General features: G+C 62.5%; 49 protein-coding genes (2 of these 49 only partly in view). 30 read left to right on the top strand and 19 right to left on the bottom strand.

Features of this window, described 5'->3' with window-relative positions:
* The 10 genes from NPS46_RS18980 to hisC all read left to right on the top strand — a co-directional run.
* On the top strand, positions 1 to 232 hold the end of the coding sequence (locus NPS46_RS18980; RefSeq protein WP_274109845.1) for an ATP-binding cassette domain-containing protein. It extends 578 nt beyond the left edge of the window; 232 of the gene's 810 nt are visible here — the last part of the coding sequence; its start codon lies off the left edge, out of view; its stop codon occupies positions 230 to 232.
* Positions 232 to 1,029: a lipid asymmetry maintenance ABC transporter permease subunit MlaE gene (gene mlaE / locus NPS46_RS18975; RefSeq protein WP_274109843.1), complete on the top strand. Its 798-nt coding sequence runs from the start codon at positions 232 to 234 to the stop codon at positions 1,027 to 1,029. Before NPS46_RS18980 ends, mlaE begins: the two co-directional genes overlap by 1 nt.
* Entirely contained in the window at positions 1,029 to 1,496 is a 468-nt protein-coding gene (gene mlaD, locus NPS46_RS18970; RefSeq protein ID WP_274109841.1) for an outer membrane lipid asymmetry maintenance protein MlaD, read from the top strand. The genes mlaE and mlaD overlap by 1 nt, the downstream gene beginning before the upstream one ends.
* A gap of 11 nt (positions 1,497 to 1,507) precedes the next feature.
* Positions 1,508 to 2,164, top strand: coding sequence for an MlaC/ttg2D family ABC transporter substrate-binding protein (locus NPS46_RS18965; RefSeq protein WP_274109839.1), 657 nt, complete (start codon positions 1,508 to 1,510; stop codon positions 2,162 to 2,164).
* The gene (locus NPS46_RS18960; RefSeq protein ID WP_274109837.1) at positions 2,157 to 2,462 is read left to right on the top strand and encodes an STAS domain-containing protein; all 306 of its coding nucleotides are present in this window, start codon (positions 2,157 to 2,159) and stop codon (positions 2,460 to 2,462) included. The genes NPS46_RS18965 and NPS46_RS18960 overlap by 8 nt, the downstream gene beginning before the upstream one ends.
* A 115-nt stretch (positions 2,463 to 2,577) precedes the next feature.
* A complete protein-coding gene (locus NPS46_RS18955) occupies positions 2,578 to 2,817 on the top strand; it encodes a BolA family protein (RefSeq protein ID WP_274109835.1) in 240 nt (79 codons plus the stop codon).
* 24 nt (positions 2,818 to 2,841) lie between these two features.
* On the top strand, positions 2,842 to 4,107 hold the full coding sequence (gene murA / locus NPS46_RS18950; RefSeq protein WP_274109833.1) for a UDP-N-acetylglucosamine 1-carboxyvinyltransferase: 1,266 nt from the start codon (positions 2,842 to 2,844) through the stop codon (positions 4,105 to 4,107).
* Between the two features lie 127 nt (positions 4,108 to 4,234).
* The gene (gene hisG / locus NPS46_RS18945) at positions 4,235 to 4,870 is read left to right on the top strand and encodes an ATP phosphoribosyltransferase (RefSeq protein WP_122317072.1); all 636 of its coding nucleotides are present in this window, start codon (positions 4,235 to 4,237) and stop codon (positions 4,868 to 4,870) included.
* Between the two features lie 182 nt (positions 4,871 to 5,052).
* Entirely contained in the window at positions 5,053 to 6,381 is a 1,329-nt protein-coding gene (gene hisD, locus NPS46_RS18940; protein ID WP_274109830.1) for a histidinol dehydrogenase, read from the top strand.
* A 2-nt stretch (positions 6,382 to 6,383) separates the two neighbouring features.
* Positions 6,384 to 7,436 carry a histidinol-phosphate transaminase gene (hisC, locus tag NPS46_RS18935; RefSeq protein ID WP_274109829.1) on the top strand — a complete coding sequence of 351 codons (1,053 nt, stop codon included), beginning with the start codon at positions 6,384 to 6,386 and terminating at the stop codon, positions 7,434 to 7,436.
* A 51-nt stretch (positions 7,437 to 7,487) separates the two neighbouring features.
* On the opposite strand, the gene algW is transcribed toward hisC, so the two are convergent.
* Positions 7,488 to 8,645 carry a Do family serine endopeptidase AlgW gene (gene algW / locus NPS46_RS18930; protein ID WP_274109828.1) on the bottom strand — a complete coding sequence of 386 codons (1,158 nt, stop codon included), beginning with the start codon at positions 8,643 to 8,645 and terminating at the stop codon, positions 7,488 to 7,490.
* Positions 8,646 to 8,746: 101 nt separating this feature from the next.
* On the opposite strand from algW, the gene NPS46_RS18925 reads away from it, so the two are divergent.
* The 3 genes from NPS46_RS18925 to cysN all read left to right on the top strand — a co-directional run bounded on the left by NPS46_RS18925 (position 8,747) and on the right by cysN (position 12,649).
* Entirely contained in the window at positions 8,747 to 9,505 is a 759-nt protein-coding gene (locus NPS46_RS18925) for a Nif3-like dinuclear metal center hexameric protein (protein ID WP_274109827.1), read from the top strand.
* Between the two features lie 318 nt (positions 9,506 to 9,823).
* Complete coding sequence (gene cysD, locus NPS46_RS18920) at positions 9,824 to 10,741, top strand: sulfate adenylyltransferase subunit CysD (RefSeq protein WP_274109826.1); 918 nt, start codon at positions 9,824 to 9,826, stop codon at positions 10,739 to 10,741.
* Between the two features lie 9 nt (positions 10,742 to 10,750).
* Positions 10,751 to 12,649 (top strand): sulfate adenylyltransferase subunit CysN, encoded by a 1,899-nt coding sequence (cysN, locus tag NPS46_RS18915; protein WP_274109825.1) that lies wholly within the window; start codon positions 10,751 to 10,753, stop codon positions 12,647 to 12,649.
* 201 nt (positions 12,650 to 12,850) lie between these two features.
* Here cysN and NPS46_RS18910 read toward each other — a convergent pair whose 3' ends face one another.
* Genes NPS46_RS18910 through NPS46_RS18900 form a run of 3 tightly spaced genes read right to left on the bottom strand, consistent with a single transcriptional unit; the run spans position 12,851 to position 16,252 of the window.
* Positions 12,851 to 13,759 carry an acyltransferase gene (locus NPS46_RS18910; protein ID WP_274109824.1) on the bottom strand — a complete coding sequence of 303 codons (909 nt, stop codon included), beginning with the start codon at positions 13,757 to 13,759 and terminating at the stop codon, positions 12,851 to 12,853.
* Positions 13,760 to 15,859 carry a phosphate acetyltransferase gene (gene pta / locus NPS46_RS18905; RefSeq protein ID WP_274109823.1) on the bottom strand — a complete coding sequence of 700 codons (2,100 nt, stop codon included), beginning with the start codon at positions 15,857 to 15,859 and terminating at the stop codon, positions 13,760 to 13,762.
* Between the two features lie 54 nt (positions 15,860 to 15,913).
* Complete coding sequence (locus tag NPS46_RS18900) at positions 15,914 to 16,252, bottom strand: DUF3565 domain-containing protein (RefSeq protein WP_274109822.1); 339 nt, start codon at positions 16,250 to 16,252, stop codon at positions 15,914 to 15,916.
* Between NPS46_RS18900 and NPS46_RS18895 the strand changes: the two genes are divergently transcribed.
* The 3 genes from NPS46_RS18895 to NPS46_RS18885 all read left to right on the top strand — a co-directional run bounded on the left by NPS46_RS18895 (position 16,221) and on the right by NPS46_RS18885 (position 18,619).
* Positions 16,221 to 16,706, top strand: a complete 486-nt coding sequence (locus NPS46_RS18895) for an FKBP-type peptidyl-prolyl cis-trans isomerase (RefSeq protein WP_274109821.1) — start codon at positions 16,221 to 16,223, stop codon at positions 16,704 to 16,706. The two genes, NPS46_RS18900 and NPS46_RS18895, sit on opposite strands and share 32 nt — an antisense overlap.
* A gap of 126 nt (positions 16,707 to 16,832) precedes the next feature.
* The gene (locus NPS46_RS18890) at positions 16,833 to 17,315 is read left to right on the top strand and encodes a glutathione peroxidase (protein WP_274109820.1); all 483 of its coding nucleotides are present in this window, start codon (positions 16,833 to 16,835) and stop codon (positions 17,313 to 17,315) included.
* Between the two features lie 200 nt (positions 17,316 to 17,515).
* Positions 17,516 to 18,619, top strand: a complete 1,104-nt coding sequence (locus tag NPS46_RS18885) for an NADH:flavin oxidoreductase (RefSeq protein ID WP_274109819.1) — start codon at positions 17,516 to 17,518, stop codon at positions 18,617 to 18,619.
* Positions 18,620 to 18,663: 44 nt separating this feature from the next.
* Here the strand turns inward: NPS46_RS18885 and NPS46_RS18880 are convergent, their stop codons facing one another.
* Both NPS46_RS18880 and cysZ read right to left on the bottom strand, forming a co-directional pair.
* Complete coding sequence (locus tag NPS46_RS18880) at positions 18,664 to 19,839, bottom strand: glycosyltransferase family 4 protein (RefSeq protein ID WP_274109818.1); 1,176 nt, start codon at positions 19,837 to 19,839, stop codon at positions 18,664 to 18,666.
* 137 nt (positions 19,840 to 19,976) lie between these two features.
* Complete coding sequence (gene cysZ, locus NPS46_RS18875) at positions 19,977 to 20,729, bottom strand: sulfate transporter CysZ (protein ID WP_274109817.1); 753 nt, start codon at positions 20,727 to 20,729, stop codon at positions 19,977 to 19,979.
* Positions 20,730 to 21,043: 314 nt separating this feature from the next.
* On the opposite strand from cysZ, the gene trxB reads away from it, so the two are divergent.
* Positions 21,044 to 22,006 carry a thioredoxin-disulfide reductase gene (gene trxB, locus NPS46_RS18870; protein ID WP_274109815.1) on the top strand — a complete coding sequence of 321 codons (963 nt, stop codon included), beginning with the start codon at positions 21,044 to 21,046 and terminating at the stop codon, positions 22,004 to 22,006.
* A 75-nt stretch (positions 22,007 to 22,081) separates the two neighbouring features.
* Here trxB and NPS46_RS18865 read toward each other — a convergent pair whose 3' ends face one another.
* From NPS46_RS18865 to NPS46_RS18840, 6 genes are all read right to left on the bottom strand, one after another.
* On the bottom strand, positions 22,082 to 22,423 hold the full coding sequence (locus NPS46_RS18865) for a HopJ type III effector protein (RefSeq protein WP_274109813.1): 342 nt from the start codon (positions 22,421 to 22,423) through the stop codon (positions 22,082 to 22,084).
* Positions 22,416 to 22,712, bottom strand: coding sequence for a DUF1244 domain-containing protein (locus NPS46_RS18860; protein ID WP_274109811.1), 297 nt, complete (start codon positions 22,710 to 22,712; stop codon positions 22,416 to 22,418). Before NPS46_RS18860 ends, NPS46_RS18865 begins: the two co-directional genes overlap by 8 nt.
* 77 nt (positions 22,713 to 22,789) lie before the next feature.
* Positions 22,790 to 23,161 carry a dihydroneopterin triphosphate 2'-epimerase gene (folX, locus tag NPS46_RS18855; RefSeq protein ID WP_274109809.1) on the bottom strand — a complete coding sequence of 124 codons (372 nt, stop codon included), beginning with the start codon at positions 23,159 to 23,161 and terminating at the stop codon, positions 22,790 to 22,792.
* On the bottom strand, positions 23,162 to 23,722 hold the full coding sequence (folE, locus tag NPS46_RS18850) for a GTP cyclohydrolase I FolE (protein WP_274109807.1): 561 nt from the start codon (positions 23,720 to 23,722) through the stop codon (positions 23,162 to 23,164).
* Positions 23,723 to 23,746: 24 nt separating this feature from the next.
* Positions 23,747 to 24,457, bottom strand: coding sequence for a dihydromonapterin reductase (gene folM, locus NPS46_RS18845; protein WP_274109805.1), 711 nt, complete (start codon positions 24,455 to 24,457; stop codon positions 23,747 to 23,749).
* 77 nt (positions 24,458 to 24,534) lie between these two features.
* The gene (locus NPS46_RS18840; protein ID WP_274109803.1) at positions 24,535 to 25,092 is read right to left on the bottom strand and encodes an antibiotic biosynthesis monooxygenase; all 558 of its coding nucleotides are present in this window, start codon (positions 25,090 to 25,092) and stop codon (positions 24,535 to 24,537) included.
* A 205-nt stretch (positions 25,093 to 25,297) separates the two neighbouring features.
* Between NPS46_RS18840 and NPS46_RS18835 the strand changes: the two genes are divergently transcribed.
* Positions 25,298 to 26,227: a MerR family transcriptional regulator gene (locus NPS46_RS18835; RefSeq protein WP_274109801.1), complete on the top strand. Its 930-nt coding sequence runs from the start codon at positions 25,298 to 25,300 to the stop codon at positions 26,225 to 26,227.
* 4 nt (positions 26,228 to 26,231) lie between these two features.
* Here NPS46_RS18835 and NPS46_RS18830 read toward each other — a convergent pair whose 3' ends face one another.
* Together NPS46_RS18830 and NPS46_RS18825 are read right to left on the bottom strand one after the other, a co-directional pair.
* Positions 26,232 to 26,840 carry a hypothetical protein gene (locus tag NPS46_RS18830; RefSeq protein WP_274109799.1) on the bottom strand — a complete coding sequence of 203 codons (609 nt, stop codon included), beginning with the start codon at positions 26,838 to 26,840 and terminating at the stop codon, positions 26,232 to 26,234.
* Positions 26,841 to 26,905: 65 nt separating this feature from the next.
* Positions 26,906 to 27,367, bottom strand: coding sequence for a PAS domain-containing protein (locus NPS46_RS18825; protein WP_274109797.1), 462 nt, complete (start codon positions 27,365 to 27,367; stop codon positions 26,906 to 26,908).
* A gap of 122 nt (positions 27,368 to 27,489) precedes the next feature.
* On the opposite strand from NPS46_RS18825, the gene NPS46_RS18820 reads away from it, so the two are divergent.
* Entirely contained in the window at positions 27,490 to 27,945 is a 456-nt protein-coding gene (locus NPS46_RS18820) for a flavodoxin (RefSeq protein ID WP_274109795.1), read from the top strand.
* A 24-nt stretch (positions 27,946 to 27,969) separates the two neighbouring features.
* Here NPS46_RS18820 and NPS46_RS18815 read toward each other — a convergent pair whose 3' ends face one another.
* Positions 27,970 to 28,863: a LysR family transcriptional regulator gene (locus NPS46_RS18815; RefSeq protein WP_274109793.1), complete on the bottom strand. Its 894-nt coding sequence runs from the start codon at positions 28,861 to 28,863 to the stop codon at positions 27,970 to 27,972.
* Between the two features lie 95 nt (positions 28,864 to 28,958).
* Between NPS46_RS18815 and NPS46_RS18810 the strand changes: the two genes are divergently transcribed.
* The 4 genes from NPS46_RS18810 (at position 28,959) to NPS46_RS18795 (ending at position 32,153) form a co-directional block, all read left to right on the top strand.
* Positions 28,959 to 29,360 carry a CidA/LrgA family protein gene (locus NPS46_RS18810; RefSeq protein WP_274109791.1) on the top strand — a complete coding sequence of 134 codons (402 nt, stop codon included), beginning with the start codon at positions 28,959 to 28,961 and terminating at the stop codon, positions 29,358 to 29,360.
* Entirely contained in the window at positions 29,350 to 30,036 is a 687-nt protein-coding gene (locus tag NPS46_RS18805) for an LrgB family protein (protein WP_274109789.1), read from the top strand. Before NPS46_RS18810 ends, NPS46_RS18805 begins: the two co-directional genes overlap by 11 nt.
* A gap of 139 nt (positions 30,037 to 30,175) precedes the next feature.
* Entirely contained in the window at positions 30,176 to 31,117 is a 942-nt protein-coding gene (locus tag NPS46_RS18800; protein ID WP_274109788.1) for an alpha/beta fold hydrolase, read from the top strand.
* Between the two features lie 124 nt (positions 31,118 to 31,241).
* Positions 31,242 to 32,153: an SDR family oxidoreductase gene (locus NPS46_RS18795; protein WP_274109786.1), complete on the top strand. Its 912-nt coding sequence runs from the start codon at positions 31,242 to 31,244 to the stop codon at positions 32,151 to 32,153.
* Positions 32,154 to 32,494: 341 nt separating this feature from the next.
* Here the strand turns inward: NPS46_RS18795 and NPS46_RS18790 are convergent, their stop codons facing one another.
* Complete coding sequence (locus NPS46_RS18790) at positions 32,495 to 33,301, bottom strand: IclR family transcriptional regulator (RefSeq protein WP_274109784.1); 807 nt, start codon at positions 33,299 to 33,301, stop codon at positions 32,495 to 32,497.
* 163 nt (positions 33,302 to 33,464) lie between these two features.
* Here NPS46_RS18790 and hmgA point away from each other — a divergent pair, with 163 nt between their 5' ends.
* The 3 genes from hmgA to maiA are packed head-to-tail and all read left to right on the top strand — an operon-like array spanning position 33,465 to position 36,727.
* Positions 33,465 to 34,769 (top strand): homogentisate 1,2-dioxygenase, encoded by a 1,305-nt coding sequence (gene hmgA, locus NPS46_RS18785; protein WP_274109782.1) that lies wholly within the window; start codon positions 33,465 to 33,467, stop codon positions 34,767 to 34,769.
* A 3-nt stretch (positions 34,770 to 34,772) separates the two neighbouring features.
* Positions 34,773 to 36,077, top strand: coding sequence for a fumarylacetoacetase (fahA, locus tag NPS46_RS18780; protein WP_274109780.1), 1,305 nt, complete (start codon positions 34,773 to 34,775; stop codon positions 36,075 to 36,077).
* Positions 36,078 to 36,088: 11 nt separating this feature from the next.
* The gene (gene maiA, locus NPS46_RS18775) at positions 36,089 to 36,727 is read left to right on the top strand and encodes a maleylacetoacetate isomerase (RefSeq protein WP_274109778.1); all 639 of its coding nucleotides are present in this window, start codon (positions 36,089 to 36,091) and stop codon (positions 36,725 to 36,727) included.
* A 21-nt stretch (positions 36,728 to 36,748) separates the two neighbouring features.
* Here maiA and NPS46_RS18770 read toward each other — a convergent pair whose 3' ends face one another.
* Positions 36,749 to 37,552, bottom strand: coding sequence for a SirB1 family protein (locus tag NPS46_RS18770; RefSeq protein ID WP_274109776.1), 804 nt, complete (start codon positions 37,550 to 37,552; stop codon positions 36,749 to 36,751).
* A 173-nt stretch (positions 37,553 to 37,725) separates the two neighbouring features.
* Between NPS46_RS18770 and NPS46_RS18765 the strand changes: the two genes are divergently transcribed.
* The 3 genes from NPS46_RS18765 to NPS46_RS18755 all read left to right on the top strand — a co-directional run bounded on the left by NPS46_RS18765 (position 37,726) and on the right by NPS46_RS18755 (position 54,660).
* The gene (locus tag NPS46_RS18765; protein WP_274109775.1) at positions 37,726 to 38,745 is read left to right on the top strand and encodes a Glu/Leu/Phe/Val dehydrogenase family protein; all 1,020 of its coding nucleotides are present in this window, start codon (positions 37,726 to 37,728) and stop codon (positions 38,743 to 38,745) included.
* 173 nt (positions 38,746 to 38,918) lie between these two features.
* Positions 38,919 to 53,009 carry a leukotoxin LktA family filamentous adhesin gene (locus NPS46_RS18760; RefSeq protein WP_274109773.1) on the top strand — a complete coding sequence of 4,697 codons (14,091 nt, stop codon included), beginning with the start codon at positions 38,919 to 38,921 and terminating at the stop codon, positions 53,007 to 53,009.
* Positions 52,999 to 54,660, top strand: a complete 1,662-nt coding sequence (locus NPS46_RS18755) for a ShlB/FhaC/HecB family hemolysin secretion/activation protein (RefSeq protein ID WP_274109771.1) — start codon at positions 52,999 to 53,001, stop codon at positions 54,658 to 54,660. Before NPS46_RS18760 ends, NPS46_RS18755 begins: the two co-directional genes overlap by 11 nt.
* Before the next feature lie 18 nt (positions 54,661 to 54,678).
* Here NPS46_RS18755 and NPS46_RS18750 read toward each other — a convergent pair whose 3' ends face one another.
* The gene (locus tag NPS46_RS18750; RefSeq protein ID WP_274109769.1) at positions 54,679 to 55,392 is read right to left on the bottom strand and encodes a response regulator transcription factor; all 714 of its coding nucleotides are present in this window, start codon (positions 55,390 to 55,392) and stop codon (positions 54,679 to 54,681) included.
* A gap of 92 nt (positions 55,393 to 55,484) precedes the next feature.
* Complete coding sequence (locus tag NPS46_RS18745; protein WP_274109767.1) at positions 55,485 to 55,751, bottom strand: YebG family protein; 267 nt, start codon at positions 55,749 to 55,751, stop codon at positions 55,485 to 55,487.
* A gap of 370 nt (positions 55,752 to 56,121) precedes the next feature.
* Here NPS46_RS18745 and NPS46_RS18740 point away from each other — a divergent pair, with 370 nt between their 5' ends.
* A protein-coding gene (locus tag NPS46_RS18740) for a phosphate-starvation-inducible protein PsiE (RefSeq protein WP_274109765.1) crosses the window boundary here: on the top strand, positions 56,122 to 56,554 show its 5' portion. Its footprint extends 65 nt past the window's final position; only the first 433 of its 498 coding nucleotides appear in the window; the start codon lies at positions 56,122 to 56,124; its stop codon lies beyond the right edge, outside the window.

Below are 56,554 nucleotides of genomic sequence, written 5' to 3'. Positions count from 1 at the left end.
GCTGGGGATCACCAGCATCGTTGTTTCCCATGATCTGGCCGAAACCGCGAGTATTGCCGACTACCTCTATGTGGTCGGTGATGGCCAGGTGTTGGGGCAGGGTACGCCTGAAGAGCTGATGAATGCCGACAATCCACGTATCCGGCAGTTTATGACCGGTGATCCGGATGGCCCGGTGCCGTTCCATTTTCCGGCGACGGACTACCGTACCGATCTTCTGGGGAAGCGCTGATGCGCAAGCAATCATTAATAGAGCGCGTACGCTTGTTCGGGCGCTCGGGGATCGATCTGCTCGCCGTGCTCGGGCGCTCATCAATCTTCCTGTTTCATGTACTGATCGGTCGCGGCGGGATCGGCGGCGGTTTCGGCCTGCTGGTTCGCCAGCTGCATTCGGTCGGTGTGATGTCCCTGGTGATCATTGTGGTCTCCGGGGTCTTTATCGGCATGGTGTTGGCGCTGCAGGGGTTCAACATCCTTTCCAGCTATGGTTCGGAGCAGGCGGTCGGGCAGATGGTTGCGCTGACGCTGTTGCGCGAGCTCGGGCCGGTGGTGACCGCGCTGCTATTCGCGGGGCGCGCCGGTTCGGCGTTGACCGCCGAAATCGGCAATATGAAGTCCACCGAGCAGCTTTCCAGTCTGGAAATGATCGGTGTCGATCCGCTCAAGTACATCGTCGCTCCCCGCTTGTGGGCCGGTTTTATTTCCCTGCCGTTGCTGGCGATGATCTTCAGCGTCGTCGGGATCTGGGGCGGCTCGTGGGTCGCCGTCGACTGGCTGGGTGTTTATGAAGGATCCTACTGGGCGAACATGCAGAACAGCGTGTCGTTCACTGGTGACGTACTCAATGGTGTCATCAAGAGCGTCGTCTTTGCTTTCGTTGTGACCTGGATTGCCGTGTTTCAGGGGTATGACTGCGAGCCCACTTCAGAAGGGATCAGCCGTGCCACAACCAAGACCGTGGTGTATGCCTCGCTGGCAGTCCTCGGCCTGGACTTTATTCTGACCGCCTTGATGTTTGGAGATTTCTGATGCAAAACCGCACCCTGGAAATCGGTGTCGGCCTGTTCATGCTGGCTGGCATCCTTGCTGTGCTGCTGCTGGCTCTTCGCGTCAGCGGCCTGTCGCCGAGCGCGAGCAACGACACTTACAAGCTGTATGCCTATTTCGACAATATTGCCGGTTTGACCGTCCGGGCCAAGGTCACCATGGCTGGCGTGACGATCGGCAAGGTCACGGCCATCGACCTGGATCGCGACAGCTTCACCGGGCGGGTGACCCTGCAGGTGGAAAAACGTGTGGATAATCTGCCAACCGACTCCACGGCTTCTATTCTTACCGCTGGGCTGCTCGGCGAGAAATACATCGGCATCAGCGTGGGCGGGGAAGACAGCCTGCTCAAGGATGGCGGGACCATCCATGACACCCAGTCATCGCTGGTACTTGAGGACCTGATCGGCAAATTCCTGCTCAATACCGTTAGCAAAGACGCCAAATGAGGAGTTTTTCCATGATCTCGATCCTGCGACGCAGTCTGCTGGTCTTGCTTGCAGCGCTGCCGTTGATCGGCAATGCGGTGGCCGCTCCCTCGGCCCACGAGCTGGTACAGGACACCACGAGCCGCCTGCTCAGCGATCTGGCGGCGAACAAGGAAAAATACAAGCAGAGCCCAAGTGCCTTCTATGAAGCGCTCAATGGCATTGTTGGTCCGGTGGTCGATGCGGACGGCATTTCGCGCAGCATCATGACCGTCAAGTATTCGCGCAAGGCTACGCCTGCGCAGATGGCGCGCTTCCAGGAAAACTTCAAGCGCAGCCTGATGCAGTTCTATGGCAATGCCCTGCTCGAATACAACAACCAGGGCATTACTGTGTCCCCGGCCAAGGATGAAAGCGGCGACCGCACCAGCGTCGATATGCAGGTCAAGGGCAACAACGGCTCGATCTATCCCGTGTCCTACACCCTTGAACGTATCAACGGTGAGTGGAAGGTCCGCAACGTGATTATCAACGGGATCAATATCGGCAAGCTGTTCCGCGATCAGTTTGCCGACGCGATGCAGCGCAATGGCAATGATCTGGACAAAACCATCGACGGCTGGGCCGGCGAAGTGGCCAAGGCCAAGGAAGTGACCGAGGGCGCTGCACAGAAGACCGGCAATGAGTGAGGCGGCGGTGGCAGTGGGCGATGCGGGCGTGCTGCAACTGAGTGGCGTGCTCGACTACCGTACCGGACCGGCGTTGCGCAAGCAGGGGCAGGCGCTGATCAAGGCCAGCCCGGCCCCGGCGCTGGTGATCGACTGCTCGGCGGTACAGAAGTCCAGCAGCGTGGGGTTGTCGTTGTTGCTGGCATTTATGCGTGACGCTGACGCGGCGGGCAAGCCGGTCAGCATTCACGCCATGCCGCAGGATATGCGGGAGATCGCTGATGTTTGCGGTCTGACCGAACTGCTGGCGAATCAATAATCGCCATCTATCGTAGAAGCCCCCCGTCAGAGTCCTGCAATGCGGGGTTCGCAGGCGCGGGGCTTTTTTGTATGATGGCCGACCCGCGCGCGTAGGGCGCCGATTGAGGTTGAGCATGCAGGCCGTAGAAGTGAAGAGCTTCCTTGAAGGAAAGCTGCCAGGAACTCAGATAGAAGTTGAAGGCGAAGGCTGCAACTTTCAGTTGAACGTGATCAGTGACGAACTGGCGGCCCTGAGCCCGGTTAAACGTCAACAAAGCATCTATGCCCATTTGAACCCGTGGATTGCCGATGGCAGCATCCATGCGATCACTATGAAATTCTTCAGCAGCGCGGCCTGGGCCGAGCGCACCTGAGCCTAAATAGGCGTCGAGATTCCTATGGATAAACTGATTATTACCGGCGGCGTTCGTCTTGATGGCGAAATCCGCATCTCCGGGGCAAAGAACTCTGCCCTGCCGATTCTGGCTGCAACCCTGCTGGCCGATGGCCCGGTCACGGTCGCCAACCTGCCGCACCTGCATGACATCACCACCATGATCGAGCTGTTCGGGCGCATGGGCATCGAGCCGGTGATCGACGAAAAGCTGAGCGTGGAAATCGATCCGCGCACCATCAAGACGCTGATCGCCCCCTACGAGCTGGTGAAAACCATGCGCGCCTCGATCCTGGTACTGGGGCCGATGGTTGCACGTTTCGGTGAGGCCGAAGTCGCGCTGCCAGGCGGTTGCGCCATTGGTTCGCGTCCGGTGGACTTGCATATCCGTGGCCTTGAAGCCATGGGTGCAACCATCGATGTGGAAGGCGGCTACATCAAGGCCAAGGCGCCGGAAGGTGGTTTGCGCGGTGCCAACTTCTTCTTCGATACCGTCTCCGTGACCGGTACCGAGAACATCATGATGGCTGCAGCCCTGGCCAACGGTCGCAGCGTGCTGCAAAACGCCGCGCGCGAGCCGGAAGTGGTCGACCTGGCCAACTTCATCAATGCCATGGGCGGTAATGTCCAGGGCGCCGGCACCGACACCATCATCATCGAAGGCGTCAAGCGCCTGCATTCGGCCACTTATAAAGTGATGCCGGACCGTATCGAAACCGGCACCTACCTGGTGGCGGCGGCGGCCACGGGCGGCCGGGTGAAGGTCAAGGACACCGATCCGACCATCCTTGAAGCCGTCCTGGAGAAACTCAAGGAAGCGGGCGCCGAGATCACCACCGGCGAGGACTGGATCGAGCTGAACATGCACGGCAAGCGGCCGAAGGCCGTCAATGTGCGGACCGCACCGTACCCGGCGTTCCCGACCGACATGCAGGCCCAGTTCATCTCCCTCAACGCCATTGCCGAAGGCACGGGCGCAGTGATCGAGACGATCTTCGAAAACCGCTTCATGCACGTCTACGAGCTGCACCGCATGGGCGCCAAGATCCAGGTCGAAGGCAATACGGCCATCGTGACCGGTACCGAAAAGCTCAAGGGCGCGCCTGTGATGGCTACCGACTTGCGGGCTTCGGCCAGCCTGGTGATTTCGGCACTGGTTGCCGAAGGTGACACCCTGATCGATCGCATCTACCACATCGACCGTGGTTATGAGTGCATCGAAGAGAAGCTGCAGATGCTCGGCGCCAAGATCCGCCGCGTTCCGGGCTAGTACCGGGAGCAGGGCACAGGGATAGTGCCCAATGAATCGACGAATCGAGCCTGTTGCCAGGCTCGATGTGTGCCCGGCGCCGTTTGCGTGCGGGCATGAGTTTCCTGACTAAGGGCTTACGTTTCCCATGTTGACCATCGCACTGTCCAAGGGCCGTATCCTCGATGACACCCTGCCGCTTCTGGCTGAAGCGGGCATCGTGCCCACCGAGAATCCGGACAAGAGCCGCAAGCTGATCATCCCCACGACCCAGGCCGACGTCCGTCTGTTGATCGTGCGGGCGACCGATGTGCCGACCTATGTCGAGCATGGTGCCGCCGACCTCGGTGTCGCGGGCAAGGATGTGCTGATGGAGTACAGCGGCCAGGGCCTGTACGAGCCACTGGACCTGCAGATTGCCCAGTGCAAGCTGATGACCGCTGGCGCTATCGGTGCCGTCGAGCCCAAGGGGCGCCTGCGCGTGGCGACCAAGTTCGTCAATGTTGCCAAGCGCTACTACGCCGAACAGGGCCGTCAGGTCGACATCATCAAGCTCTACGGCTCGATGGAGCTGGCCCCGCTGATTGGCCTGGCCGACAAGATCATCGATGTGGTCGACACCGGCAACACCCTGCGTGCCAACGGCCTCGAACCCCAGGAACTGATCGCCACCATCAGTTCACGACTGGTGGTCAACAAGGCGTCCATGAAGATGCAGCACGCGCGCATCCAGGCGCTGATCGACACCCTGCGCAAGGCAGTGGAGTCGCGACACCGCGGTTGATGCACCTGCGCGACCTTGAGTCGCGCCCATCTATCCGTGTCATAGCCAGAATTCTCAGGTGCCCACGCGGATGGCTTGGTAGTCTTGCGGCGCCTGAGCTCTTATAGATAAGTTCCTGCAACCCAATCTGCATACGCAAGCTTTGCCCCTTTGAGCATTCGCCAATTATCGAGGCCCTCGCTATGACCACGTCCACTGCAATTCGCCGACTCAATGCTGCCGATCCGGATTTTGCACATCATCTGGATCATCTGCTGAGCTGGGAAAGTGTGTCCGACGATTCGGTCAACCAGCGGGTGCTGGATATCATCAGGGCCGTGCGCGAGCGCGGCGATGCTGCCGTGGTGGAATTCACCCAGCGCTTCGACGGCCTGGAAGTGGCCTCCATGGCCGACCTGATCCTGCCGCGCGAGCGCCTGGAGCTGGCATTGACCCGCATTACCGCACCGCAGCGCGAAGCCCTCGAAAAGGCCGCTGAGCGGGTGCGCCTGTACCACGAAAAACAGAAGCAGGACTCCTGGACCTACACCGAGGCCGACGGCACGGTACTGGGCCAGAAAGTCACGCCGCTGGATCGTGCCGGGCTCTACGTGCCGGGCGGCAAGGCTTCCTACCCGTCGTCGGTGTTGATGAACGCGATTCCGGCCAAGGTCGCCGGTGTGACTGAAGTGGTCATGGTCGTGCCGACCCCGCGCGGTGAGGTCAACGAGCTGGTGCTGGCGGCTGCCTGCATCGCCGGTGTCGATCGGGTATTCACCATCGGTGGCGCCCAGGCCGTGGCTGCGCTGGCCTATGGCACCGAAAGCGTGCCCCAGGTCGACAAGGTGGTCGGCCCAGGCAACATCTATGTGGCCACGGCCAAGCGCCATGTCTTTGGCCAGGTCGGTATCGACATGATTGCCGGTCCTTCGGAGATCCTGGTGGTCTGCGATGGCCAGACCGATCCGGACTGGATCGCCATGGACCTGTTTTCCCAGGCCGAGCACGACGAAGATGCCCAGGCGATCCTGGTCAGCCCGGACGCCGAGTTCCTCGACAAGGTCGCGGCAAGTATCGACAAGCTGCTGCCGACCATGGAGCGTGCCGAAATCATCGAGACCTCGATCAATGGCCGTGGCGCCCTGATCCAGGTGCGCGATATGCAGCAGGCGATTGAAGTCGCCAACCGCATTGCCCCGGAGCACCTGGAGCTGTCGGTCGCCGACCCGCAGGCCTGGTTGCCGCAGATCCGCCACGCCGGTGCGATCTTTATGGGCCGGCACACCAGCGAGGCCCTGGGTGACTACTGCGCGGGCCCCAACCATGTGCTGCCGACGTCCGGTACCGCGCGTTTCTCTTCGCCGCTGGGGGTGTATGACTTCCAGAAGCGTTCGTCGATCATTTTCTGCTCGCCGCAAGGCGCGTCCGAGTTGGGCAAGACCGCATCGGTACTGGCCCGTGGCGAGTCGCTGACCGCCCACGCTCGCAGCGCGGAATACCGCATCGACGCCGATAAAGAACAGGGGCAGTAAGCATGAGTCAATTCTGGAGTGCGTTCGTCAAGGACCTGGTGCCTTATGTGCCGGGTGAGCAGCCGAAACTGACCAACCTGGTCAAGCTCAATACCAATGAAAACCCCTACGGGCCTTCGCCCAAGGCATTGGCCGCCATGCAAAGCCAGGTCAATGACGACCTGCGCCTGTACCCGGACCCCAACGGTGACCTGCTCAAGCAGGCCGTGGCCCGGTTCTACGGCGTCACGGCCGCGCAGGTGTTTGTTGGCAATGGTTCCGATGAAGTACTGGCCCATATCTTCCACGGCCTGCTCCAACACGATAAGCCGTTGCTGTTCCCGGATATCAGTTACAGCTTCTATCCGGTCTACTGCGGTTTGTATCGGATTGCCTTCGAGCCGGTGGCGCTCGATGAGCAGTTCCAGATCCGCCCGGCAGATTACGCACGGCCCAATGGTGGGATCATTTTCCCCAACCCCAATGCGCCGACCGGTTGCCTGTTGGCGCTGGAGGCGATCGAGCAGATCCTGCAGGCCAGCCCGGACAGCGTGGTGGTGGTCGATGAGGCGTATATCGATTTTGGCGGCGAGAGTGCCATCAGCCTGGTCGATCGCTACCCCAACCTGCTCGTCACCCAGACCCTCTCCAAGTCGCGCTCGCTAGCGGGCCTGCGGGTCGGCCTGGCGGTCGGCCATCCGGACCTGATCGAGGCGCTGGAGCGGATCAAGAACAGCTTCAACTCCTACCCGCTGGACCGCATTGCCATTGCCGGCGCGGCGGCGGCCTTCGAGGATCGCGAGTACTTCGAGCAGACGTGCCAGGCGGTGAGCGAGAGCCGCGACTGGGTGGTTGCGCAGTTGCAGGCCAAGGGGTTCGAGGTGCTGCCGTCGGCGGCGAACTTTATCTTCGCCCGTCACCCGCAGCATGATGCGGCAGGGCTGGCAGCCAAGTTGCGTGAGACGGGGGTGATCGTGCGGCACTTCAAGCAGGAGCGGATTGCACAGTTCCTGCGAATCACCATCGGCACACCGGAGCAGAACCGCGCGCTGATCGAGGGCTTGGGCGCGCTGTAAACGGCGCCCGAGCAGGGTTCGCGCCTACCCGGGGAGGGTAGGCGCGAATGCTTACGGTTCTTCCTGGGGGACAGTCGCCGGAGGTGGCCGTAGACCAACCTCGGCATTGAGCGTCAGCTCCTTGCCATTGCGCATCACCTGGATCTTCACCTTGTCAGTCGGCTTGATCCGCGCCACCTGATTCATCGAGCGACGACCATCGGCCGCCACCTCGCCATTGATGCTGAGGATGACGTCGCCCAACTGCAGGCCGGCTTTTTGCGCCGGACCGTCGCGGAAAATCCCCGCCACCACGATACCCGGACGTCCGGACAGGCCGAACGAGTCCGCCAGTTCCGGGCCCATGGCCTGGACCTCGATGCCGAGCCAGCCGCGAATGACCTGGCCGTGCTCGATAATCGACTTCATTACTTCCATGGCCAGCTTGACCGGGATGGCGAAGCCGATGCCCTGGGAACCGCCGGACTTGGAAAAGATCGCCGTGTTGATCCCGGTCAGGTTGCCATTGGCGTCCACCAGCGCGCCGCCGGAGTTGCCCGGGTTGATGGCTGCGTCGGTCTGGATAAAATCTTCGTAGTTGTTGAGCCCCAGCTGGTTGCGCCCGGTGGCGCTGATAATGCCCATGGTCACGGTCTGGCCGACACCGAAGGGGTTGCCGATGGCCAGGGCCACATCACCGATGCGAATATTGTCGGAGCGCCCCAGGGTGATCGACGGCAGGTTCTTGAGATCGATCTTGAGCACGGCCAGGTCGGTTTCCGGGTCACTGCCGATTACTCGGGCCAGGGTTTCCCGGCCATCCTTGAGGGCTACGACAATCTGGTCGGCGCCGCTGGTGACATGGTTATTGGTCAGCAGGTAGCCCTGGGGGCTCATGATCACTGCCGAACCGAGGCTGGACTCCATGCGCCGCTGCTTGGGCAGGTTGTCCCCGAAGAAACGGCGAAACTGTGGATCCTCGAACAGCGGGTGGGCGCTTTTGTTGACCACCTTGGTGGTGTAGAGGTTGGCCACGGCAGGGGCGGCGAGGGTCACGGCATCGGCGTAGGACACCGGGCCCAACTGGCTATTGGTAGTCTGCGGGGCCTGTTGCAGATTGACGTCGAGGTCGGGCAGCCCGACCCACTGCGGATAGCGTTGGATAATCAACAGTGCGATCAGCACGCCGGCCAGCAGGGGCCAGCCGAAAAAACGCAGAGCCTTGAGCATTGAGCAGGATCCTGGAGGTTGCGGGCTGTGTGGCACGGCCCATAATGGCGGCCATTATACGAGGGCCGCGAGGCTCTGATCTGGATATTTAGGAGACTTTTATGGCCGTTGCCCTGAGCACCCTGGTAGAGGAAGCGGACCGTTATCTGGGCAGTTCGCGCATCGCCGACTATTGCCCCAACGGTCTGCAGGTTGAAGGTCGGCCGCAGGTCAGTCGGATCGTCAGTGGGGTGACGGCCAGCCAGGCGCTGCTCGATGCAGCGGTGGAAGCGGACGCCGACCTGGTGCTGGTCCACCACGGCTATTTCTGGAAAGGCGAGGACCCGTGTGTCACGGGCATGAAGCAGCGTCGGCTCAGGACCCTGCTCAAGCACGACATCAGCCTCCTGGCCTACCATCTGCCCCTGGACCTGCATCCTGAGGTGGGCAACAACGTGCAATTGGCTCGCCAATTGGAGATCACCGTGGAAGGTCCGCTGGACCCAGACAACCCCAAGATCGTCGGCCTCGTGGGCTCCCTTGGCGAGCCGATGACCGCCCGCGATTTTGCGCGCAAGGTGCAGGGCGCCCTGGGGCGCGAGCCGCTCTTGATCGAAGGCAGCGAGATGATCCGCCGTGTGGGCTGGTGCACCGGTGGTGGTCAGGGCTATATCGACCAGGCGGTGCTGGCCGGCGTAGACCTGTACCTGAGCGGCGAAGCCAGCGAGCAGACCTTTCACAGTGCCCGGGAGAACGACATCAGTTTTATTGCCGCCGGACACCACGCCACAGAACGCTACGGCGTGCAGGCCCTGGGGGATTACCTGGCGCGGCGCTTTGCGCTGGAGCACCTGTTTATCGATTGCCCCAACCCGATCTAAAGGAACACCTGCGGCCGCTGCCGCCAGGCGGCGGTAGGGCGCAGGCCCTTTGGGGATTCAACGGTGTGCGCGGGCCCTCGCGGTTCGATCATCGTCTGGCGGCAGCAGCTACTGGGAAGCGCTGACCGCTGCGTTTAACCGCGAATCAATGCCCATGTTCACCACGATGCCGGCCATGTAGAAACTGCAAACCGGCGGGTATATTCATATACCGTTTCGATCTAGTTGGCTCCCTGATTAGAAGCATGTTGCTGTGCTAGCATGCCCCGCTCGAACACGGCCCGCTGGCCGTTCATAAGAAAGCTTTCGTGAGTAGCCATGGTCGACAAACTGACGCATCTGAAACAGCTGGAGGCGGAAAGCATCCACATCATCCGCGAGGTGGCCGCCGAGTTCGATAACCCGGTGATGCTCTACTCCATCGGCAAAGACTCCGCCGTGATGCTGCATCTGGCACGCAAGGCGTTCTTCCCGGGCAAGCTGCCGTTTCCGGTGATGCACGTCGACACCCAGTGGAAATTCCAGGAGATGTACCGCTTTCGCGACAAGATGGTCGAAGAGCTGGGCCTGGAACTGATCACCCACGTCAACCCGGATGGCGTGGCGCAGGGTATCAACCCTTTCACCCACGGCAGCGCCAAGCACACCGATATCATGAAGACCGAGGGCCTCAAGCAGGCTTTGGACAAGTATGGTTTCGATGCGGCCTTTGGCGGCGCCCGTCGCGATGAAGAAAAGTCCCGCGCCAAGGAGCGGGTCTATTCGTTCCGCGACAGCAAGCACCGTTGGGACCCGAAGAACCAGCGCCCCGAGCTGTGGAATGTGTACAACGGCAAGGTCAACAAGGGCGAGTCGATCCGGGTCTTCCCGCTGTCGAACTGGACCGAACTGGATATCTGGCAATACATCTACCTCGAAGGCATCCCGATCGTGCCGCTGTACTTCGCCGCCGAGCGTGAAGTGATCGAGAAGAATGGCACCCTGATCATGATTGACGACGAGCGCATCCTCGAGCACCTGAGCGATGAAGACAAAGCCCGCATCGTCAAAAAGAAAGTGCGTTTCCGTACCCTCGGCTGCTACCCGTTGACGGGCGCGGTGGAGTCCGAGGCCGAAAGCCTGACGGACATCATCCAGGAGATGCTCCTGACGCGAACTTCCGAGCGCCAGGGCCGGGTCATCGACCACGATGGCGCCGGTTCGATGGAAGACAAGAAACGTCAGGGTTATTTCTAAGGGGTTGTCATGTCGCACCAATCTGAATTGATCAGCGAGGACATCCTCGCCTACCTGGCCCAGCACGAACGCAAAGAGCTGTTGCGTTTCCTGACCTGCGGCAACGTCGACGACGGCAAGAGCACCCTGATCGGGCGCCTGCTGCACGACTCCAAGATGATCTACGAAGACCATCTGGAAGCCATTACCCGCGACTCGAAGAAGGTCGGCACCACCGGTGACGATATCGACCTGGCGTTGCTGGTCGACGGCTTGCAGGCCGAGCGTGAGCAGGGCATCACCATCGATGTCGCCTACCGCTACTTCTCCACCGCCAAACGCAAATTCATCATTGCCGACACCCCCGGCCATGAGCAGTACACCCGCAATATGGCCACGGGCGCTTCGACCTGCGACCTGGCGATTATCCTGGTCGATGCCCGCTACGGCGTGCAAACCCAGACCCGCCGCCACAGCTTTATTGCGTCCCTGCTGGGTATCAAGCATATCGTCGTCGCCATCAACAAGATGGACCTCAAGGGGTTTGACGAAGGTGTGTTCGAGTCGATCAAGGCCGATTACCTGAAGTTCGCCGAAGGCCTGGCCTCCCAGCCGAGCAGCCTGCACTTCGTGCCGATGTCTGCGCTCAAGGGCGACAACGTGGTCAACCGCAGCGAGCGTTCGCCGTGGTACACCGGCCAGTCGCTGATGGAAATCCTGGAAACCGTCGAGGTGGCCGGCGACCGCAATTTCACCGACCTGCGTTTCCCCGTGCAGTACGTCAACCGGCCGAACCTGAATTTCCGCGGCTTTGCTGGCACCCTGGCGAGCGGCGTGGTCAAGAAGGGCGACGAGATCGTCGTACTGCCATCGGGCAAGAGCAGCCGGGTGAAATCCATCGTCACGTTTGAGGGCGAGTTGGAACATGCAGGCCCAGGTCAGGCCGTGACCTTGACCATGGAAGACGAGATCGATATCTCCCGTGGCGACCTGTTGGTGCATGCCGACAACGTGCCACCGGTGACCGACAGTTTCGAGGCCATGCTGGTCTGGATGGCTGAGGAGCCTATGCTCCCGGGCAAGAAGTACGACATCAAGCGCGCCACCAGCTATGTACCGGGTTCGATTGCCAGCATCCTGCACAAGGTGGACGTCAACACCCTGGAAGAAGGTCCGGCCAGCGCCCTGCAGCTGAACGAGATCGGCAAGGTCAAGCTCAGCCTGGATGCGCCGATTGCCCTGGATGGCTACGACAGCAACCGCACGACGGGCGCCTTTATCATTATCGACCGCCTGACCAATGGCACCGTGGGCGCGGGCATGATCGTCGCCCAGCCGGTGGCCCATGGCAGTGCGACAGCCCATGGCAAGCTGGCCCATGTGTCCACCGAGGAGCGTGCCCAGCGCTTCGGCCAACGCCCGGCGACCGTGTTGTTCAGCGGTCTGTCGGGTGCAGGCAAGAGCACCCTGGCCTATGCCGTCGAGCGCAAGCTCTTCGATATGGGGCGTGCGGTGTTTGTACTCGATGGCCAGAACCTGCGCCATGACCTGAACAAGGGCTTGCCGCAGGATCGTGCCGGGCGTACCGAGAACTGGCGGCGTGCCGCCCATGTGGCGCGCCAGTTCAACGAAGCCGGCCTGCTGACCCTGGCCGCGTTTGTCGCCCCGGATGCCGAAGGCCGTGAGCAGGCCAAGGTGCTGGTCGGTCGCGAGCGTTTGCTGACGGTCTATGTCCAGGCGTCGCCGCAGGTGTGCCAGGCGCGTGATCCGCAGGGGCTGTATGCGGCGGGTGGGGACAATATCCCGGGTGAGTCCTTCCCGTACGATGTGCCACTGGATGCCGACCTGGTGGTCGATACCCAGAGCCTGTCGCTGGATGAAAGCGTCAAGCTGGTGCTGGAACTGTTGCGTAGCCGTGGGGCGATTTAAGCCTTAACGACAGCCTGAGTTTCAAGCGTCAGGGGTTAGTAAAAGCCCGTAGTCGAGTGATCGGCTACGGGCTTTTTGTTGTCTGCCGATAGGCGGCGTCTTTCGCTGCACGCGGTGCATCAGGCCTGCCCACGGGCTGGCGTTTTGCGAGCGCTGTGTACGTGAATGTCAGCTGACGGCAATCGCTACAGGGGGCGGTGTTCAGCCCTGTTCGGGGTATTGGCGATGCAGCTGTTCCAGCAGCGTGTCTTTGTCTTCCCACAAACGGTTGATCCATTGCTGGAAGGCCAGCCGATACGGGTCGTCCTGGTCGTAGTTCTTGCCGATGAATTCGGCGGGGATCATCAGCTTTTCGACATGCACCACCACCTCGCGGACATTGCCGCACAGCAGGTCCCAGTAGCCCGGTCGCCCGGCCGGGTAGTGGATGGTCACATTGACGATGGCTTCGAGTTGCTCGCCCATGGCATCCAGCACAAAGGCAATTCCGCCCGCCTTGGGCTTGAGCAGGTAGCGAAACGGTGACTGCTGCTGAGCATGCTTGGCTTCGGTAAAGCGCGTGCCTTCGACGAAATTGAAAATGCCGACCGGGTTGTGGCGAAACTTCGCGCAGGTCTTGCGCGTGGTTTCCAGGTCCTTGCCTTTCTTTTCCGGGTGCTTGGCCAGGTAGGCCTTGGAGTAGCGCTTCATAAAGGGAAAGCCCAGCGCCCACCAGGCCAGGCCAATCACCGGCACCCAGATCAGTTCCTGCTTGAGAAAGAACTTGAGTGGGCGAATCCGGCGATTGAACACGTACTGCAGCACCATGATGTCGACCCAGCTCTGGTGGTTGCTGGTGATCAGGTAGGAATGCTGGTAATCGAGCCCCTGCATCCCCTCGAGGTGCCAACGGGTGCGCCGCAGCAGGTTCATCCAGGCCTTGTTGTTGCTGATCCAGGCTTCGTGGATATGGCTCATCAGCCAGTCGGTACAGCGCTGCGCCGCCGGGAACGGCAGGCACAGCTTGAAGATCGCCACGATAAACAGCGGGGTGCAGCAGACGATCGTATTGAGCGCCAGTAACAGGGAGGCAATGACCCCGCGCAGGGGGGCAGGCAGGAAGTCCAGCATCTAGATATCCACAGGTCGGTTGGCGGCTTGGATGGCAGTCAGGGCGATGGTGTAGACAATATCGTCGACCTGGGCGCCGCGTGGCAGATCATTGACCGGCTTGCGCAGGCCTTGCAGCATCGGCCCGAGGCTGACGCAGTCGGCGCTGCGTTGCACGGCCTTATGGGTGGTGTTGCCGGTGTTGAGGTCCGGGAACACAAACACCGTCGCGCGGCCGGCGACCTGGCTGTTGGGCGCCAGTTGCCGGGCCACCGTGTCGTTGGCGGCCGCATCGTATTGCAGTGGGCCGTCGATCAGCAGCGCGTTCTGCGCCTCATGGGCCAGCAGAGTGGCCTCGCGGACCTTCTCGACCTCTTCGCCGCTGGCCGAGTCACCGCTGGAATAGCTGATCATCGCCACGCGCGGTGTAATGCCGAAGGCCGCCGCGGAGTCGGCGCTTTGCAGCGCGATTTCTGCCAGTTCGGTGGCTGACGGGTGCGGGTTCATCACGCAGTCGCCATAGACCAGCACCTGCTCGGGGAACAGCATGAAAAACACCGACGAAACCAAGGTGCAGCCCGGCGCGGTCTTGATCAGTTGCAGGGCCGGGCGAATGGTATTGGCGGTGGAGTGGATCACCCCCGAGACCAGGCCGTCGACTTCATCCAGCGCGAGCATCATGGTGCCGATCACGACCGTGTCTTCCAACTGCTGCTCGGCCATGGGCGCATTGAGGCTTTTGCTCTTGCGCAGGGCGACCATGGGTTCGACATAGCGTTCGCGGATCAGGTCGGGATCAAGAATTTCCAGACCTTGCGGCAACTCGAAACCGTGGGCCTTGGCGACGGCCTCGACATCCGCCGGCTTGGCCAGCAACACGCAGCGGGCAATGCCCCGGGCCTGGCAGATGGCGGCGGCCTGCACAGTCAGCGGCTCGCTGCCTTCGGGCAGGACAATGCGTTTGTTGGCCTGCTGCGCCCGCTGGATCAACTGATAGCGGAACACGGCCGGGGTCAGGCGCATTTCCCGAGGAGTGCCACAGCGCTGGTGCAGCCACTGGGCATCGAGATAGCCAGCGACGAAATCGGTGATGATTTCCGCGCGCTCGCGGTCATCGATGGGGATTTCCTTGTTCAGGCCATTGAGGCGGTTGGCCGTGTCATAGGAGCCGGTACTGACCGACAACACAGGCAGGCCGGCCTGCAAGGCGCCCCGGCAGAGCTCCATGATCCGCGGGTCGGGCAGGGTGTCGCTGGTCAGCAGGAGGCCGGCCAGCGGTACGCCGTTCATGGCGGCGAGGCTGACCGCGAGAATAATGTCGTCGCGGTCGCCGGGGGTGACCACCAAGACGCCGGGCTTGAGCAGTTGCACGGTGTTGAGCACGGTGCGGGCGCAAATGATGATCTTGTTCATGCGCCGGGTTTCATAGTCACCGGCATTGAGTACCTGGGCGCCCAGCAGGTCGGCGACGTCACGGGTGCGCGGGGCGTTCAGTTCCGGCTGGAACGGAATGCAGCCCAGCAGGCGGAAATCCCCACTGCGCAGCAGCGGCGAATGCTCCTTCAGGCGGGCGGCGAAGGTTTCCATGCTCTCTTCGGTGCGCACCTTGTTGAGGATCACGCCGAGGACTTTCGGGTCTTTCGGCCCGCCAAACAGTTGGGCCTGCAATTCAACGCGTCCGGACAGCTCGGTCAGCACTTCGTTTTCCGGTGCCGATACCAGGATGACCTCGGCGTCCAGGCTCTTGGCCAGGTGCAGATTGACCCGGGCGGCATAGCTGGCGCTGCGGGTGGGGACCATGCCTTCGACGATCAGCACGTCCTTGCCGACGGCGGCCTGCTGGTAAAGGGTGATGATTTCTTCGAGCAGCTCATCCAGTTGGCCATCGCCGAGCATCCGTTCGACATGGGCCAGGCCCAGGGGCTGCGGGGGCTTGAGGCCGTGGGTGCGGGCGACGAGTTCAGTCGAGCGTTCCGGGCCGAGGTCGCCGGGATGGGGCTGGGCGATTGGTTTGAAGAAACCAACCTTCAGGCCGGCGCGTTCCAGGGTGCGTACCAGCCCGAGGCTGATAGAGGTCAGACCCACGCCAAAGTCGGTGGGTGCAATAAAGAAAGTCTGCATGTGGGCTTCTCGAAATGAGCCTGTGGCAAGGGGTCGTGGCGCCCTGTGCCTGAATCAATCGGTAAGATTATCGTTAACCGAGGCCTGAGCGCACCAACCGCAGGCAAAGGGCTGGCCGATTTTTTCCTGGCGTTGCCGTGGATCAAGGACCCAGGCCCGTGACTGCCAGGGCGGCAAGTGGCGCAGGTGCTGGGTATGACCGCAGGAGAGCACGGCCACCCAGTGCGCGTCCTCGTCCTGACGAAAACCGAGGATTCGCGAGGTTAATGTCGTCTCCCGTCCGTCCGGGTTCCGTTCGCTTTCGGACGAATCCTTGTTTAGACTTGTCCGCTCTTCATTCTTATGCAAAAGGTCTCGCCCCATGCTGATCGCCGCCAATAAGGCTGTCTCCATTGACTATACCCTGACCAACGACGCTGGTGAGGTCATCGACAGCTCTGCCGGCGGCGCGCCGCTGGTCTACCTGCAAGGTGCAGGGAACATCATTCCAGGTCTGGAAAAGGCCCTGGAAGGCAAAGCAGTCGGCGACGAGCTGACCGTAGCCGTTGAACCCGAAGATGCCTATGGCGAATACACTGCCGAGCTGGTCAGCACCCTCAGCCGCAGCATGTTCGAAGGCGTCGACGAGCTGGAAGTGGGCATGCAGTTCCACGCTTCCGCTCCGGACGGCCAGATGCAGATCGTCACCATTCGTGACCTGGACGGCGACGACGTTACCGTCGACGGCAACCACCCACTGGCTGGCCAGCGCCTGAACTTCCAGGTCAAGATCGTTGCCATCCGTGATGCCAGCGAAGAAGAAGTCGCCCATGGTCACGTCCATGGCGAAGGTGGTCATCACCACTGATTTCTGCTGCTAAGCTCAAAGTGTAGGAAGGCGCCCACGGGCGCCTTTTTCAATCGAGCATGGTTTTGCCGGCTTGCGAGCCGGGCAACGATGTCGAGACGCGACACGGGAATTTGGGGGTTCGTCATGAGTGCTTTTCACGACCTTACATTGAAAGCTCTGGATGGCCAGGAACTGCCACTCGCGCCCTTCAAGGGACAGGTAGTACTGGTTGTCAACGTCGCTTCCAAGTGCGGCCTGACGCCGCAGTACGCAGCGTTGGAAAATCTCTACCAGCAGTTCAAGGGCCAGGGTTTCAGTGTCCTGGGCTTGCCGTGCAATCAGTTCGCCGGGCAGGAGCCGGGCAGCGAGCAGGAAATCGCGGAGTTCTGCAGCCTCAACTACGGGGTGAGTTTTCCACTGAGCAGCAAGCTCGAAGTCAACGGCCCTGAGCGGCATCAGTTGTACCGCCTGCTGGCGGGCGAGGGGGCCGAGTTTCCTGGGGATATCACCTGGAATTTCGAGAAATTCCTCGTGGGCCAGGATGGTCGGGTGCTGGCGCGCTTCTCGCCGCGCACGGCGCCGGATGATCCCAGCGTGGTCCAGGCCATCGAAAAAGCGCTCGCCTGATCCACTCGTGCCTGTAGCCGCTGCCGTCAGGCTGCGATCGAGCGCCCAACGCTCGCTACGGGCACCCGTTTCGGCTTCGCCGCCTATCTGCCAATTCCCGCCTTCTACAGCTTAATCACTCAGATCAATAGTGCTGTGCGCTACCTGGCGGGCGAAATATTATCCTGATCATAATTTCCCGTCTTCCGTGGAGCCTTGCCATGTCCGTTGCAGCCTTGTTCAAACCTTTCCACCTTGGCGCCCTGGAGTTGCCGACCCGGGTGGTCATGGCGCCCATGACCCGTTCGTTCTCTCCGGGTGGTGTACCGAATTCGAAAGTCATCGAGTACTACCGTCGTCGCGCGGCGGCCGGTGTCGGACTGATCATCACCGAGGGCACCACGGTTGGCCATCAGGCGGCCAATGGCTATCCCAATGTGCCGCACTTCTATGGCGAGGCCGCGCTGGCCGGCTGGAAAAAAGTCGTTGATGCCGTACACGCCGAGGGCGGCAGGATCGTGCCGCAGCTTTGGCATGTCGGCAATGTGCGCCGCAAGGGCACCGAGCCGGATGCCAGTGTCCCGGGCTATGGACCGATGGAAAAGCTCAAGGACGGCCAGGTGGTGGTCCATGGCATGACCCTCCAGGATATCCAGGACGTGATTGCCGCATTCGCCCAGGCCGCGCTCGACGCCCAGCGGATCGGCATGGATGGCGTGGAGATCCATGGGGCCCATGGCTATCTGATCGACCAGTTTTTTTGGGAGGGCACCAATCAACGCACCGATGAATACGGCGGCAGCCTGGCCAACCGCTCGCGCTTTGCCATTGAGCTGATTCAGGCCGTGCGTGCGGCAGTCGGCCCGCAGTTTCCGATTATTTTCCGGTTTTCCCAGTGGAAGCAGCAGGACTACAGCGCGCGCCTGGTCCAGGATGCACAGGCGCTGGGAGAGTTCCTGCAACCGCTGGCCGACGCCGGTGTGGATATCTTCCACTGCTCGACGCGGCGCTTCTGGGAACCGGAGTTCCAGGGTTCGGACCTCAACCTGGCCGGCTGGACGCGCAAGTTGACCGGCAAGCCGACCATCACCGTCGGCAGCGTCGGGCTGGATGGCGAGTTCCTGCAGTTTATGGTCAACACCGACAAGGTCGCCCAGCCGGCCAGTCTGGAAAAGCTGCTCGAGCGTCTGAACAACAACGAGTTTGACCTGGTGGCGGTCGGTCGTGCCTTACTGGTCGATCCGGATTGGGCGACCAAGGTGCGTGAAGGGCGTGAGCAGGACATCCTGCCATTCAGCCGCGAAGCCCTGATGAGCCTGGTCTGACTCCTGGCCTAGTTGCGGTCGCTGGGCTGGGTGCCTGCTGCGCTTCAGGCTGGAGGGATCGCACCGGGGAGGGGGGCGTCTACGGTACAGGCGCCGCGCAATTGTCCCTCGAACTGCTCGATAATGGCTGCCCAGCCCTGGCGTCGAGCATGTTGACGGGCGTTCAGGCGGATGTTGCGCAGGGTCTCGCGCTCTTCCAGCAGCCAGCAGGCGGCATCGCAGAACGCCGCCTCGTCGCCGGGCATGGCGAGTACCCCGTTGTAGCCGTGGCGGATATGCTGGCCGGCAGCGGCCTCATCGTAGGCCACTACGGCCAGGCCCGAGGCCAGGGCTTCGAGCACCACATTGCCGAACGTCTCTGTCAGGCTTGGGAACAGGAACAGGTCGCCCGAGGCATAGTGGCAAGCCAGGGCCTCACCGCGTTGCGTGCCGCAGAAAATCGCTTCCGGTAGTTGCTGTTCCAGCGCGTGGCGCTGGGGGCCGTCGCCCACCACGATCAGTTTCAGGCGCCGCTGTGGATAACTGGCTTGCAGATGGCGAAAGCTGTGGGCGAGCAAGCCCAGGTTTTTTTCCAGGGCCAGCCGGCCAACATGCATCACCGCGATATCGTCACTGCCCAGGCCCCAGCTTTCGCGCAGGGCCGTCAGCCGCTTGGCCGGATGAAACAGTTGGCTGTCCACGCCCCTGGCGAGCAGATCCAGGCGCTCGAAGCTGCGCCGTTGCAGTTCCAGGCGCTGGCTGGGGCTGGGGACCAGGGTCAGGCTCGAACGGTTGTGGAACCAGCGCAGGTAGTGGGTCAGCAGCCGGCTCAGCAGGCCCAGGCCATACTGGCTGGAATACTGCTGGAAGTTGGTGTGGAAGCCGCTGACAACCCGGATGCCCAGCCGCCGAGCGGCGCGCAGGGCCGACAATCCCAACGGCCCTTCGGTGGCGATGTACAGCACGTCGGGGCGCTGGCGCTTCCAGCGTCGCAGCAGCTTGTGCATCGAGGACTGCCCCCATTGCAGGCCGGGATAACCCGGTAGTGGCCAGCCGCGGCAGAGCAGCAGGCCATCGTCGCTGCTGCGGCTCTGGTCGCAGCCCTGGCGTGGACGAATCAACTCGATACGATGGCCGCGCTCACGCAAGCCTTCGCAAAGGCGGCCAAGGGTATTGGCCACCCCATTGATTTCCGGGGGGAAGGTTTCGGTGATCAGGGTGATATGCAGAGGGGAGGTCATGTTCACAGTGTCGCCCACTGGCGTGTCGTCACTGTGGCAGTTACATGATGGATTGGTGACGGTGGGCAAGGCCCTGCAGGCCTGGCTGGCTATCCCGAGGTTAGGAGCCCTGTTCCCTCGGGATAAGCGCCAGTCGCTCAGGTTTTTTGCACAGGTGTTGCCTCGGTGCGTTCACGAACCCAGAACAGGGTCGCGCCCGCTACGGCGGCGGGCATCATCAGCAGGTTGACGAAGGGAATCAGCAGCACCAGATAGACAATGCCGCCAAAGCTCATGCTCTGCCAGCGCTTGCTGCGCAGCCAGGCGAGCATGTCCTGCCAGCTCATCTTGTGGTTGTCTGCCGGGTAGTCGATATATTGGATTGCCATCATCCAGATCCCGAACAGCAGCCACAGCGGGGCGGCGATCAGGTTGACCACCGGGATAAAGGACAGGATCAGCAGGGCGATGGCGCGGGGCAGGAAATAGCCCAGCTTGCGCATTTCCCGGGCCAGCGTGCGCGGGATCATCGCAATCAGCTCTGTCCAGCTGAAGGCCGGGAAATCATCGGTGCCCCGCACGACCACTTCGACCTTTTCCGCGAGAAAACCATTGAAGGGCGCCGCGATGATATTGGCGAACATCGTGAAGGTGAAAAACACCATCAGCCCCACCAGTACCACGAACAATGGCCAGAGCACATAGCTCAGAAAGCTCAACCACTGGGGCAGGCTGGGCATCAAGGCATCGACCCACAGGCTGAACTGGTGCCCGGCAAAGTAGATCAGACCGACGAACAGGACCAGGTTGACGGCCAGCGGCAGGAGGACAAACAGGCGCAGGCCGGGGCTGAGAATGAGTTTCAGGCCTTCGCGCAGGTATTGCGGGCCGGATAGGACAGGGGCGGGCATGCAGTGCTCCGAACAAAAAGGGAAAACGCGCCGACCTTACCGGCTTTGCCCGGTGGGCGAAAGCGCACGGCCAGCGCTGACATTCACTGTAACAAAGGCTTGGGTGCGGCGTACCGTTAGGGATAGAAACCGGCTATGAGCTGGATTGTTATTCGGTATTTCCTTACTCTTCGCCCCCTCTATACGCTGCACCCATTATTTTCAGGACCGCCGGATTAAAGCCCTGCCCTGGGCTTTGTCGGTCCCTTTTATTCCAGCCGGCACGCCGGCGCCCCGGCCCAGCGATTGCACGGGGCGGTCGATAGGAGTGAGTCATGTCTGAAGTACGCCATTCGCGAGTGATTATTCTCGGTTCCGGTCCTGCCGGTTACAGCGCCGCGGTCTATGCGGCCCGGGCCAACCTCAAGCCATTGCTGATTACCGGCATGCAGGCGGGCGGTCAGTTGACCACCACCACCGAAGTCGACAACTGGCCGGGCGACGTCCATGGCCTGACCGGCCCGGCGCTGATGGAGCGGATGAAAGAGCACGCCGAGCGTTTCGAGACGGAAATCGTTTTTGATCATATCAACGCGGTCGACCTGTCGAAAAAGCCGTTTACCCTGGTCGGCGACAGCGGCACTTTCACCTGCGACGCCCTGATCATCGCCACCGGCGCCAGTGCGCGCTACTTGGGGCTGCCTTCGGAAGAGACCTTCATGGGCAAGGGCGTTTCGGCCTGCGCCACCTGCGATGGCTTCTTCTACCGCAACCGTGAAGTGGCGGTCGTCGGCGGTGGCAACACGGCCGTTGAAGAAGCCTTGTACCTGGCCAATATCGCCAGCAAGGTGACCCTGATCCACCGTCGCGAGACTTTCCGCGCCGAGAAAATCCTGATCGACAAGCTGCATGCCCGCGTGGCTGAGGGCAAGATCGTACTCAAGCTCAACTCGACCCTGGACGAAGTGCTGGGCGACAACATGGGCGTGACCGGTGCTCGCTTGAAAAACAACGACGGCAGCTTTGACGAACTGAAAGTCGACGGCGTGTTTATCGCCATCGGCCACACGCCAAACACCTCGTTGTTCGAGGGCCAACTTGAGCTTAAGGACGGTTATCTGGTCGTCCAGGGCGGTCGTGAAGGCAATGCCACGGCGACCAGCGTTGAAGGCGTGTTTGCGGCCGGCGACGTGGCCGACCATATCTACCGCCAGGCCATTACCTCGGCCGGTGCCGGCTGCATGGCAGCGCTGGATACCGAGCGTTACCTGGATGGGCTGCAGAACGCAGCGCTGTGATTACATGGCAGTAAAAAAAACCGGCCTCGGCCGGTTTTTTTGCGCCAGTGTCGGCGTCGAGCCTGGGGGCGCGACTCAGGCTTTGCGAGTCAACGGCTGCGCGGCAAATTTCACCCCGCCCAGGCCGTGGGCAATCAGGGCGCGGATATTGCCGTGATCGCTGCCCTCGGGTGTCGCGAGCACCGAGCGATAGTGTTCGCCGAAAGCCAGCAAGGCTTCCTGGTCGCTCAGACCTTCCAACAGGGCCAGCCCCAGCGTCTTGCAGGAACCTTCGTTCTGCCCGGCGGCATTTTCCACGCCACCATTGACGAAGGCCTGGGGCTGATAATCGTAGCCGGCGGCGATAAAGGCCAGGGTGTCGGCGAAGGCATGTTCGCCGCTGTTGAGGCTGGCGCGCAGGGTGTTCAGATCAGTCATGGGGTTTTCCTTGGGCGAACGCTGCCAGTTGCTCGGCGCTGGCTTCTTTCTGATATTGGGCTTTCCACTCGGCATACGGCATGCCGTAGACCACTTCGCGGGCGTCATCGAGGCTCACCTCGATCTGGCGTTGGTCCGCCTCGGCCTTGTACCACTTGGAGAGGCAGTTGCGGCAGAAGCCGGCCAGGTTCATCAGGTCGATATTCTGGACATCCTTGCGGCTGTCCAGATGGGCGACCAGCCGACGAAAGGCGGCGGCTTCCAGTTCGAGGCGTTGTGGGTCGGTCATGGAGACTCTCACGGGTAAAGCAGCTTCAAGCTGCAAGAGGATAGGTGGCGGCCCGGCTTTGAGCTTGTCGCCTGCTGTTAGCGGCTTGCAGCCAAGGTAATCGATACGGATTCGGCGAATCGCAGGGCGTGGGGTTTGTCGACTTCGACCTCGGCGTAGAGCACCGCTGCGTTGGCCATGACCAGGTCCAGCACTTCCTGGGTCAGGCGCTCAAGCAGGGCGAAGCGATTGCCTTCGACGTGCTGGATGATGGCCTTGGTGATGGTCCGGTAGTTCAGTGCATGGTCGATATCGTTGTCACGCACGGCCTCCTGGGCCGCGTAAAGAATGCTCAGGTTGATCAGGACATCCTGCTTGTTGAGGATCTCGTCTTCATTGATCCCGATAAAGGTGCGCAGGCACAGGTCCTTGACCCGAATACGGGCCATCCCTGGTTGAAGTTGTGGCATTTACTTGCTCCGTCCGATCAGTTGCAGGAACTCCATGCGGGTGGTGCTCGAGTCGCGGAACGCGCCGAGCATGACCGAGGTGTTCATGGTCGAATTCTGTTTCTCGACGCCGCGCATCATCATGCACATGTGCTTGGCTTCGATCACCACGGCCACGCCAGCGGCCTGGGTGATCTGCTGGATCGCCTCGGCGATCTCGCGGGTGAGGTTCTCCTGGATCTGCAGGCGGCGGGCGTACATGTCGACGATCCTGGCGATCTTCGACAGGCCCAGCACCTTGCCGGTCGGAATATAGGCCACATGGGCCTTGCCGATAAAGGGCAGCAGGTGGTGCTCGCATAGCGAATAAAGTTCGATGTCCTGGACGATCACCATTTCGTCGTTGTCGGAGGCGAACAGCGCGCCATTGACGATTTCATCCAGGCTCTGGGTGTAGCCATGACACAAGTACTGCATGGCCTTGGCTGCTCGCTTGGGGGTGTCGAGCAGGCCTTCGCGATTCGGGTCTTCACCGAGGCCGACCAGGATCTCGCGGTAATGCTTGGGCAGTGACGTGCTCATCGATAGGGTTCCTCGCGGGGCGGCTTACTTGAGATGCCGGCCGCCGTTGACGGTCAAGGTTGTGCCGGTCAGGTAGGGATTGTCCAGCAGATAGCGCAGGCTCTGGTAGATCACCTCGGCACCGGGTTCGATGCCCAGGGCGGATTTGGCCAGCGCTTTGGCGCGGTACGCCGCGTCGTCGTCGGGGTTGAACAGCAGCAGGGCGGGGGCAATGCCGTTGACCTTGATGCGTGGCGCGTACTTGGCCGCGAACGACAGCGTCAGGCTATCGAGCCCGGCCTTGCTGGCGCAGTAGGCAATATGGTTGCTGCTGCCCTTGCGGGTCACGTCGTCGCTGATATGCACGATATCGGCCGGGCTCGAGTGTTCGAGCAGCTCGGCGCAATGCAGGTTGATCAGGTACGGCGCCAGCATGTGCACGCTGAACATCTGGATAAAGGCATCCGCCTCCTGGCCGCTGGATTCGGCGAGCCAGGCCGAGGCGTTGTGAACGATCGCCCGCAGGCAGGAGGTGTGGTGTTTGAGATCGGCGATAAACGACAGGATGCCGGCTTCGCTGGAAAAATCGGCGAACAGTACCGTCGCGCCCAGATCACGCAGCTGCTGGACACCGGGCCGCTCGCTGCGGTAGCTGACAATCACCGACTGTCCCTCGGCCAGCAAGCGCTGGGCACAATGCAGGCCGACGCGCTGGCTGGCGCCAGTGATCAGGATCGGGGCGGAAGAAGTGGTCATCGAGGGCTCGCGGCAAGCACAGGTGGATAGGGCAAAACTATACCAGCCTCGGCCGCCCATGGCTCACCGCTTCAGCCTCAGTGGGGCTGCGTATGCAGCGCCTTGCCGGGAACGCTATTGAGCCAGCCGGCGAGCAGGCGGGTCGAGAGCGGTATGAATATATAGACCATCAAGGGCGTTAGCCCCAGGGTGCTGAGTAGCACCCGTGGCGCCAGGCTCAATTCGCCGAGCAACGGGCTGAAGACAAAGTTGAAGAGCAGCGATACAGGAAAGAACGCCAGCCAGATCGCCACGGCCTGCTTCCAGCGTGGTGGTCGCTGCCCGGCGCTGGCGAACCAGCCATCGATACCGCTGACGCGGTGCTCCGAAGGGTTGGCGAACAGGTCGCTACCGCGCAGCAACCAGGCCTTGCGCGACGCCGAGTGTTCCCAGGCGTGCATCGTGGCGCTGTCGGTAAAACGGAAAATAATCTGGAATTCATGCTCGCCCGGCGGCGGGGCAAGTACGCCTGAACCGAGATAACCGGGGAAGTCGGTGGCCAGTTGCTCGCCTTCGCGTAGCCAGGCGATCAATTCTTCATAGCGTCCGTCGGCAACGCGACGGGCCACCATCAGGGTGACGGGTGAGGTAGACATTGTGTATCTCCGGTGCAGGCGCTGTCCGGGTAGGACGTGCGCAAATACGGCCCGGGGTGTTGGGCCGTATGGGCAATCAAGCAAGGATTATTCCTGATTCTGTGAAATACGCCACAGCCATCGTGCGGGTGCGCGCGCGCCTGTCTGAAAAACTGATGGGCGAGCGTAGAATAGGCAGATTCCTTTCTTGGCCGTTTTTCCGCCTATGCCCGTTATCACTGAACACGCAGCTACTCCGTCCAGCCTGAGCGAGGATGAACTCTTTCCCATTCGGGAGGTGTCGCGCCTTACCGGGATCAACCCGGTGACATTGCGGGCCTGGGAGCGGCGCTATGGGTTGATCCAGCCGACGCGCACCGAAAGTGGGCATCGGCTGTACAGTGCGCGCGATATTGAGACCGTCCGCCAGATTCTGGCCTGGGTCGAGCGAGGCGTTGCCGTGAGCAAGGTCGGCACGTTACTGGCGCGTGCGCCGACGGTCGTCGCGCAGATCGCCGGCCAGGGCTTGCGGGCCCAATGGCAAGTGCCTCTGACCGAGGCCATCAGCGCGTTCGACGAGGCGCGGCTGGAGCGCTTGTACGGTCAGATTTTTTCCAGTTACCCGCTCAACCAGGTGTTCGAAGACATCCTGATGCCGCTCTGGCGGGAGCTGGCCTTGCAGGATGAATTCGGCCAGGTCAGCGAATGGCTGTTCTATGACGCGTTTCTGCGGGCGAGGACCTTGCAGCGCCTGCAACTCAATCGCCTCGATCAGCCGCGCCATGTGCTGTTGGCCGGTTTGCCCGGGCAGTGCCGTGAGCTGGAGTTGTGGGTGACGGCGCTGTTGCTGGGCAGTGCCGATACCCGCGTCAGCGTGCTGGCGGTAGGGCAGCCTTTTGCCGAGTTGACGCTGATCTGCGAGAAAATTCGGCCCCAGGCCCTGGTGCTGTTTTCCAGCGGTTCGGCGCCGGTGGAGTTGCCGCGGCGCCTGGAGCGGCTGGCGCAGGCGACGGAATGTCCGGTACTGCTGGCAGGCGAAGCGTCGGATCTGGCCGAGGAGCGCCTGGCTGGCTCGACGGTCGGTTGCCTGGGGCGAGAAGGTCTGAAGATGCAGGCGCGCTTGCAGGGCTTTCTCGCGGCGACGCTGGATACCTAGCCGCTTACTGATGCAGGTCGGGGTGAACGCGACGGTGCTGGGCCAGGATAAATTGGCGCAGCCGTTCGGTCTGCAGGGCGTCGCGCTGGCTTAGGCGATAGGCATAGCGGCCGGTATCGGTCTTGCGTTCGAGCGTTGCACGCAGGGCGATTCGTTCCTGGCCATCGGCGGGGTTGAGCCAGCGCTGGAACTGCCTGGGCGGGCTACTGCCATCGGAGCTTTCAAGCAGCAGTCCTTTGAACGAAAGCTCGAGAACCCGCAGCGTTCCCGCCTGGCCGCGAAGGTTTTCCAGCGCCATCGGCGCGTCCAGTGTCAGGCGCCACGGACGGGTCGTCGGGCCATCCTCGAAAATACTGGGCGTGCCCAGGCGTAGGTGCAGGGCGTGAAACTCGTCCTCGACCAGTTGCAGCGGAAACGTCATCTGCTGGTTCTCGAACCGCGCTTCAAGGGTCACTTGTTCGTTGGCCGCCAGGCGGGTCAGCAGGTCGCGGACCTGCGTGCCGCCATTGACCAGCAGGCTCGATGAAGCATCCCGCAGATTGAGGTGCGGGGCATGTTGCAGGGTTTGAATGAAGTCCAGTTCATCCCGGGTTAGTAGGGCATCGGGTTGCATGATCAAGCTCAAAGGGATGGATACAAATGGACATGTACCTGCATCAATGACCGTTTTTAGCGGCGTTAGTTTCTGCCGCTGGTCATCTGCAGCGCCGCCAGCTGTGCTTCGACTTCGGCCAGTCGTTGCTGAAGCTGGGTGACTTTCTGCTGGGCCTGGACTTGTTCGGTGACATCCTTTTGCACGCCGATAAAGTAGGTCAGTTGATCGCTGTCGTTGAACACCGGGGTGATCGAGAGTTCGTTCCAGAAATGCGTGCCGTCCTTGCGATAGTTGCGCAGGACCTGGCGGCAGGGCTTGCCGTCGGCCAGGGCCTGGCGGATCGCTTGCAGCCCGGGCTGGTCACGGTCGCCGGATTGCAGGAAGCGGCAATCCTGGTAAAGGATTTCATCGGTGCTGTAGCCGGTCAGGCGTTCGAAGGCCCTGTTGGCATAGATCACGATATTGTCCTCGCCCTCTTGTTCGGCCACCACGATTCCGTCGTTGGAGGCGTCGATAACCCGTTGTAGCAGCTTGGCATTGATCATGTCGGGGCGGGGTCCATTGGCAAAAAGAGACATTCTAGGTGAGTTGTCCGCCTCCAGGTTCCTTCTGCGTGGGCGGCACCTGTTAATATCCCAGGTTTTCACTCAAGTACAGGAACAGATTGATGAAAGTCGCCATCCTTTCCGGTTCGGTCTACGGCACGGCCGAAGAAGTCGCCCGGCATGCTGCCAACCTCCTTCGCGCTGCCGGTTTCGAGACCTGGCACAACCCGCGAGCCAGCCTGGATGAGATCAAGGCTTTCGGCCCCGAGGCGTTTCTGGCCGTGACGGCGACGACGGGCATGGGCGAACTGCCGGACAATATCCAGCCGCTCTACCATGGGATTCGCGATCAGTTGCCCAGCGACTGGCGCGGCCTTCCGGGCGCCGTGATCGGCCTGGGCGACTCCAGTTATGGCGACACCTTTTGCGGGGCCGGCGAGCAGTTTGTCGAGTTGTTCGCCGAACTGGGTCTGCGCCAAGTCCAGCCCATGCTGCGCCTCGATTCCAGTGAAAGCGTGACCCCGGAAACCGACGCCGAGCCCTGGCTGGAGCAGTTCGGTGCGGCATTGCGTGGCTGAAGGCAATCAGGGCAATCAGGGCAATCAGGGCAAGCGGTTCATGCGCCACTCGCGCAGCAGTTCCAACCAGGCCTGGGCTGCCCGGGACAGATAGGCGCCCTGGCGCCAGATAAAGGCGATATCCCAACGCAGTTCGCCGGGGGCGATCAGCGCCAGGCGCACCACTCCCGGGCGGATCAGGCCGCGTGCGACCACGCTGGGCAGCAACACCACGCCCTGGCCGGCGGCGACCAGGGCCGCCAGAAAGTCCGCCTGGCCGCTGCGCCCGCTTTCGCGCGGAGTGAAACCTAACTGCTGGCAGGCCTGAAGCAGGCGGTGATTGAGCACGAAGCTGCGCTGATACATCAGAAAGGGCGTATCGGCCAATTGCTCCAGGCGGATCGCGGCACTACTGGCCAGGGGGTGGTCGGCGGGCAGCAGTACATCCAGCGGCTCGTCGCAAAAGGGCTGGAAGGCAAACGCCGGATCACTGGGGGTCAGGCTGCCGCCCAGTTCCAGTTCGCCGCTGAGCACCGCCTGTTCGATATTGAGGCTACCGCCTTCCAGTAGCTGGATGCTGATGTTGGGATAGCGGCGTCGGTATTCGGCGAACAGGCCGGCAAACAGAGTATCACCGCCCAATTGTGGCAAGCCCAGGCGCAATTCGCCCCGGGCCAGATGGTCCAGGTCATCCAGCTCGCTCAGCAGCTCCTGATGCTGGCGTAGCATTTCTTCGGCCCGTTGCAACACCACGCTGCCAGCGGCCGTCAGGTGAACCTGCGAGCCGTGGCGGTCAAGCAACGAGCGGCCCAGGCTTTGTTCCAACTGGGCCACCTGCTTGCTGACGGCTGACTGGCTGATATGCAGCACACGGGCTGCTGGAGTGAAGCCTCCCTGTCGGATGACTTCGACAAAACTGCGTAGCTGTTTGAATTCCATTGCTCGATTCCAAATTGGAATGTGTTCCAGTCTAACAATTCGTTTTTAGGATGGTAGCCCGCTATTTACACTAAGGGCCAGTGAGGACTACCACCATGAAACGCTTTGCTCTACACCCTCCATTAGTGCTCAAGGGCGCCCGGTTGATGGGCGAGTTGGCGGTGCTGCTGGCTCTTTACCTGCTGGGTTGCCAGATCGCGGCCTGGGGCCACTGGCCGATACCCGGCGGGGTGATCGGCCTGGCGCTGCTGCTACTCGGGTTTGCCTGTGGCTGGGTAAAGCCGCAGGCGTTGCAGCTAGGTGCCGGGTTACTGATGGCCGAGATGCTGTTGTTCTTTATCCCGGCCCTGATGAGCCTGCTCGATTACGGGCAGTTGATGCGTGACGAGGGCTGGCGAATTCTGCTGGTCATCGGCGTCAGCACCCTGCTGGTGATGCTGGTCACCGCGTTTACGGTCGAAGCGGTCTGCCGTTGGAAAACCCGCCATGAAATTTGAAGCGATGCCCATGTTTTGGCTGGCGTTGACCCTGGGCGCCTACCTGCTCAGCCGCTGGCTCTACCGGCGCAGCGGACGCTACTGGCTGTCGCCGCTGATTCTGGTGCCGGCATTGTTGCTGGCGGTGGCAGTGCCGCTGCATACGGCCTATGCCGAATACTCGGCCAATACCCATTGGCTGATGCTGGTCCTGGGGCCGGCAACGGTGGCCTTTGCGGTGCCAATCTGGCAGCAGCGGCAGTTGCTGATGCGCCACTGGTCGGCTTTGCTGCTGGGCATGTTGGCGGGCAGTACGGTATCGATTGGCAGCTCCTGGTGGCTGGCCCGGGCGTTGTCCCTGGACAGCTCGCTGACGCTTTCGCTGCTGCCGCGTTCCATCACCACGCCGTTCGCCATGCCGCTGGCCCAGGACCTGGGCGGCGTCCCGGAGCTGACCGCGGTGTTCGTGATGTGCACGGGGGTGTTTGGCGCCCTGCTCGGGGGCGTGCTGCTCAAGTGGTTGCCACTGCGCAGTACCCTGGCTCGCGGTGCCTTGTTCGGAGTCGGGGCCCATGGTGCGGGCGTGAGCCGGGCGCATGAGGTGGGCGCAGAGGAGGGTTCGGTGGCCGGGTTGGTGATGGTGTTGACCGGGCTTTTGAACCTGTTTGCCGCACCATTGCTGGCGTCGCTGCTTTGACGTCAACAACGGTGCTAGCAACCTGACTCCCAGGGCCAGCAAGCTGGCTGGCAAGGCAACTAACACGCGGTGGATGCTTGGCTAGACTCAGAGCCTGCTGACCTTGGCATATGCGCGGGTCGACGCCGAGGTCTGCGCCTTGAGCCCACTATTTGTTCCCGCTTTTTCGAGTGCCCAGAGCCCGCTGTCCGAAATCCCGCTCTGCGTGTGGCGCAAGCGTGGACGCAGCTTTCAGTTTGCTGGCCAGAACATTCGTTACTGGGTGGCCGGGCGGGGCGAACCGCTGTTACTGATCCATGGATTTCCTACTGCCAGTTGGGACTGGCACTACCTCTGGGAACCCCTGGCCCAGCATTACCAAGTGATTGCCTGCGACATGCTCGGTTTTGGCGATTCGGCCAAGCCCCGGGAACATGCCTACAGCCTGTTGGAGCAGGCCGACCTGCAACACGCGTTGCTTGCCCAGCTCGGGGTCGCCCGGCCGATCCATGTGCTGGCCCATGACTATGGCGACAGCGTGGCCCAGGAACTGCTCGCCCGGCATTACGAGCGGCGTTTCGACATGGCCAGTTGCGTGTTTCTCAATGGCGGGCTGTTTCCCGAAACCCACCGCGCGCTGCTGATGCAGAAACTGCTGCTCAGCCCGCTGGGCTGGATAGTCGGACGTGCCTTTAGCCGCGACGCGCTGGTCAAAAGTTTTCGCCGTATCTTCGGGCCTGCCACGCAGCCCAGCGAAAGTGCCCTGGATGACTTCTGGAGCCTGGTTGCCAGCAACCAGGGGCCGCGGATCCTGCACCACTTGATCGGTTACATTCCGGAGCGCGTCGAACAGCGCGAGCGCTGGGTCGCCGCCATGCGCAAGGGCGAAGTGCCTTTGCGGCTGATCAATGGCGAGTTCGATCCGGTCTCCGGCGCGCATATGGTTCGACGCTACTGCGAGCTGATCGCCAATGCGGATGTGGTGCGCTTGCCTGCGATTGGGCACTACCCCCAGACCGAGGCGCCGGTGCTGGTGCTCAAGCATTACCTGGCTTTTCGCCGGTGCCTGGCATTGCCGGCGCGACGGGCAGCCTACTGCTAAGGTCGGCGGCAATCATCCCCCGGCCTTATCGGCCGTTATTCAGGCTCGCCTGTTTTGTTGTGAGCGACCTGCGGCTGCCTGACACTCGGGGCTTTGCTTCCCTTGGCCTTGGTAGGAGTCGGTGATGAGTGAGTCGATACGCTTCGAAGATAAAGTCGTGATTGTCACCGGGGCCGGTGGCGGCCTGGGCCGGGCCCACGCCTTGCTGTTCGCCCGGCACGGCGCCCGGGTGGTGGTCAACGACCTGGGTGGCTCCGCCCAGGGCGAGGGGGCCAATGCGTCGGCGGCCGACCGGGTTGTCGCCGAGATTCGCGACGCCGGTGGCACGGCAGTGGCCAATCACGACTCGGTGACCGATGGCGACAAGATCGTCCAGCACGCGCTCGACGCCTTCGGTCGGGTCGATGTGGTCGTCAACAATGCGGGTATCTTGCGCGACAAGAGCTTCGTGAAAATGGACGACGCCGACTGGGATCTGGTCTACCGGGTGCATGTTGAAGGTGCCTACAAAGTGACCCACGCCGCCTGGCCACATCTGCGTGAACAAAACTATGGACGCGTGATTTTCACCGCGTCCACGTCCGGGATCTACGGCAACTTCGGTCAGGCCAACTACGGCATGGCCAAGCTGGGGTTGTATGGTTTGACGCGCACGTTGGCGATCGAGGGGCGCAAGAGCAACATCCTGGTCAATGCCATTGCGCCCACGGGGGGCACGCGGATGACCGAAGGCCTGATCCCGCCCCAGGTGTTCGAGCAGCTCAAACCCGAACTCATCAGCCCGTTGGTGGTGTTTCTGGGGAGCGAGCAGTGCAACGAAACGGCCGGCCTGTTTGAAGTTGGTGGCGGCTGGATGGGCAAGGTTCGCTGGGAGCGCAGCCTGGGGGTTGGTTTCGATCCTCATGCGGGGATTGCGGTCGAGGACGTAGCGGCCAACTGGCAACAGCTCTGCGATTTCGAGGGCGCTGTTCATCCGCGTGATACGGGGGAAGCGCTCAGGGAAATGATGGCCAATTTGCAGAAGTACGGCGTCTAGCGTTGCCGCGTACTTTTGCCGGGGCATAAAAAAGGCCGCTGTAGCAACAGCGGCCAAACAAGACGTGTGATCAAGGAGCTGTAAATCAACGTCGGTGTACCCGGGTGACGCCCGACCGTTGCAGGACTGGCCTCTAATCTGATGCCGACCACTGGGGGCGGCATGGCTGTGAGCGGATCCGGCCCCGTGGAGGCCTCGCTCAAAGCCCGGCAAGAATAGGCGGCAAGCAGCAGAGGAAACAGTCTGATTTACGACAATCACTGTTGCGTTACCGGCAACAAACCAACGAATTCTGCTTGTTCCCTGCAGGCGCGAGCTTTTGCGGGACACACCGCTCGCTCTTAGCGGGCGTGCTCAGCGTGTTGATAGCCCATCCGCCAACTGATGGCCTCGCTAGCCGCCAGTAGGCGTTTGGCTGCCGGGCCGTGCTCATCGGCATCGAACATTGAGGTCGGGCCCACCACCGTCAGCACCGCCGCAATCTGTCCGAGGGCGTTGAACACCGGTGCCGACAAGGCGTCGACCCCTGGCATCAGCAAACCGTGGACGAAATGCAAACCGCGCTTGCGAATCTGCTCGCTCAGGCTGGCCAGTGCCTGCGGGTCGGCCAGGGGATGGGCGGAGGCGGCCTCGAACTCGCGGCTGCGCAGTTCCAGGGTTTCTCGGTCCGCCAGGTAGGCGTTGAACACCAGCCCGGTGGAGGAACTGAGCAGCGGCAGCACCGAACCCCGTTGCGTGACCACGGTGATGGCCCGGACTGCCGGTTCGATATGCACCACGGTCGCGCCCAGATTGCCCCACACGGCGAGGAAGCAGGACTCGTTCAGATCGTCGCGCAGCTGCGCCAGGGGGAGTGCCGATACCTGCAGCACATCCAGGCTATTGAGGGCTGCCAGGCCAACCCGCAAGGCTTCGCGGCCTAGACCATAATGATTGGTGGCCGCATTTTGCTCGGCAAACCCGCTGGCGATCAGCGCCTGGAGATAGCGGTGGACCTTACTCGCGGGCATCTGCACATGCTCGGCCAGGCGCGACAGCGAGGTACTGGGCGCGAGCTCGGCGAGTGCCTTGAGAATGTCGGTGCCGACCTCGGCCGAGCGGACTTTCTGTTTGGCGCTGCTGTCGCTGGTGCTGCGGGGCTTTTCCATGAACGCGGTCATATCCCAAGACGAGTGGGCGTCTTTATAGCTTGACGCTCTTTACCAATCAAATTACGTTATGCGTAATCGAATTACGATAAAAATAATGCAGAGTTCATGCACGCCAAATCGCCGCGCATGTGCCAACTGCCCACTTCCTTCTGGAGGCTCGATGAAACTCGATTGCGCAGTGCCAGCCCTCGATTACCAATCGGGTTTTGGCAATGAATTCTGCAGCGAAGCCTTGCCTGGCGCGCTGCCGATTGGCCAGAACTCCCCGCAGCAAGCGCCCTACGGCCTATATGCCGAACTGCTCTCCGGGACCGCCTTCACCATGGCGCGCAGCGAATCGCGGCGTACCTGGATGTATCGCATCCAGCCCTCTGCCAAGCACCCGGCGTTTCGCAAGCTCGATCGGCAATTGGCGGGCGGTCCGCTGGGCGCGGTAACGCCAAACCGCCTGCGCTGGAATCCGTTGGCAATACCCGAGACGCCAACCGACTTTATCGACGGCCTGGTTGCCATGGCGGCCAATGCGCCCGCGCAGAATCCGGCGGGTATCAGCCTGTACGGCTACAGCGCCAATACCTCGATGGAGCGAGTGTTCTTCAATGCCGATGGCGAGTTGTTGCTGGTCCCCCAACTCGGGCGCCTGCGCCTGGTCACTGAACTGGGCGTGCTGGTGATCGAGCCGCTGGAGATTGCCGTCTTGCCGCGCGGCGTGAAATTTCGGGTCGAGTTGCTCGATGGCCAAGCCCGCGGGTATGTCGCCGAGAACCATGGTGCACCGCTGCGCCTACCCGATCTGGGCCCTATCGGCAGCAATGGCCTGGCCAACCCCCGGGACTTCCTGGCGCCGGTTGCCCACTATGAAGACCGCCGCGAGCCGGTCACCCTGGTGCAGAAGTTCCTCGGTGAGCTCTGGGGCTGCGAGCTCGATCACTCGCCGCTGGACGTCGTTGCCTGGCATGGCAATAACGTGCCGTATAAATACGATCTGCGGCGTTTCAATACCATTGGCACCGTCAGCTACGACCACCCCGATCCGTCGATCTTCACCGTATTGACCTCGCCGACCAGTGTGCCTGGCCTGGCCAATCTCGATTTCGTGATTTTCCCACCCCGCTGGATGGTGGCCGAGAAGACCTTCCGGCCACCCTGGTTCCACCGCAACCTGATGAATGAATTCATGGGCCTCATCCAGGGGGCCTACGACGCCAAGGCCGAAGGCTTTGTACCGGGCGGGGCCTCGCTGCACAGCTGCATGAGTGCCCATGGTCCGGATGGCGAGACCTGCACCAAAGCTATCGCTGCCGACCTGGCACCGAGCAAGATTGAAGACACCATGGCCTTTATGTTCGAGACCAGCGCAGTGTTGCGCCCGAGCCGCCTTGCCCTCGACGGTGCACAGTTGCAGGCCGACTACGACGCATGCTGGGCATCGTTGCCCGTCACTTTCAACCCGAACCGGAGATAACCGATGAACCAGCCCACCCTTGCCCGTAGCTGGATTGCCTCGGCCAACGATCACCCGGACTTCCCGTTGCAGAACCTGCCGCTGGGGGTATTCAGCCGCGCCGATGGCGGCCTGCGCAGCGGTGTGGCCATCGGTGAACATATTTTCGACCTGGAAGCCGCGCTGGCGGCTGGCCTGTTCGAGGGGCCGGCGCGCGCAGCGGTTGAAGCGTGCCGTGGCGGTAGCCTCAATGGTTTTTTTGCCCTCGGTCGCCCGGCCCGGGTTGCCCTGCGTCAGCGCCTGCTGGAACTGTTGAGTGAAGGCAGTACCCTGCATGGCAAGATCCAGGCCCAGGGCGCCAGACTGCTGCCGCTGGCGGCCGATTGCACTCTGCATCTGCCGGCCCGGATCAGTGATTACACCGACTTCTATGTCGGGATCGAGCATGCGCTGAATGTCGGCAAACTGTTCCGTCCGGATAACCCGCTGCTGCCCAACTACAAATACGTGCCCATCGGTTATCACGGCCGTGCCTCTACCGTGCGCGCGTCGGGCACCGATGTGCGCCGGCCCAGGGGCCAAACCCTGCCGGCCGGGCAGAGCGAGCCAAGCTTCGGGCCCTGCGCGCGGCTGGATTTCGAATTGGAGCTGGGGATCTGGATCGGTCCGGGCAATGCCCTGGGAGAATCCATTGCGATTGGCGATGCGCCAGAGCATATCGCCGGTTTCTGCCTGCTCAATGACTGGTCGGCCCGCGATATCCAGGCCTGGGAATACCAGCCGCTGGGGCCGTTTCTGTCCAAGAGTTTTCTGACCAGCGTGTCGCCCTGGGTGGTGACGGCCGAGGCGCTGGAGCCGTTTCGCCGTGCCCAGCCGCCACGGGCCAGTGGTGATCCACAGCCACTGCCGTACCTGTTCGATCCGCGGGACCAGGCCGCCGGGGCCTTTGATATCGAGCTGGAAGTGCTGCTGCTGACCGAGGCGATGCGGGCGCAGAACCTGCCGGCCCAGCGCCTGACGCTGAGCAATACCCTGAACATGTATTGGAGCGTGGCCCAGATGGTCGCGCACCACAGCGTCAATGGTTGCCAGTTGCAGCCCGGTGATCTGTTCGGTTCGGGCACCTTGTCCGGGCCTCAGCCGGGGCAGTTGGGCAGCCTGTTGGAAATCACCGGCGGCGGTAAGCAGGCGATCGAACTGGCTTCGGGCGAAGTGCGTAAATTCCTTGAGGACGGCGACGAAATCATCCTGCGGGCCCGTTGCCGGGGCGACGGGCAGGTGTCCATCGGCTTTGGTGAATGCCGCGGCAAAGTGCTCGCGGCACATTGAGGGAGCGGTGTATGCAGCTCTATACCTATTACCGTTCGACCTCGTCCTACCGGGTACGCCTGGCGCTGGCGCTCAAGGGCCTGGATTACCAGGCCATGGCGGTCAACCTGGTCGCTCCCCAGGGGGGCGAGCAGCGCCAGCCGGCCTATCTGGCGCTCAACCCCCAGGGCCGGGTGCCGGCGCTGCGCACGGACGAGGGCGCGCTGCTGACGCAATCGTCGGCGATCATCGAGTATCTGGAAGAACGTTATCCACAGCCGGCCCTGCTTTCGGCGGACGTGACGACCCGCGCCCATGAGCGGGCCGTCGGGGCCTTGATCGGCAGTGACATCCATCCGCTGCACAATGTCAGCGTGCTCAATCTGCTGCGCCAATGGGGTCATGACGAAGTTCAGGTGCAGCAGTGGATTGCCCACTGGATTGGCCAGGGGCTGAGCGCGGTAGAACAACTGATTGGCGAGCAGGGCTACTGCTTCGGCCCACAGCCCGGTTTGGCGGATGTCTATCTGGCCCCCCAATGCTATGCGGCGCAGCGCTTCAATGTGTCGTTGCAGGCCCTGCCGCGTATCCGTCGGGTCATGGCGCTGGCCGAGCAGCATCCGGCTTTTCAGCTAGCCCATCCGGTGAACCAGCCGGATACCCCCGCCTGACGACGCATCGACCAGGGGGGCTCAATGTACGGCGCTGTTGGGCGGCAACTGCCCCAGGCGTTCGGTCAGGCGCAGGCGCTGGATCGGATCCTCGCTGAGCAGTAGCGCCCGCTCCACATCGAAGCGTTCCCCGCGTGGGCAGTCGAGCCGCTGGAACAGGCTGGCGCGGGCCAGGTAGTCGCTGCTGCTGGCCTGGCCGAATTGCAGCACGCGCTCGGCGTCCTTCAGGGCGGCCAGCGGTTCGTCATGGCTCAGGTGCAGTTGGCGCAGGTTGCGTGACAGGCGCTGGAGCATCTCCAGCGGTTCGGCTTCGCGCAGGTGTTCGGCGCGCAGTTCCATTTGTGCACCGTACTGACGGTTGAGCAGTTCGCGGCAGTCCTTGGGGTACAGGCGACGCCCGCCGCAAGGATCGAGCAGGTGGTCGGCACCAGGGACGCGCAGCAGGAAATGTCCGGGGAAGTTGACGCCTGTCAGGGGGATTGCAAGACGCTGTGCCAGCTCCAAGGCAATCAAGGCCAGCACCAGTGGTTGTCCGCGGCGGTGTTGCAGCACCTTGTCGAGCAGCGCTGCCTGGGGGCGCAGGGGCAGGTGCTCATCCTGCTGGAAGCCCAGGTCATTGAGGCGGCGCAACAGTGGTTGGGCGAGTTCGTGGCGGGGCAGGATCGGCAGGCTTTGCCCGACCTGCTGCTGCAGATCCTCGACGCTGCGCAGGACGGCCTGGGGATCGAGCGCGCCATCATGTTCGGCGGCAATCCACAGTGCGGCTTCGAAGACCTTGAGTGGAGCGCGCTCCAGGCAGGCAAGAAAGGCTTGGCGGGGGTCCATGGGTATCTCCGGCAGATGCTTCGTTTTAGCCCCGTGGCCGCTGTTCGTCCAGTGCATGAAAGGTTATGTCGCAACACATGGTATGGCGGGTGGCTTATTCCCTAGCGTTTCTGCGATCTCTCCTACGACGCCTATACTGCTCGCTACAAGAAGTGGTTCGAGAGGGCTCTACGATGTTTGCTCTCATGCAAAGTGCTCGCCTGGAATCGCTGCACCTGAGTGTCGATCCGGTCAGCGGCTTGAAGGCCGTCATTGCCATACATAACAGCCGTCTCGGCCCGGCGCTGGGCGGTTGCCGCTATCTCGCCTACCCGAACGACGAAAGTGCTGTGGCCGATGCCATTCGCCTGGCCCAGGGCATGAGCTACAAGGCGGCCTTGGCGGGCCTGGCCTTGGGTGGCGGCAAGGCGGTGATTATCCGGCCGGCCCATGTGGAAAGCCGCGCGGCGCTGTTCGAGGCATTTGGGCGCTGCGTGGAGCAACTCGATGGCCGCTATATCACCGCCATTGAAAGCGGGACCTCGACCGCCGATATGGACTGCATCGCCCAGTACACCCAGCATGTCACCAGCACCACGGCCGGCGGCGATCCGTCGCCACACACCGCCATGGGCGTGTTTTCCGGTATTCGCACCACGGCTATGGCGCGTTTGGGCAGTGACAACCTGGAAGGCCTGCGAGTGGCGGTCCAGGGCTTGGGCAATGTCGGCTTTGCGCTGGCCGAGCAGTTGCATGCGGCCGGTGCCGAATTGCTGGTCAGCGATAACGACCCCGGCAAGGTGCAACTGGCGATGGAACAGTTGGGCGCGCACCCGATTGCCAACGAGGCTTTGCTCAGTACGCCGTGCGATATCCTCGCCCCCTGCGGCCTGGGCGGTGTCCTCAACAGCTACAGCGTGGCGCAGTTGCGTTGCGCGGCAGTGGCCGGTTCGGCCAATAACCAGTTGAGCAACCTGCAGGTCGCCGACCAATTGGAGAAACGCGGCATCCTCTATGCACCCGACTACGTGATCAACGCCGGCGGACTGATCTACGTGGCCCTGCAACATCGTGGTGAAACCCTGGGGACGATCACCGCGCACCTGTCGCGTATCGGCACGCGCCTGACCGAAGTGTTCGCCCATGCCCAAGCGGAAAAGCGCTCCCCGGCGCGGGTCGCCGATGAACTGGCTGAGCGCTTGTTGTACCGCTGATCCCTTTCTCCCGCGATGCTGGCTAATTGTCAGCATTGCTCAGTTTTAACCCCAATTCGCACTTTTATACTCGCCGCTATCCATTCCCACCGTCGGCACCTTATACGCGCCGCCCAGGTAGAGCTTTGCCGTGGCGATACGCGTGGTGACCTTACGCATCAAGGATCGCGCGCATGAACCACGTCTATCGCACCATCTGGAACCACGCCAAAGGTGTCTGGCAAGTCGTTGGTGAAAACACCAATCGCCAGGGCAAGACCAAGTCCAGCAAATCGGCCAGCGGTGCCGGATTACTGACCGTCGGCGCACTGCTCGCCAGTCCGGGGCTATATGCCCAGAGCATTGTCATCGATGGCCGGACCGACACGTCGTTGGTGCACAACGGCAACGTCACGGATGTCTTTACCGCGACAATCAAGAACGGCAACGGCTTTAACTCGTTTTCGCGCTTCAATGTCGACGCTGGTGATATTGCCAACCTGCACGTGCCTGACTCGGCCAAGGCCCTAATCAATATCGTTCGCGACCAGCGTACGGAGATCAACGGCATCCTCAATGGCTACAAGAATGGCCAGATTGGCGGGGATATCTACTTTGCCAACCCCCATGGGATGGTGGTCGGCGAGTCGGGGGTGATCAACGTCGGCAGCCTGACCGTGACCACCCCCACCAGCGCGGCCCTGGAGCGCCTGCTCGGGCCCGATGGCCAGATCGATGACGTTGCGGTGGCCCAGCTCAAGGCCGGCAATCTGCCGTTGTCGGCGTCGGGCCTGGTTTCGGTACGCGGCCAGGTCAACGCCCGTGGGGCAATTACCCTCAGTGCCGAGGATGTCGGTATCACGGCGAGCGGGCAGTTGGTCAGTGGCCAGCAGGCTCTGCCGCGGATCGAGCAACTGGTCAATATCGACGGTTTACAGAGCGGGGTGCAGATCGCGGCGCTCGACGGTCAGATCCACATCACCGCCGGGCGTGACGTCACCATTGCCGGTCAGGTGATTGCCGACGGTGCCGCCGGCAAGGCGGCCGGCGATATCGAGATTCGTGCCGACCGTACTATCGCCATTGGCGACGGTGCGCGCGTCTCGGCTTCCGGCCGGGGCCAGGGTTCCGACGGCGGCTCGGTCGTGGTCAAGGCCAAGGAGCAGACGACCCTGGCTCAGGGGGGCGTGATCGCGGCCAATGCCGGGGCCAGCGGTAATGGTGGTTCGGTCGAGCTGTCTGCGGACAAGGCCGTGACGTGGGGCGGGAGTCTGCAAGCCAGCGCTGGCCAGGGCGGCAAGGCCGGACATGTGTTGATCGATCCGGAAAATATCGAGGTTACTCACGATCAGCGCCTGGGCGGTGCCAGCTATACGCTGCAGGCTTCGAATGCGATCAAGGTCGCCGACGGGGTGATGATTTCCACCCGCAATATCGCCAATTACCAGAGCGCCACCCAGGAGCAGCATCGCGACGGCGTCTCCCTTGGCGATTCGGGGGATATCAGCCTGCAGGCGCCGAGCATCGTCCTGGGCGCCAACGCCAAGTTGTATGCGCAGACCAACAGCGCGACCTACAAAGCCGGTGATATCAGCCTCAAGGCTCAGGCCACCGACGGTGCCTTGATTACCCCGGGCATCCAGGTTGGTGTTGGTAGCAACAAGACCGAAATCACCCTGGGCCAGGGGGTCGAGCTACGTGGTGGCAAGGTTTCGATTACCGCCGAGTCCTCCACGGCCCTGACCGATAGCCTCTCTGAACAAGGCCTTTACAACAGTTATGACGCGGACGGTAACCCGATTGCCGAAGTGTTGACCGACGCGCAGATGGCCAAGCAACGCGAGTCCCTGCTGGCTTCCGGGGCCCTAACCCAAGGCCAGGCCGCCAGCGGCCAGAAAGGCGTGTTCGAGGGGCTGATCGACACCCTGGTCAGCAACGGCCTGCTGGCCGGAGTCCAGGTGCTCGATGCCCAGGCCAAGGTAAATATTGGTGATCGCGTAGTTATCGTCGGCGATAACGAGGTAAGTATCGCCTCCCATGCCAGTACCAATGCCCAGGCTACGGTCACCGGGTTGCATATTGGCGCCGTGGTATCGGTGACCCACAGTGACGCCCAGCTCAATATCGGCCAGAACGCGCTTATCGAATCCCGGACCGGTGACGTCAAGCTCAAGAGCCAGTCCGACAGCACGGTGCAAAGCAGTGTCAAAGCCATGCAGGTATCGTCCAAGCTACCGGCGACCCTGACGGCCAACGTGTCCTACACCCAGGGCGATGCCACGACGGCGGTGGGTAGCGGCACACTGATCAAGGCTGGGCGCGATGCCAGTGTCAGTGCCGAGCAGAACAAGAACTTCAAGGTCGCGGCGTTGGCGGGGGACAGTGAGGGTTCCATCGGGATCGCGGTACTGGTGGCGATCTCGGACCTGAACGCCAGCACCGATTTCAATGGCACCCTCCAGGCCGGGCGAGACGCGAAACTCAATGCCTCGGTCAACACCCTGAGCAACCAGCACAATGCTGCCGTCCTGTTGGGCGACAACCTTGGCACGCGGGTCGCCAAGTTCAAGACCGACGCCACCAAAAAGATGTTCGACGGGGTCAAATCCTTTGTCGGTAAAACCACTGAGAAAGGCGGTGAGCAGAGCGACAACAAAGAGACTGATGGCTTTCTCAAGGAGTTGGGTGTCGCGGGGGCGATCGCCTATGTTGACCACGACAACCAGGCCAGCCTTAACCTCGGCAGCCAGGCTCAGGTCAAGGCCGGGCATGATGCGAGCCTGACGGCCACGGTCACCGATGCGCTCAATTCCAGTGTGTCCACCGAGATTTCGGACAAGAAAACCACCAGCAAACCCTTCAGCTTCGACACCGAAAGCAGCGGCAAGAAAAATGGCGCCGCGGTAGCCATCCTGATCAGTTCGCAGAACAACAGTGCGGTGCTGACCGTGCGCCCGGGGGCGGAGCTGGACGCTTTGCGTGCCTTGAATCTGTCTGCCAAGGCCAGCCTGCCGTGGCTGGACCAGAGCCGGCTGTCGAACCTGATCAAGTCCTTTGGCAGTGACAACCTGGATGATTTTATCCAGACCGTCAGCGCCGGCGACCAGATATTCAGCACCTGGGTCGATTCCTCGGCGGCGGTCTCGGGGGAAAAGGCCAAGGATGACGGCAGCACCTTGAGTGGCATGGTCGATATCAACAAGGTTGGGCTCAATGCCAAGGTTGATGTCGGCGATGGCGTGAACATTAACCAGGACGCGGCGTATCGCGGCCAGGCGCAGACCGTGGATATCAATGCCCGGGTCGAGTCGCAGATGGTCAACGTCGCCGCCGATCCGGGTGTGTTCAACAGCAGTGGCGGCAAGAATGGCATGGGTGCGGGCGTGATTGTCGGCAACTACAGCAACCATGCCGAGGCCAGCGTGGGTGCGGTTAATCTGTATGCCAACCAGTTGAAGGTCGAGGCGGTTACCGACGTTGACATGATCAACTACGCGGTGTCCGGCTCCGATGGCGGAACCAATTCGTTGAGTGGCTCGGTCGCCGTGTCCATGCTGGAGAACACCACCCGTGCGGGTATCGATGATGGTGCGCACCTCGATGTCGTCGCCGCCCATGGCGCCAGTGGCGATCTGCGTATCTCTGCTCGCGACGACACCGATAGCCTGACCGTGACAGGCGGTGTGGTGAAGTCTTCCTCCCGGGCGGCCGGTGCGGCCGCTGGTGTACATGATTTCGAGCGTACCACCGAGGCCTGGCTGGGCAGTCGCGACACGCAACACACTGCCGGTCACACCTCGGCCGAAGGTGCCCTGGTGGTTGACGCCAGCAGCGACGGCATGATCGGCAACTACGCGCTGTCGGTGGCGCTGACCGCACCACCTACGCCGTCCACGTCCGGCGCGGCACAATCGCGGGCCGGGAGCGGAGCCTTTGGCATTAATGTGTCCGGTTCGGCAGCGGTCAACCTGATCGATAACACCGTGCGTGCACGCATCACCGACGATCTCGATATCGACGCCGCGAGCGTCAACGTCAGCGCCCGCGACGATACTGCCCAGCACGCCATTGCTGGCGGCGCGGCGGTGTCGCGCAATACCGGCAAGGGCGTTGGCCTGGCCGGCGCCTATTCCCAGAACACGCTCGATACGCACGTTGAAGCCGAACTGGCGGCCACCGGCAAGGTCTCCGCCAATACGGTCAAGGTCCGTGCGGACAATGAAGGCAGCGCCTTGTCGGTCTCCGCGGGTGTCTCCGCCAGCGCATCGGCCAGTAGCTATCAGGTGGCGGGTTCGGTCAGCGTCAACGCCATCGATAGCGTCACGCGTGCCCGTCTGGCCGATGGCGATATCGATGCGGCCGGGGGCGTGCAGGTCAGCGCCGACGATCGTTCGAGCATCCATGCCGTGGCCGGTGCGGTCACTTATGGCGGCAAGGCCGGGGTGGGCGCGGGCTTGTCGATCAACCATATCGACGGCAGCACCGAAGCCCTCGCTGAAAACCTGCAGGGTCTGTCCAGTCATGGCGACTTCTCGCTGGCCGCCACCAGTGCCGCCGACCTGGTGTCCGTGGCCGCGGCCATGGGCTTTTCCAACCAGTATGCGTTCGATGGCGCTGTAGCGATCAATGAGCTGGACCACGACACCGTGGCGGCGCTGCGTGCCAGCCAGGGTATCGAGTTGGGCGGCGCACTGACCCTGGATGCGAATAACGCCAGCACGATCTGGACGGCATCGGGCTCGGCGGCGATTGGTGGCGACGGCGCGGTGGGCGCGAGCTTTGGCTACAACACCATCAGTGATCGGGTCAGCGCCGAGATTCTCGCCAGCCAGGCCGAGGCCCGGCGCATGGCGCTGCAAGCCCAGCAGAACAGTGAAATCAGCGCGCTGGTGGCCGGTGGCGCGGTGGCGGCGCGCTCCTCAGCCGTCGCTGGGTCTGTCGCGATCAATACCATCGACAACCAGGCCAGCGCGCGCGCGGTCGACAGCAACCTGGTCAGCGTTGGCGAAATAACCCTCGATGCCCGCGATCACTCCAGTGTGCGCAGTCTCACCGGGGCCCTGGCCTACGGCGGTAGTGGCGCCGGGGTTGGCTTGGCGGGCTCCTACAACACGATTCTCGGCCGTGTCTATGCCGGTATTCTGGGCGGTAACCTGCAGGCCGGTGGCCTGCTGCGTGTCGGCGCCCTGCGCGACCAGCAGTTGCAGTCGCTGGCGGCCGGGCTCGGCGTGGGCGGTAGCAATGGCGCGGCGGGATCGGTCGCGGTGAACAGGGTCGGTGGCAGCACCCTGGCCGAGATTGGCAAGGGTACCCAGTTCGACGGCGATGGCAGCCTGCTGCTGACGGCCCGCTCCGACAGCGATATCGAGACCGTGGCCGGTGCCCTGGGCGTTGGCCTGTCCAGCGTTGGCATGTCTGGTGCGGTCGCGGTCAACCAGCTTGAAGGCACTACCACAGCACGTATTTCCGGCAGTGGCACGAAGTTGACCGCGCGCGGCCAGGGGCCGGCCCAGTCGGTCGATAACGGCGCCCTGAGCAGCGACACCAGCCTGGAACTGAGCGAGCGTACGGGGCATCAGAGCCTCAATGGCATCGCCGTGGTCGCCAGCAGCACCGATGAGCTGGACAGCGTTGCGGCCAGTGTCGGCGCGGGCGCCAATGTCGGGGTCGCTGGCGCGGTCACCGTCAACCAGGTGAGTGGCGAGACCCGGGCCGAGGTGACGGGCGGGACGCTTGAGAGCCAGGGCGCCGTGCAGGTCTGCGCCTACCATCACACCCGCGTGACCGCCGGCAATGGCGCGGCGGGCGGTGGCAGCAGTGCCGGGGTGGGTGCGTCGGTGACGACCACGATTCTGGATCACAGCACCCAGGCCAATGTCAGCAGGGCCAGCCTCGTTGCTGGCGGGGCCATTGGCGTCAACGCCCGCAGCACCCATGATCTCAATGCCGTGGTCGTTGGCGCTGCCGTGGGTGGCACGGCGGGGGTCAGCGGTTCGGTGGCCGTCACGACCCTGGAAGGCACCGTGCGCAGCAGCGTCGAGAACGCGACCTTGCGCAGTTCGGGCGCGGGTATCGAGATTGCCGCCGATGCCGACAATGACCTCGATATCGTTGCCGGTGGCGTGGCGGCTGGCGGTGTCGCCGGAGTCGGCGCGACCGTCATCGTCACCGACCTGGATCAGCGGACCGAAGCCTATACCCGTGGCACTACGAAGCTGGACGCTGCCGGCCTCACCGCCATCGACGCGAGTGCCAGCCAGGACTTGACCACCGTGGGCTTTACCGGCGCCGGTGGTGGTACGGCCGGTGTCGCGGGCACGGTCAATGTGTTGACGGCTACCGGCCAGACATCGGCCGCTGTCGGTGCCGGTAGCCGCATCAATACCGGCCTTGATGGTGTCCAGCAGGACGTGCGTGTGCATGCCCGGGACTCCCTGAGCACCAGTAGCGTACTGGGCACCGCCGGGGTGGGCGGGACCGCCGGAATCGGCGCCGGCGCCGATGTGCAAGTGGTGCGCAGCGGTGCAGTGGCGAGTGTCGGGGATGGGGCAGTCGTCAACGCCGACCGCGATATCAGTATCAAGGCCGAGAACCAGCGTGATATCGACTCGTTGTCGGTGGCCGCGGCCGGTGGTGGCTTTGTTGGGGCCGGAGCCGGGGTTTCGGTGGTCAGCGTGGCCGCGGGTGCCTCTTCCCAGGCAACCTCCAGTCTGGACAGCAGTGTGTCCAACGCGCAGAACGTTGCCCGCGACTCGGGCCTCAAGGGGCAGATGGGCAGCAGCTTTTCCGGTGCCGCAAGCTTGCAGGCCGGTATCAATACCCGCCAGAAGACCATCAACCCGAACGACACCTTCCTGGCCAGCCCGGCAACTACTCAGTATTCGGCTGCCGCACGAGTCGGCAACGCGACCCTGGATGCCGGGCGCAATGTCAGCATCAGCGCGCAGAACCGTACCGATGCCTCCAGTCAGGCGGTCGGGGTTGCGGGTGGCCTGGTGGGCGCCGGTGCCGGTGTTGCCGTCATCAATGTCGGCGACCGCAGCCTGGCAGAACTGGCTGGCCACTTAACGGCCGGCGGCAAGGTGGAAATCAGTGCCGATGACGGCCAGGACGGTGTCACCGAAGCCAAGGCCTACGCCGGTGGCGGTGGTCTTGTCGGCCTTGGGGCGGCAGTGGCGGTAAGTGAAAAAAGCAGCCAGGTCACTGCGCGGGTCCTGGATGGCAGCTCGATAACCAGCGGCGGTGCATTGAGCGTCGATGCCAAGCTTGATCATGCGCTGCAAGCCAAGACCCTGGGCGTCAGTGTCGGTGGCGTGGCGGTAGGTGCGTCTATCGCCACCGCCAGCAGCACCGGCCAGGCCGAGGCGCTGCTGGGCAAAAACGTGCAGGTGCGTGCCGCCAGCGTTGCCATCGACGCCCTGGCGCGTTCGAGCAACCGTGTGGACGCGGCAGGCGCGAGTGGCGGTATCCTCGCCGGCAACGCGGTAGTGGCCAATGCTTCGGACAAGACCCGGGCCCGCGCCTGGGTCGGGGACGGCAGCTTGCTGATGGCCCAGGGGGCCATTGGCATTCGCGCCAGCACCGATCCGCTGGCCCAGGCTTTCTCGCTCGGTGCAGCCATTGGGGCGGGGGCGATTGGCGCCAGTGTGGCCAATGCCAGTGTCGATAACCTGGCCGAGGCCGGCGCCGGCGCGGTGAACCTCGGCGGCGCGTCGCTGGAGGTCAATGCCGCCGCCTTGCGCAGCCGTGACCAGAGTGTCGAGGCGCGCGCGGTCGGCGCCAGCGGCGGGATGCTGCTTGGGGTCAACGCGACAGTGGCCGATGCCGATATCACCACGCAGGTCCGGGCCGAGATCGGCCAGGGCGCGCGTCTGGCCATTGGCGGCAATGCCACGGTCAAGGCCACGGACCAGACCCGGGCCAAGACCGATGCTACCGGTATCGCCGTCGGCGGCCTGCTGGCGGTCGGCGCCAACGTCGGCAATGTCGATGTTGCGGCTAGCCAGACGGTACGCTTTGGCGCGACCGGGGTAGTCGGCGGCCTGCTCGACCTGTCCGCCACCGGCCGCAATGGCGTGACCGGTGAAGCGATGGCCGGTAGCGGCGGGGTGATTGCCGGCAGTGCTTCGACCCTGAACCTGGATGCCAGCAGCAACACCGCGGTCGAGGTGCTGGGCAGCAGCAATGTGCTGACCGGACGTACTCAGGTACTGGCCGAACACCAGCTCGATTACGCCGGCTCCAGCGATTCGCTGCAGGCGGCGATGGTTGGCGCTTCCGGGACCTTTATCAATGTCGATCTGGGCGCCAACACCCGGGTCGATATCCGTGACGGTGCCAAACTGGCCGCCAGCGAGGGGCTTGATATTGAAGCCCACAGCCTCACGCAAGGCGGCGCACAGGCCTATTCCGGCTCCGGTGGCGTTGTCAGCGGCAGTGCCGTGCTGGTTGATAACCAGATCCGTGACAGCAGCCGCATTCTGGTGGGCAATGGCGTAGACCTCTCCACCGTCGGTAGCCCGTTGGTCATCGACAAAGGCCATCTGCGCATGACCGCCCACAACACCTTGCGGGTGGCGGACACCGGTCGCCTGTCGGCCGGGGGCGGGATCGTGATGCCCTACGCGGGCACCGAAATGGATGTCGATCTGAGCAACCAGGTGCTGTTCGGCAACGACGTCAAACTCAAGAGCAGCGGCCTGTTGCAGGTCGGGGCCTATAGCGATAGCCGGGCCGCGACCAATGCCCGGGTCGATGTCTATGGCTTGGTCGGTGCCGGCGGCGGCGATTCGAAGATCGACCTGACCGCTCACCAATTGGTCCGTTTCGGTAACAACGCCAACCTGCTGGCCTACGGCAACCTGGGCCTGCGTGCCGGACAAAGCGCCGACGGCAACCTGGCCAACGATATCCGTGCAGTGGCCAATACCGCAGTGGTGAACAACACACTGATCCCGGTGACCGCGAGCCTGGGGGCCGACGCGGTGGTCAATACCACCAACGACCTGGTCTTTGGCACGGGCGCCCTGGTGCGCTCGGTGCGTAATGTTGAGCTGACAGCCACCAATGGCGCGGTGAGCGCCGACGGCTACGGTGTTGGCAAAAACCCATATCTGTCGCTGTTTTCCAGCGAGCAGACCACCCGTTCGAACAAGGTCAACCGCCTGGCCAGTCTCAATCTGGGCAATAGTAAGGTGATTGCGGGCGTTTCCAACCGCCAGGAAATCTACTGGGACGGCACCACCCTGCGCACCGTCTCGGTACTCGGTGATATCGCCGCCAGCTTCAAGCCTGCCGGCAGCACCGACGCGTTCCGCCCGCTGGCCGAAATCGATGCGACCCTGGCCAGCCTGATCCAGCAGCGCGCCGGCTTATCGCCGAGCTCCAGCGAATACGCCCGCCTGGGTGAGCAGATCAGCCTGTACAACCAGATGCGCGTCAGTACCGCCCAGGCCCTTGGCGCGGGGGCTGATGGCACCACTGCGGTGGACAGCCTCGTGGTCGGTGACATCATTGCCGGGGCCGGCGATATCCGGGTCGGCGCTGATCGTATCCAGCAGTCCGGCGCCGATCTGACGGCCTATGGCGCGCCGACGGTGATTATCCACAACAGCTCCGACGACTATCTGGTGACCAACGGCATCCTGGTCTCGGCGGCCGGCACCGGTTCGATTCTCTCGACCGGTGCTGCCAAGTTGAATGCCAGTGGTGCGCGGCTGACCGAGGTCAAGCGCTCGCAGTCCGACTACTACGATGCCAACCAGCGCCCGAGCGTGCCCTCGGTCGTGATCGCCAACACCTACGATACCAAGGTCCCGGGCCACACCAGCCGGGCGCCCGGGATTCTGGTGCTGGGCGATATCGAAAACCTCAAGGGGAATACCTCGCTGCGCAACGAGTCGGGCAACGTCTCGCAGTTCGCCCGCATCGAGAGTTACCAGTTGAGCATGGACGTGCCCCATGGCGACTTGTTCGTCAACCTGCCGGGGCGCACCTGGAACCTGGCCTCGGTACAGGCTGAATGGGCCAGTGTTATCAGCCGGCTGTCACCTGAAGGCCTGGGCTTGCTCAATGGGCGCAACCTGGCCGACGCGATTGCCGAATACGCTGCCAACGTGACGTACAACACCAATGCCGACGGTTCGCTCAAGCACACCGACAGCGACGCCTTTATCGATTACCTGATTCGCGAGTATGGGCGCGGCGACGGCAAGGAGCAGCAGATCATTCTGTCCGGCCTGGACCGTGACTACTGGGAAAGCTCGAGCAGTGATACCTCCGGGAGAACCTGGTTCAAGGACGGCCTGTACGAGTACAGCGGCAACCTTTCGGCCAGCGACCATAACTGGTTAGGCAATACGGGGGTCTGGGACTGGACCTACACCGCTCTGAACGCGATCAAAACCCGCAACAGCGTGGCGCTGTCCAGTGCCGATACCGGTGGTTCGAGCCAGAGCGCACTGACCGTCGGCGGCGCGTTGATGGTCAATGCGCGCAATATCAACATCAACGCCGGTATCGAGGTGGGTAGCCGCACCGATTGGTCTCTGGACCTGAACAGCGCTGCGGCGGCCGAGATTGCCGCGATTGTGCCGGGCAGTGGGTTGGTGCGCCTGAACCATGTCACGGCGATTGCCGACGGCAACGGCACCGACGAAGTGCCGCAGGTCTACTGGGATTCGGACAAACAGCGTATCCAGGTACAACGCATTGATGCTGCGGGCGGCGGCTCGGTGTCGCTGACCGGCAATATCATCAACACCAACACCCTGGGCAATATCACCGTCAACTCCGGCTATGGTGATGTGCAGATCAACAACAGCACCGGTTACGACCTGCTGCTGACGGATATCAATCTGGGCAGCGGCGGTCAGAGCGTGGTGCGTATCACCGATACGCTCAAGACCTGGGGCAGCGGTGCCGCTGCCGGGCGCGCGCAGACCTGGTGGTATGTCAACCAGGCGGGTCAGGACAGCGTGTCGGTCTACAACGATGCCAACGGCGCTACCAGCCTGGCCGACGCCAGCCTGGGCAGCGTGATCGGCCGTGACTTCACTTACAACCCGCAGAGCGGTGCGCGTTACGAGTGGACGCACAGCTATCACGTCACTCGCGATTACGCCGGAGCGACCGGTGTTGACGGTGAGAGTACCGAGGTCTACGACAAACTGGGCAATTGGGTATCCGCGACGGCGACCTCGGATGGCAAGAGCTATCTGGTCGGCGATGGCAGTGTGGTGGTCCGTGATCCGACCGGCGATGACCAGACCTTTATGCAGTGGGCCGATGCCAGTTTCAAGTACACCCAGGTCAACGTCACCTCCGATGGCGGTGATTGGGGCGGCTATGTCAGTGGCACCCGGTTCGATGTCGCGACCGATGCGACCCTGACCCTGACCAACAGCGTCAAGGCCGACTACGCCATTCCGATCCGCTTTGTCGGCAACAGCCAGTCGCGCCTGCAGGTCGATGCGACGTCCAACGTGCTGGTCGGCGGCGAGATCCGCAACGATGTCGGCACCAGCCGATTCGATATCACCGGCGGTGCGCTGTTGCAGGCCGGCGGTTCTCTACAGGGTCTGGACCTGCAACTCAATGCCAGCGCGGGTATCGGTCGTGCCGGCGAAGGCTTGAATATCATCGATGGCCGGGTCGCTGGCGCCTCCCTGAGTGCCCAAAGCCAGGGCGATATCTTCCTCAACAGCACGGGGGACATGTACGCCAAGGCGATTCACACCCAGGGCGATGTCACCCTCGATGCAGTCGGCGGTATCTACCAGCACGCCGGTGCCACGGGCGCGTCGATATCCGGTGACGTACTGACCCTGCGCTCAGGCTCGGGCAGCTCCATCGGCGCCAGTGATCGCGCCCTGGTGACCCAGAGCCACGAGATCAATGCCTCGGCACCCGGCAGCGTGACGCTGACCCAGGCCAGCGGCAACATGAACGTCGGCTTTATCGAGTCGCTGCTGGGCAATGTCGAGCTCAATACCCCCAGCGGGCAGATTCTGGGCGCACCGCCCAAGGCCGATGACCATGACGCCAAGTTGCAAGAGAAAATCGCGCTCTGGGAAAGCATGGGCCTGACCGATGCCAACCACGCGGCCAGTACCATCAAGGGCTACGAGAATCTGGTCGCGCGCTATTACAGCGATTACTGGAACATCCGCGAACTGGCGCAGAACCCGGATAGCGCCTTCAGCCTGAGCAGCACCGGCCTGGGCCTGTTCCGCGAGCAGGTTGCGGCCAGCCTTGGCCATGGGGCGAGCGATGCCCAGATCAATGCGGCGATCAAGGCCCGCTACCTGGAAGCGAAAACCTTCCTGGCCAGCGCTCCCGGCGTTGACCAGGGGTTGTTGCAGACCCGTGCCAGCGACTTCCAATACAACCTCGACAGCGGCTCGGCGCTCTATGCGCAGATGACCCATGGCGCGGTGTGGGACAAGGCCATGCTTGGTACGGTCATCAATGCGGGCGCGGAGGCGGGCACTCGACCGTCCACCGGCGCGTTGCCCAATGTGGCGGCAAACCAGGGCGCCATTCGCCTGAACAATGATCCGACGCAACCGCTGCCGCAGTCCGAGACACTGGTCTTCACGGTCAAGGCGACCGATGGTTACCACTCGATCGTCAATCAGCTGTCGTCATCGGCGGGTAACCAGTATTCGTCCAGTCAGTTGCTGGCGTTCCTCGCCGAGGCCAAGCCCGGCACCATGAAGGCCGAGAAAGGTAGCGACGGCACCCTGCGGGTGACCCTCAATCCGCGCAACGACCTGGTGGTGGAAGCCAAGGAGCCGGTGGTAATTGATGCCAAGGGCGACTACCACGTCGGCACCTCTCAGGATGTGATCCTCAAGGACATTACCGTGGGCGGCACGTTGTATGTGTATGCCGGGCGCGATGTGATCAACCAGACCGCCACCGGGGTGGCAGGGGCGATCACGGGCGGCTTGTATATCGACGCGGGGCGCAATATCGGTTCGCCGGACAACCCGATCCAGGTCACCAACCACGGGAATGATCCGGTCACGATCTATCGTCTGGTGGCGCCGGGTACCGCCAATGTGGTGGTCCTCAATGGCGATGTGGTTGTCGGTAGCCTGGAAGTCGAAGGCGAGACCAACCTCACCGCCAACCACGGCAACTTCTACTCGCTGGGCGGCTCCACTCTGCTCGATGGCGGTCTGGTCAACCTGCGCGCCATCGACGCCAGCGGCAAGACCTCTGGCTATATCGGCACGTCGGCCAACCCGTTTGCCGTCATCCAGCAACGGGGCGCGTTGGGGCTGTTCGGGCTTGGCGCTAACGTGCTGGCCGGGCAGAACAACCTGGTCATGGCCAACAGCGTGCTCGATGGGCAGGTGGCCTTGACGGCCAGCCAGGGCGCCATTCGCATGGTGGACGACGAGGCGCTGATCCGCACCACCGACGAGGCGCAGGGGCAGGTCGACCTAGTCGCCGCCAGCGGTATCGGCGAGGCTCAGCGTGCGGTGCGCCTGGACACCGGACGTTTCAATGCTCAGACGCCGGTTGGCGACATCAACCTGCATGTGCTGCGCGACGCCACCGCCGAGCGCGTGCACGCCCTGACCGGCTCAGCCCGGGTGGTGGCCGAGGGTGACGGCCAACGTGCCACCACCGACCTGGACATTGCCGATGTGCGGGTGGCCCACAACCTGGAGTTGCGCGCCGAAACTCTGCGCGCCGGTGTGACCCAGACCCAGCAGGCTTCTCCATTGCGGGTCTGGGCCACGGGTGTGGACGGGGCGATGGCCGAGCGTGTCGACCTGACTGTCGCTGCCGCGCCTCATGTACGCCTCGAACGGCTCAGTGCGCGGCAGGCCGATATCCGCGCCGATGCCGGGCGGCTCAATGTGGTCAGCGGTTATATCGGTGAGCAGATGCGTCTGGGCACGGCCTATGTTTCTGCCCTGATGGACAACACGACGCCAGCCCTGCGCTATGACGCCGACTATCAGTACTACGTGCCGGGCAAGGCGTTCAGCCTCGATCTGGAAGGGCGCGGCGCCACTGGTTCGCACGCGCCGATGTGGTTCAACGCCGCTCGCGGGGTGTTTACCCGCAACTTCGTAACGGCCGGTTATGCGGCATTCGATCTGGCCCGCCCGCAGTTCAACCAGGATTACCGCACGGCCAATGGTTCCGATCTCCCGGCGGTGTTCAACGCAGCCAATTCCACCCCGCCAGCCCTGGATTGGCTGGCCAATGTCAGCAGTCCGGCCGTGGCCGTGAACCTGGGTACCGAGACCTACCATGAAAAGTAATGCCGTTCCTTTTGCCAGGCTTCGACTTGCCGGGGCCTGCCTGCCTTACGTGATCTGCGCCACCGGCTGGTTTGCCGGCCCGGCCCAGGCTGCCCAGCCATTGCCACCGCCGGCCGGTGCCATCAGCTCGGAGCTGCTGCGCCAACAGCAACGCAGCCTCGAGCGTCTTGATGGGGTGCCTCAGGACTCAGGTCCGGCCCTTGAAGTCCCCGCGGTGGGCGACCAGGCCCTGCCGGCCAATGCCGATCTGGCTTTTACACTGGATGCCGTGGTGTTCAGCCAATCGTCGATCTTTTCTTCGGCGGAGTTGGAGGCGGTGGTCAAACCCTATCTGGGCCAGACAGTACACTTTGCCGAGTTGCAGCGGATTCTCTCGGCCGTCAATCGGCTGTACGACCAGAAGGGCTATGTCACCGCGCGAGCCATTCTGCCGCCGCAGAATATTGAGCAGGGACGCGTACGTATCCAACTGGTAGAGGGCCGGGTTGGCGACCTGGTACTTGAAGGCAATACGTACATGAGCCCGGCCTTTTTGCGCGAACGCCTGAGCGTCGAGTCCGGGCAATTGGTCGATCCCCAACGCCTGGAAGCCGAACTCTCGCGGTTCAATCGGCTGAGCAGCGGCGTGTTGTCGGCTTCACTGCAGCCGGGCAAGGGCTATGGCCTGACCGATGTGTTTGTCTCGGTTACCGAGCCGCCGCGCAATAGCCTCGATGTGTTTGCCAACAACCACGGCTATGAGTCCACTGGCGAGGAGTCCGGTGGTTTGATGTACCGCCATTACGGCGCGCTGGGCCGTGATGACGTGCTGTCGTTTTTCGGCGCCGGTTCGCGTGGCTCGACAGTCGGCAGCCTGGCCTATGACGCACCGTTCAACCGTTACGGCGGGCGAATGGGCGCACGTCTGGGCAAGAGCAAGGCGAAGGTGATTTATGGGGCGTTCAGTGACCTGGATTCCGAAAGCGACTCGCAGAACGCCGCGCTGTTTATCAATCATCCACTCTGGAGCAACCGCGATTGGCTCCTGACCGGGCAGTTGACCTACGGCGAGCAGCGTACCGAGAACCATATCGCTGGCGTTTTTCTCAATGAAAATCGGGTCAAATCGACTCAGGCCGATCTTACGGCACTGTACCTGGCGCCCGGCCGTTCGCTGCGCGTGGGCGTGGCGTACCAGGATGCCCACAGCCAGCTGCAGGGCACCCCGCTCAAGGATCGCTTCGACATCTGGAGCGGTTTCTTGCAGTTCTATCAAGTGCTCGATGCCAACTGGTACCTCAACGCCAACGGCGCATGGCAGTACTCGCGCAAGGAAGGGGTGCCTTCCAGTCTGTTGTTCCAGATAGGAGGGGCCTCGACGGTGCGCGGCTATCGCCAGGGTGAACTGGCCGGCGATGGCGGGTTCTACACCAACCTGCAGGCCAATTATCGAGTGACGCCTCGGGTGACCGGTTTCGGTTTCTACGACTATGGCCGGATCGATGCGTCGTTTCGCCAACCGGAAAAAATCGACAGTACGGGTGCCGGGGTGAACTGGCAGGTCACGCCGCGTCTGGCCGGCGAATTGCTGGTGGGCGTGCCTTTGACCAATGTGCGTCCCGATCAGGAATCGGCTTACGTGAACCTGCAACTGGTGTTCAAGCTGCTTTAAGGGAGGGCCTGCCGTGTGTCAGTTGCTGCAGGACAGCGGCTCGGTGAATTTGTAACCCTGGGTCCGCAGGCCACGCAACGGTGCGGGGCTGCCCAGGGCATCGCTGAGTTTGCGCCGCAGGCGGCTGACAATCGCCTCCAGGCGTCGTTCGTCGTAGCTCAGGTATTCCGCGCCGAGGGCTTCGATCAGGGCCTTGCGGCTGGCCTGATGCAGTGGCGAGCATTGCAGGCATTCGAGTAGGCGCCGCTCGCTGCGACTCAAGGCCAGAGGCGTGCCGTGGGGAGTGTGCAGGATCTGCCGGGAGGCGGCGAGGCGCCAGCAGGTGGGCGCCGTGGTGGTGCTGGGTTTGGGGGGCCGGCCGAGGCGGCGCATCAACGCGCCGGCCAGGGCAAGCAGTTCGCCTTCGGCCAGGGGCCTATTGAGGCAGTAATCGGCGCCGAGTTCATAGCCGCGTAGGCGGTGTTCGGGTTTTTGCCGCTCGGTCAGCAGCATCAGGCCCATGGCCGGCCATAGCTGGCGGATATGACCGGCCAGTTCGAGGCTGGCAGCGCTATTTTCCGGTATGTCGAGCAGGATGATATGGGGGGCGAACGCGGCGATGTCGCCGTCGCTCAAGGTCGCTCCCTGGCAGTGATGCACCCGGTGGGCCTGGCGTTGCAGGTTGCAGCCAAGCTCGTTCAGGCTTTTGGGCGCCGACTCGACCAGCAGCAAACGCAGGGTGTTCGCAGGCATTGGCAGTGCTCCCGCATGGCCCTAGTGATAGGGCGATGCTAGCCAAAAGCCCGCAAGCCTGCCTGAGCAAATCTGAGCGTGTCGCCCAGGCCTCAGCTGTCCTTGGTGGCCGGCTGGCTGAGTTCGCTCAGGGCACTGGCCGTGTTTTTAAAGGCGGCGGCGAAGATCGCGCGGTTTTTCGCCATGTAGATACTGGCGTCTTCGGCAAGTTGTTCGGACAGCCCCGGTACGTTCTTTATCAGCACCTCGGTCAGGAGCTCAGCCAGTTCGAGCATTTGGTCATGGGCATCGGCGAGTTTGCGGTCCACGAACGTAGTCTCCAAATCGCGGGTACTGCGGTAAAGGGTTTCAACAGCCATGTGCTTGGCCTCGTCGTCATAGGCAGTGTTGAAGGGACAAGCCCTCGGTTAGGGTCAAAGCGCTCTGGGTGCCCGGCGTGCCGGAGGGTGGGAGCCCAGAAGCGACTAATTTCCTTTTGCTACTACTGTGTTTATATACAGCAACGAGGATAAGGCAATCGCTGCATTTTGGATAGCGGCTTTTTAATGTAGTCGGGTTTCGCTGTTTTTCATCCGCAAGTAGCCTGGCGAGGGGCGCGGGATCATGGCAGCTTGTGTCGAAAGCCGGATAGCCATCATCTCAAGGGCAGCCTGGCCTTTTTTCTGCATGCAGGGAAACAGTCATGTCCAAACCGCATCATGCGATCGAGTCGATCTAAGGAAGTGCAGCGTGAAAATCAACTGGGCCGAGAACCTGCGTAAAAACGTCCATGAGCTGGCCGAGTCACTGGGCAACCTGTTCGTCGAGTCGTTCCACTACCTGGCGTTGTTCGCCATTGGTGCGGTGACGGCGTGGGCGGCGGTGATGGCGTTTCTGGGGATGATCGAGAAGGGCCATATCACGGTCGATGACATCCTGCTGCTGTTCATCTACCTGGAACTGGGGGCGATGGTCGGGATTTATTTCAAGACCAACCATATGCCGGTGCGCTTTCTGATCTATGTGGCGATCACGGCGCTGACCCGTCTGCTGATTTCCGATGTGTCGCACCATAATCCACCGGATATGGGGGTGGTTTACCTTTCCGGGGCAATTTTGCTGCTGGCGTTCGCCATCCTGGTGGTGCGCTATGCCTCGTCCCAGTTCCCTTCGGTCAAGGTCG

The organism is Pseudomonas putida (assembly GCF_028682395.1).
GTDB lineage: Bacteria > Pseudomonadota > Gammaproteobacteria > Pseudomonadales > Pseudomonadaceae > Aquipseudomonas > Aquipseudomonas putida_AB.
The sequence above is the reverse complement of the archived record's forward strand: the minus strand, read 5'-3'. Positions and strand labels throughout refer to the sequence as shown.

What these genes read in the sequence shown, in the direction of transcription:
- cysD (WP_274109826.1), top strand. Translation starts at nt 9,824, where the DNA reads ATGGTCGACAAACTGACGCATCTGAAACAGCTGGAGGCGGAAAGCATC.
- NPS46_RS18810 (WP_274109791.1), top strand. Translation starts at nt 28,959, where the DNA reads ATGAAACGCTTTGCTCTACACCCTCCATTAGTGCTCAAGGGCGCCCGG.
- NPS46_RS18755 (WP_274109771.1), top strand. Translation starts at nt 52,999, where the DNA reads ATGAAAAGTAATGCCGTTCCTTTTGCCAGGCTTCGACTTGCCGGGGCC.
- NPS46_RS18840 (WP_274109803.1), bottom strand. Translation starts at nt 25,092, where the DNA reads ATGTCTACCTCACCCGTCACCCTGATGGTGGCCCGTCGCGTTGCCGAC.
- NPS46_RS18745 (WP_274109767.1), bottom strand. Translation starts at nt 55,751, where the DNA reads ATGGCTGTTGAAACCCTTTACCGCAGTACCCGCGATTTGGAGACTACG.
- mlaE (WP_274109843.1), top strand. Translation starts at nt 232, where the DNA reads ATGCGCAAGCAATCATTAATAGAGCGCGTACGCTTGTTCGGGCGCTCG.
- folE (WP_274109807.1), bottom strand. Translation starts at nt 23,722, where the DNA reads ATGAGCACGTCACTGCCCAAGCATTACCGCGAGATCCTGGTCGGCCTC.
- NPS46_RS18765 (WP_274109775.1), top strand. Translation starts at nt 37,726, where the DNA reads ATGTTTGCTCTCATGCAAAGTGCTCGCCTGGAATCGCTGCACCTGAGT.
- NPS46_RS18900 (WP_274109822.1), bottom strand. Translation starts at nt 16,252, where the DNA reads ATGGAGACAGCCTTATTGGCGGCGATCAGCATGGGGCGAGACCTTTTG.
- NPS46_RS18805 (WP_274109789.1), top strand. Translation starts at nt 29,350, where the DNA reads ATGAAATTTGAAGCGATGCCCATGTTTTGGCTGGCGTTGACCCTGGGC.
- NPS46_RS18965 (WP_274109839.1), top strand. Translation starts at nt 1,508, where the DNA reads ATGATCTCGATCCTGCGACGCAGTCTGCTGGTCTTGCTTGCAGCGCTG.
- NPS46_RS18790 (WP_274109784.1), bottom strand. Translation starts at nt 33,301, where the DNA reads ATGGAAAAGCCCCGCAGCACCAGCGACAGCAGCGCCAAACAGAAAGTC.
- murA (WP_274109833.1), top strand. Translation starts at nt 2,842, where the DNA reads ATGGATAAACTGATTATTACCGGCGGCGTTCGTCTTGATGGCGAAATC.
- NPS46_RS18770 (WP_274109776.1), bottom strand. Translation starts at nt 37,552, where the DNA reads ATGGACCCCCGCCAAGCCTTTCTTGCCTGCCTGGAGCGCGCTCCACTC.
- NPS46_RS18835 (WP_274109801.1), top strand. Translation starts at nt 25,298, where the DNA reads ATGCCCGTTATCACTGAACACGCAGCTACTCCGTCCAGCCTGAGCGAG.
- cysN (WP_274109825.1), top strand. Translation starts at nt 10,751, where the DNA reads ATGTCGCACCAATCTGAATTGATCAGCGAGGACATCCTCGCCTACCTG.
- NPS46_RS18750 (WP_274109769.1), bottom strand. Translation starts at nt 55,392, where the DNA reads ATGCCTGCGAACACCCTGCGTTTGCTGCTGGTCGAGTCGGCGCCCAAA.
- NPS46_RS18865 (WP_274109813.1), bottom strand. Translation starts at nt 22,423, where the DNA reads ATGACTGATCTGAACACCCTGCGCGCCAGCCTCAACAGCGGCGAACAT.
- trxB (WP_274109815.1), top strand. Translation starts at nt 21,044, where the DNA reads ATGTCTGAAGTACGCCATTCGCGAGTGATTATTCTCGGTTCCGGTCCT.
- NPS46_RS18890 (WP_274109820.1), top strand. Translation starts at nt 16,833, where the DNA reads ATGAGTGCTTTTCACGACCTTACATTGAAAGCTCTGGATGGCCAGGAA.
- NPS46_RS18825 (WP_274109797.1), bottom strand. Translation starts at nt 27,367, where the DNA reads ATGATCAATGCCAAGCTGCTACAACGGGTTATCGACGCCTCCAACGAC.
- fahA (WP_274109780.1), top strand. Translation starts at nt 34,773, where the DNA reads ATGAACCAGCCCACCCTTGCCCGTAGCTGGATTGCCTCGGCCAACGAT.
- cysZ (WP_274109817.1), bottom strand. Translation starts at nt 20,729, where the DNA reads ATGCCCGCCCCTGTCCTATCCGGCCCGCAATACCTGCGCGAAGGCCTG.
- NPS46_RS18960 (WP_274109837.1), top strand. Translation starts at nt 2,157, where the DNA reads ATGAGTGAGGCGGCGGTGGCAGTGGGCGATGCGGGCGTGCTGCAACTG.
- NPS46_RS18885 (WP_274109819.1), top strand. Translation starts at nt 17,516, where the DNA reads ATGTCCGTTGCAGCCTTGTTCAAACCTTTCCACCTTGGCGCCCTGGAG.
- NPS46_RS18820 (WP_274109795.1), top strand. Translation starts at nt 27,490, where the DNA reads ATGAAAGTCGCCATCCTTTCCGGTTCGGTCTACGGCACGGCCGAAGAA.
- hisG (WP_122317072.1), top strand. Translation starts at nt 4,235, where the DNA reads ATGTTGACCATCGCACTGTCCAAGGGCCGTATCCTCGATGACACCCTG.
- NPS46_RS18910 (WP_274109824.1), bottom strand. Translation starts at nt 13,759, where the DNA reads ATGCTGGACTTCCTGCCTGCCCCCCTGCGCGGGGTCATTGCCTCCCTG.
- NPS46_RS18760 (WP_274109773.1), top strand. Translation starts at nt 38,919, where the DNA reads ATGAACCACGTCTATCGCACCATCTGGAACCACGCCAAAGGTGTCTGG.
- hmgA (WP_274109782.1), top strand. Translation starts at nt 33,465, where the DNA reads ATGAAACTCGATTGCGCAGTGCCAGCCCTCGATTACCAATCGGGTTTT.
- algW (WP_274109828.1), bottom strand. Translation starts at nt 8,645, where the DNA reads ATGCTCAAGGCTCTGCGTTTTTTCGGCTGGCCCCTGCTGGCCGGCGTG.
- mlaD (WP_274109841.1), top strand. Translation starts at nt 1,029, where the DNA reads ATGCAAAACCGCACCCTGGAAATCGGTGTCGGCCTGTTCATGCTGGCT.
- NPS46_RS18830 (WP_274109799.1), bottom strand. Translation starts at nt 26,840, where the DNA reads ATGCAACCCGATGCCCTACTAACCCGGGATGAACTGGACTTCATTCAA.
- NPS46_RS18925 (WP_274109827.1), top strand. Translation starts at nt 8,747, where the DNA reads ATGGCCGTTGCCCTGAGCACCCTGGTAGAGGAAGCGGACCGTTATCTG.
- NPS46_RS18795 (WP_274109786.1), top strand. Translation starts at nt 31,242, where the DNA reads ATGAGTGAGTCGATACGCTTCGAAGATAAAGTCGTGATTGTCACCGGG.
- NPS46_RS18815 (WP_274109793.1), bottom strand. Translation starts at nt 28,863, where the DNA reads ATGGAATTCAAACAGCTACGCAGTTTTGTCGAAGTCATCCGACAGGGA.
- pta (WP_274109823.1), bottom strand. Translation starts at nt 15,859, where the DNA reads ATGCAGACTTTCTTTATTGCACCCACCGACTTTGGCGTGGGTCTGACC.
- maiA (WP_274109778.1), top strand. Translation starts at nt 36,089, where the DNA reads ATGCAGCTCTATACCTATTACCGTTCGACCTCGTCCTACCGGGTACGC.
- NPS46_RS18895 (WP_274109821.1), top strand. Translation starts at nt 16,221, where the DNA reads ATGCTGATCGCCGCCAATAAGGCTGTCTCCATTGACTATACCCTGACC.
- folX (WP_274109809.1), bottom strand. Translation starts at nt 23,161, where the DNA reads ATGCCACAACTTCAACCAGGGATGGCCCGTATTCGGGTCAAGGACCTG.
- NPS46_RS18955 (WP_274109835.1), top strand. Translation starts at nt 2,578, where the DNA reads ATGCAGGCCGTAGAAGTGAAGAGCTTCCTTGAAGGAAAGCTGCCAGGA.
- NPS46_RS18880 (WP_274109818.1), bottom strand. Translation starts at nt 19,839, where the DNA reads ATGACCTCCCCTCTGCATATCACCCTGATCACCGAAACCTTCCCCCCG.
- hisC (WP_274109829.1), top strand. Translation starts at nt 6,384, where the DNA reads ATGAGTCAATTCTGGAGTGCGTTCGTCAAGGACCTGGTGCCTTATGTG.
- NPS46_RS18860 (WP_274109811.1), bottom strand. Translation starts at nt 22,712, where the DNA reads ATGACCGACCCACAACGCCTCGAACTGGAAGCCGCCGCCTTTCGTCGG.
- folM (WP_274109805.1), bottom strand. Translation starts at nt 24,457, where the DNA reads ATGACCACTTCTTCCGCCCCGATCCTGATCACTGGCGCCAGCCAGCGC.
- hisD (WP_274109830.1), top strand. Translation starts at nt 5,053, where the DNA reads ATGACCACGTCCACTGCAATTCGCCGACTCAATGCTGCCGATCCGGAT.